This is a genomic window from Bacillus mojavensis, from assembly GCF_012648005.1.
GTDB classification, from domain to species: domain Bacteria; phylum Bacillota; class Bacilli; order Bacillales; family Bacillaceae; genus Bacillus; species Bacillus mojavensis.
Map to the genome: position 1 here is coordinate 177,501 of NZ_CP051464.1, position 57,671 is coordinate 235,171.

Here is a 57,671-nt window from a genome sequence, read left to right on the forward strand (position 1 = left end):
TCCCGATGTTCCGTTTACCTTCGAAACGCTTAAAATCATTTTTCCTTATTCCATTGCTCTGGCGTTTGTCGGTTTGCTTGAGTCTTTGCTGACTGCACAGATTATTGATGAAATGACGGATACAGACAGTGATAAAAATAAAGAGAGCCGCGGACAGGGAATCGCAAATATCGTCACTGGATTTTTTGGCGGTATGGCGGGCTGCGCTATGATCGGACAATCTGTTATTAATACAAAAGCGGGCGGCCGCGGGCGGTTATCAGCCTTTATTGCCGGTGCTTTTCTTATGTTTTTAATTGCCGTTTTGAGTCAGGTTGTTGTAAAAATTCCGATGGCTGCGTTAGTGGCTGTTATGGTTATGGTGTCTGTCGGCACATTTGATTGGTCTTCTTTAAAAGGCTTGAAAAAAGCGCCGATCACAGATTCAATTGTAATGGTTGTGACGGTGATTACGGTTGTCGTGACGGATGACTTATCGAAAGGCGTATTCGTCGGTGTTCTGTTAAGTGCCGTTTTCTTTGTAGCCAAAATCTCGAAGCTGAAAATCGTTTCTCATGCAGAAGATCAAAAGCTGAGAACGTATCAAGTCAAGGGACAGATCTTTTTTGCGTCAGTGACTGATCTTACAAATGCGTTTATCTTTGATGAGGATATTGAACGAGTTGTCATTGACTTGACCGATGCTCACGTATGGGATGATTCAGGAGCGGCTGCGCTTGATAAGATTGTCGCAAAGTTTAAAGAGCAAGGAATTGAAGCTGAGTTAAAAGGGCTGAACAATGCAAGTAAAGCCCTTATGAAACAAATGGCATAAAAGTGTGAAAGTCCAGATTGATGAGATCTGGGCTTTTTTATATAACATATGGTTGAACTGCATTGATATAATAGAGAGAAAGAAATTTTTAATAGGGGACTTGTATATGATGCTTCAGAAGCTGAACCGTGTATTGGGGAAAGTCATGCCGCTTTTGACACCGACTAGTGTTGTGCTTGGCGTCCTGCTGTCTCAGTTTTTAAATGGATATGAAAGCGCGGTGCCATGGATATTTGCGTTTATTACGTTTGCGGGCAGCTTGAGTGCGAACTTTCAATCTTTGAGACACGCCTTGGCGCACCCTCTTCCTATGATTCTTGCATTATTTGTTCTTCATATATTTATGCCGCTTTTCGCCTGGGGCAGCGGACATCTCATATTTCATGGCGATCCATTAACGATCACCGGTTTGACATTAGCTGTTGTCATTCCTACAGGGATTACGAGCTTGATTTGGGCTGCAATGTACAAAGGGAATGTCGGTTTGACGCTTTCTATCATATTGATTGATACCGTGCTGTCGCCGTTAATCGTTCCGCTGAGTCTTTCTGTGCTGGCCGGTGCCCAGGTTCATATGGATGTCTGGGGAATGATGAAGGGTCTGATTGTGATGGTGGTGATTCCTTCATTCCTGGGCATGCTGTTTAATCAGATGTCATCTCCAGAAAGAACCGCAGCGTTGAGCAGTACGCTATCTCCCTTTTCAAAGCTGTGCCTGATGGCCGTGATTGCGATTAACAGCTCTGTGATAGCTCCTTATTTCAAAGCGATTGATTTACGATTTTTAGGGATTGCTGTTACTGTTTTTTGTATCGCGTTAACCGGGTATGCTGCCGCGTGGCTTATCGGAAAAATGATGAAAAGGCGGCAGGAGGAAATTGTCTCTCTTATTTTTACGGGTGGCATGAGGAATATCAGTGCCGGCGCTGTTCTTGCCGTCACTTTCTTTCCGTCCCAGGTAGCCGTTCCGGTTGTGATTGGCATGCTGTTTCAGCAAATCCTGGCTGCTTTGTTCGGCTATATGCTGAACCGATTCGAATTAAAACCCGTCTTGCAGAAGGCATGAAAAAAACCGCTCATATGATAGAGCGGTTTTTTCCGTATAGCCATTCAAGGGCATTGATAAATTGTTTACAGAAATACTTGCGGTGGTGCACCGCCCCTTTCTCAATGACGAGACACAGCTGATCTTGAGTGAACCCTTTTTCTTTTAGGCTCTCGTATACATATTTTGTTTTTTGCAGCATCGTCTGCTGAATCGATTGTTTTCCAGCGCCTTCTTCACTGCCGACAGACATATAAATACGCGTTGAACCGGGCCTTACAGCGGCAGTATCTATGGTTTCTGCTGCGTTCTCGTACCAGTATGAACTTGAAAGAGATCCTATATTTCCAAATAATGATGGATGTCTCAGAAAGGCGAACATCGAGATGAGGCCGCCTAATGAGGCGCCGATTATACCTCTGGATTGTGCTCTTCTGGAGACATTCCAATTTTCTTCCACAAACGGAATGAGCCGGTTTGTTATTTCAGATAGATAGTCAGACCCCTTACCGCCGAAGTCTGGAAACTGATCACTGAGTGATGCGGCGGGCCAAGGAGTGTACTCGTCAATTCGATTTTTAGGCTCTATACCGATCAGCACGAGCTCAGGCACCCGGTTTTGATGGAACCTGCTTTCTATCAGTTCTAGTTGATTTTGAAACAAAGAACCGCCATCCTGTACGTAAACAGAAGGAAATGCCCTGCTGTCCGTACTGTAGGAAGGAGGGAGATACAGCTTGAACATTCTGTCGCCCGCCTTATGCTCTGATAAAGATCCGTTCAAACGTTCTCCCCCTTTTTTTGCTTGAAAAGCAGGTATAAGAAATACGGAACACCGAGTATCGCCAAAATAATGCCGGCTGGCACTTCTGCCGGCTGAAAAAACAGTTTCCCGGCAAAATCCGCACTCAATACAAGCAGCATGCCGATCAAGCCGCTCAAAGGCAAAATATAGCGGTGTTCGATACCGGCCAATCTCCGGGAAATATGGGGCGCGATTAAGCCGACAAATGCCATGCTTCCCGCCACAGAGACACAGGCGCTGATGATGGCGACACAGGCGACGAGCAGAATGGTTTTTTCTTTATTTGATGAAATGCCAAGGCTTCTAACCGTGTCTTCGTCAAAGCGGATGGTATCAAGCAAACGAGACTTGGCCAAAAGAATAGGAATAAACAGCAGCATCCACGGAAGAACAGCTGTGATATATGTCCAGTTTGCCGACCAGATGCTTCCGTTTTTCCATACCATGGCCATTTCATAATCTTGCGGGTCCATTTTTAAGGATAAAAACAAAGACAAGGCGCTGAAGCCCGAATTAATCGCGATTCCTACCAGAATAATTCTGCCTGAATCTAAATTGCCTCTGTTCCAAGCGAATATGTAAATCATGACTGCAGCAGCCAGTCCGCCGATCAGGCCGAAAAACGGCATTCCCATCGCCGCGACGATTGAGGTTACTTCCTTCTGGCCTTGGAACAACAGCATAAACGCCACAATGCCTGCCCCTGCTCCGGCATTGATTCCCAATATTCCCGGGTCTGCAAGGCCGTTTCGTGTGATGGCCTGAATGACAGCTCCTGCTATGCCAAGTCCGAGTCCGATAATGGCTGCCATGACAATCCGCGGAAGTCTTAAGTCAAACAGCAAAACTTCATACTGCGGATTGGGATTGATCTGAAAAAGAGTGGAGAGCAGCTCTGTCGGACGAACAGAAAATGATCCGCTGGTCATGCTGAAATAGCTGACAAGGAGAATCAATATGATTAACACTGCATATTTTTTAGCCATTTTGCTCTCCTCCTTTTCGTTTGATCAAATAAAGGAAGAAAGGAACGCCGATAATAGAAGTCACAACCTCAATCGGTGTTTCAAATGGGTAATTGATAAATCTGCTGGCGAGATCGCACAGTGTTAAAAAGATTCCGCCCAAGATGCAGGAACAAGGAATCAGTCTGTTATAATCCGAGCCGACGAGAAATCTCGTGATATGCGGAACGACTAAACCGACAAACGCAATTTTTCCGGCAAGCGCTACGGCACTTCCGGTTAAAATGATGACAGAGAGCATTGCCATGATTTTGATCGTTTTTTTCTTTTGGCCCAAACTCTTAGAAATATCGTCGCCTAGTGAAACAGCGGTCACCTTTTTGCTGAGAGAGACAGCTATGACGATACCAGCAAGAAAAAATGGAACGGCTAGCTTCAGAAATTCGGGGCTCATTTGATGAAGTCTGGCGCTGTACCAGAAACTCAAATCCTGTGAAATTTGAAAATAGATCGATATGGCAGCTGCTAAACTATTTAGCAGCATGCTTGTGACAGTGCCAATGATGGCTAGCTGTACAGGCGTAAACCCGTTAGGCAGCATTGTTGCCAGACCGAATACCAATGCAGCTCCAAATGCGGAGCCGATAAAAGAGTAAATGATCATTTCAAGCGAAGATGATTGCGGAAGCAGAACCATACAAAGCGTGATGATAAACGCGGAACCATCTGAAACACCCATAATTGAGGGCGATGCCAAATAATTGCGTGTGATGCCTTGCATGAGCGCTCCAGATACAGCAAGGGCTGCCCCAATGAGCAGAGCGCCGGCAGCCCTTGGAATCCGGGAGTGCCATATGATTTGATGGTCTGTGTTTCCCGGATCAAAATGAAAAAGTGATGCAAAGACCATATCAGCATTAAGCTGCTTTGCGCCATAGAGGACGGAAAGCAGCAATGATAATGCAATAGCAAATGGAGAAGTAATCAAAATGATACGTGTCCACTGTTTTGAATACATACAAAAACCTACTCTAATTTAGTCTTGTGTTAATTTTTCAGATGCCGCTTTCAGGAAGCGGACTTTGCTCCAAGCCGTACCGCCTTGTGCGAGAGGATCAACTGAATTGACGTACACATGATCTTCTTTGACTGCTGTGAGGCTTTTCCAGATTGGATTTTTCTCTAAATCTTTTAATGCATCAGGTTTATCCGCATTTTCATCATCAGAAAATTGGACGAAAATGTGGTCAGGGTTCATTTCACTGAGTTTTTCTAATGAAATCAGCTCTTGCGCTTTTGCGGCTTTGACTTCATTCGGCGCTTTAAGGCCTAAGTCGCCATAAAGAGTTGAGTTGAAGTACACTTGTTCAGGATAAATGTAAATATTTCCTTGTCTGATTCTGATGACAAGCGCTTTTGAATTTTTTGCTTGTTTATCAATTTTCGTTTTTGTTTCTTTTAGATCCTGTTCATAGTCGGCAATGATTTTTTTGGCTTTTTTCTCTTTTCCGGTCAGCTGGGCAAGCAGCATCATGTTTTCCTTCCAGTTTGATGAGATGTGAGAAACCGGAATGGTCGTGCCGGCCGTGCTTATTTTTTGCAGGGTTTTTTCAGGGAACTTTGTAGATGCCAAGATCACATCTGGCTGCATCTCAAGAATTTTTTCAATGTTTGGTTCCATTTTTTCCCCTGTAGGTGTTGCTTTATCAGTGATGTCCTTAAACATTTCAGGGAATTTTCCTGAAAATGAGATTGCACCCTGCGGATGAACGTCAAGCAGTTTAGCGTCTTCCATGGATTCAACGCTACCCGTAATGGCAATCTTATCTGTTGGTACGTTTACTTCGTACGTTTTATCCAAATACTCGATTTTCTTTTTCTCGGACTTTGTGCCGCTCGCTTTGCTGGCAGAGGATTCTTCCTTGCTGCCGCAAGCTGTCGCCGTCAGGGCGAGAAGCAAGATTAATAAGGTAAGAGATAGCTTTTTCATCTATAGTGCCTCCTGTTCAATTGATAACTATTATCAATTGGAATTATAGAGAATGAACAGACATAACGCCATGGACAAATTCCATATTTATCATGGACTATCGCCGGATAGCATAGCAATGGTTTGCTGAACAATCCGCTCGTGCCCGCAAGCAGAGTATTCATTCCATGGGTCTGAAGAGAGGTGATACACACGTCCGTTCCGCACTGCGCTTAGGTTTTGCCATATTTCTGACTGTTTTAATTGCTGATAATAGGCAATGGTTTCCGGCTCTTTAAAAAGAAAGAGCATGATACAGTCAGCTTGGCAATTTGTGATGTCTTCTAATGAAATCGCTTGTTCTGAAGGCGTGTCAGCCAGATTAGCCGATTTGAATTCTAAATCTTCAAAGAAGACTTCGCGGACGCTGCGATTATGTGCCATATAAAAGCTCTGCTTGTGCAGACGAAGAAAGAGAAAGCGAAACTCTTGAGCGTGCAGCAATGTCTTTTTAGCGGCAGCTGTCTGCTTGTCATAGGCTGCGAGCCACTTTTCAGCTTCCGATTCTTCATTTAAAAACGAGGCGGTTTGCAGAAAGTGAGCTCTCCAGTTTTCTTCTGAAGGAAGGTAACATACTTCTGCAATGCTGTTCAGGTGCTTTTGTTCTTCTGAAGAGACAGAATCCATGCTGAAAATGATATCGGGTTTAGCTTGGGACAAGGTACGCAGGTTTTCCTCCCATTTTTCATTAAACCGGTATGCGTTGAGCTGAACTGGAATATCTGCTGAGTAATGCTGATAATAGTAAGCCGTCCACTTTGGATGGAGTGCGGCTGCAAACGGTATATGATGGAGAGGAATGAGCTGCCCCATTGTTCCCTTTCCATAGGCTGCTATTTTTTTCCGGCGTTTTTTCATATAGCTTGTTGGAGAACAGCCTGTGTGTTTTTTAAAGATTCTGCTGAAATAAAATTCATCTTGATAGCCGGTTTGATGGGCGATTTCCTTCAGTTTACAGTTGGATCTTGCCATGAGCCGCTTCGCTCGAGTGATTCGCGTTTTTGTGATAAATTCTGTTACGCTCTGACCTGTCCACTTTTTAAAGGTTTCGCTGTAATGCTTGGGGCTGATTCCCGCCATTTGTGAGAGCTGGCCTAGTGTAATTTTTCTATCGGCATGAGTTTCGATATATTGTTTTGTTTTTTCGAGCGCTGTCTGTGTATCGCTTTGATCAGAGACATTGGCTGTGAAGAGGTCATAAATCAGGCTCTGAACCTCAATCACACATTTCAATTGAGAAAGCTGTGATGAATCTGTCCATATTTCAGCAAGTTCTTGAAGCCGGGCTGAAATGTTTTCGATATGTGAAACATTCACAAGATTTAGACTGGATAAATCAGTTTCAGTGCATGGTTTTAAGAGATCTTGCTGGGTTTCCGCTGTATAGCAGTGAAGCCTGATCAGACAAACATCTATATTTCTCTCTTCTGCTGGTGTAATACCGAATGTCTCATGAGGCGGACAAACATACAGTGTCTTTTTTTGGAGAGGCGCGGTTCTCGTTCCGATAGAAATATGTCCATCTCCTTTTAAATGAAAGATCAGCACGAATGAGTCAACCAACTGCTGTTCTGAGAAGAGATCACTCGTTTTCTTCATATATTCAATTTGTACAGGATGATAAATCATCATTGAGTTTTGCAAGGAGAAGACCACCTTTTCAGAAACGCTCGCTTAATTGATAATCATTTTCAATAAGATTGTACCAAATAAATGAAAGTTTTCCTATATAAAGCGTGTTGTTTTTGTATATAAAAACCCTTGCCGCAAGAGCGGGCAAGGGAAAATGATCAAGCTTTTGTTGGGTAAGAGAATGTTACACGTGTAACATACCCTTCTTACGTCTTAATAAATGAGATATTGTTTTCTTGTTTTATTGAATTGATTCAGCTGTTTTTGATAGGTGTCAATGATTTCATCAATTGAAGCACCGTTCACGATTTTCGTTCGAATCCAGCCGTTGCCAGCCAATTTATCAAATGAGCCAGACGTTAGGAACTTAAAATCATCAGGATAGAGGTCATGTATCATTTTAATAAGCGACAGTCCTGTTTTAACAGCTTCAAATTTCTCTCTGTCCGTAATAAAGAGCTGCACACCGTGGCAAAGTGTTCCTTGATGTTTAGAGAACGTCGGAGTAAAGGAGGCAGCTCTGAATGTAACGCCAGGCAGATCAAGACTGTTCATTTTTTCAGCAAGCTCAGTGCTTTTGATAAAGGGAGCTCCGATCAACTCGAATGGTTTAGTCGTTCCCCGCCCTTCAGATACATTTGTTCCTTCAATTAACCCTGTTGCAGGGTACACAAATGTGCTCTCTGCGGTTGGCATGTTAGGCGACGGGAGAACGAATGGCAGTCTGGTTTCATCAAAGTCCATAGAGCGTTTCCAGTGCTTCATTTTCACGACTGACACATCAGCACCAATATTAAATTCCTTGTTGAATAGTAAAGCCAATTCTCCAATGGTCATCCCGTGCTTTAATGGAATGGGATAGAGTCCGACAAAGGATGCGTACTCGGGCTCCAGCACTGGTCCTTCAACCTTTTTTCCGCCTTGGGGGTTCGGACGGTCCAGCACGATAAAAGGAATTCCGTTTTCTTTCGCGGCTTCCATTGCATAGGCCATTGTATAAATGTACGTATAGTAACGAGTCCCGACGTCCTGGATGTCAAATATAAGAACATCGACATGTTTCAGCATATCAGGAGTGGGTTTTTTCGTTTTTCCGTAAAGGCTGTATACGGGAACCCCGGTTTTTTCGTCAATGTAAGAGCCTACTTCGTCTCCTGCCTGAGCGTCGCCGCGAACGCCGTGCTCAGGCCCGAATAAAGCTGTCAGCTGAATATCGGGGGCTTCGTAAAGAATATCTACGCTGCTTTTAAGGGAAGCACTCACACCTGTTGGGTTGGTAATCAGTCCGACTCTTTTTCCCTTTAGCTGCTTTTTGTGTTGGGACAAGAGGATATCAATGCCGGTCTGGACTTTAGGTTTTTTTGCTGTTTGTTTTGCCGATTCAGGTGTAGCAGTGGCAGCCGTCATTGTTCCGAACATCATAAGCCCTGCGAGTAGAACCAATACCGTTTTTTTCATATGTTCCTCCTTATTAAAGCGGTTTTCCCGTTTTGATGTTTACTCCATAGCCATATGGATAAAGGATGTCTCCTGGTTTTGTGACGGATGGAATGTCGACTGGCAGCGTGCCCATTGGCTTTGATTGTCCGAAGATCGCTTTGACCCCGGCCGGAATATTCGGCTGAAGATAACGGCCGTTTGCATATCCTTTAAAACCATAGACGGCAATCAAGGCTCTGGCTTCTTCGAAATTGGCGGCATCATAAGGATTCCGCAGACTCATTAAGACAAATTGCTTTTTGTGCTGCAGTGCGGCATTCATGACAGCTCTCGGAAAAGCGGTGGCCCATTTGTTCGAATCTGTTACCGTGTCGTCGATGACACCGTCGTTGACGACAGGGTCATTTTTTACAACGTAAGAGCCTGTAATGATATAATCAGCTTCTTTTACTTGTTTTTCATACTCAGCATTAAATACCTTTTCTGCAAAGTTGATTTTGTTAAGAGAAACAGAATTGATTTTTTTTCTCTGCATTAAATCGTGAATGGTTTTTTCAATGGATGCTGATTGTTCCTCGTAAGGTGCGGCAATTAAGATTCGGCTGCCTTTTTTGGGTTTGAACGGCAAGGTATGCTGATCATTTTTTAATACTGTCACTGCCTTTTCAGCAATTTTTTGCTCTGTCTTCGTATGGTGTTTGCTTCCCACTGTTTTGAGCGCTTTCTTCACCTTTTTATCTATACTGCTGTCATTCTGAGCGGGGTAAATACCGCGTTTTATTTTCAGGGAAATGATTCTTTCCACCGATTTGTTGATTTGCTGTAAGGGAATGTCTCCTTTCTCGAGAGCTTCTTTTAAGGAGTCAATTATGCTTGCAAATTTATGTTCATTTTTCAGAGATGTAACTGAGGCAGGCATTAACGCAATATCAACACCGGCCTTTATGGCCATGACGACCGCCTCTTCCTGGCCGAAATGATCTGCTATGGCTTTCATATTGAGAGCATCAGTGACGATTACACCGCCAAACCCCATTTCCTCCCGAAGCAGCCCGGTCATTACTTTCTTTGAAAGTGTAGCGGGAACCATAATATCTGATCCGTCAAGCTTGCTTTTATATGTGGTGTCGTCAAAGGCTGGAAATTGAACATGAGCCGTCATCACCATGTCTGCTCCTGCATCAATCGCTTTTTGAAAAGGATAGAGTTCAACCTCACGAAGCCGTTCCTGGCTATGAGAAACGAGCGGCAGTCCATAATGGCTGTCAACGTCAGTGTCGCCATGTCCCGGGAAATGCTTAAGAGCAGAGGCGATATGTTGCCGTTGCAACCCTTTCATAGAATATAGACCGAGTCGTGCTGTCAGTTCACGATCAGAACCGAATGATCTTACACCGATCACAGGATTATCAGGGTTATTATTAATATCTAAGACTGGGCTGAAATCTGCATTGAGGCCTAAGACAGAAAGCTCTTTTCCAATCATGCTGCCTGTCTGATATGCATTGATTCTGCTTCTTGTTGCGCCAAGCGCCATATTGCCTGGGAAATGAGTGCCCTCCCCTAATCTCGTCACGATCCCGCCTTCTTGATCAATGCTGAGTAAGAGCGGAATCTTAGGGCCGGCCTTTTGATATGCGTCTGTCAGCCGTACCGTTTGCTCAGTTGTTTTTACATTTTCTGCAAATAGTATGACGCCGCCGAATTGATATTTCTTGATGAGGCCAGCGACTTCCTCATTCATTTCTGTGAAGGCTTTCGGAGAAGACTCACCTTCCTTTTGCCAGTTTCTGAAATCCGGCATCAGCATCTGGCCAAGTTTTTCATCTAACGTCATATGATCAACGATCTGTTTGGCGTCAGCTGAGCCGCGGGGTTTCGCTTTAGCTGTCTGATTGACGCCGAGAACACATGAAAGAAAAAGGACGGTGGAAAGGATCAGCGAAATGACAGGTTTCATTACAACTTCCTCCTATCGTCAATTATTTCATTGCTTCATAAATCGCGGTGATGACGCTTCCGTACCTGCCTGTTGAAAATTGATCACCCTCAAACACGTTAGGATTTTCCGCTGGATCAGCGACTGGTGAATGCTTTTTATTTGTTAACAAAGCAATGCCTAAATTGTATGCCGGATCAATGATGGTAACCGTTCCTGTCCAGCCAGTATGTCCGTACGCATTTTTGCTTGCATAAGGGCCAAACATCCATTCCATGCTTTTACTTCCGTTTCGCCGCCATCCAAGGCCGAATGTCGGATCTGTTGCTGATGGCGCCGTAAATAGGTCAGCTGTTTTCTGATTGAATAATGAAACGTTACGGTACGTTCCTTTGTTTAACATGACTTGAAGCAGAATCGCCATATCATCAGCGTTTGAAAACAGTCCGGCGTGGCCTGAAACGCCTTCCATCGAATAGAATGCTTTTTCGTCATGTACTTCTCCTTGCAGCGTGTCTGTGCGGATATGAGGAAAATGGATAACACCGTCTCGTGTATTGCCCATACGTTCAGTGGCTGCAAACTGTTTTGCTGTAAAGCCCTTTTGCAGCGGATTGTACAATGTATGCTTCAGCCCTAGCGGTTTGTAGAGCTCTTGTTCCGTATAGACATCAAGCGGTTTGCCGGTGAGTTTTTCGACAATACAGCCGAGAAGCATGTATCCAATGTCACTGTATACGTGTTTTGTTCCTGTTTCATAATCCAGCGGGATTTTCATCAAGTATTCAATGGTTTTCTCCCGCTCCTGCGAATAATACATGCCGGCTTTTTCTGGGTTATAAAAGTAGAAACTGGATGGCAGCCCAGATTGGTGCTGCAGGACATCAATGACACGAATGTTATCTTTTCCTTTGATGCGATCTGTAGGCTGATCCTTGAAATCAGGTAAATAAGCGGATACCTTTTTATAAACGTTGAGTTTGCCTTGGCTGACTAAGCGCTGTAAAGCAAAATTGGTCGCATACATTTTTGTATTTGATGCCAAGTCAAACATCGTGCGGGTTTTCATTTTTGCCGGACGGCGCAAGAGTTCAGCCCCGTCGTATTTTTTACTGTAGCCGTATGCTTCTTTTTTGATCATACGGCCGTCCTTCACGACGACTAGAACGGCGCCGGGGAATCCTGCTGCAATGTCCCGTTCAATCATCTGATCAACCTTCCTTAGTTTCTTCGACGAAAACTGTGCAGTTTCTGGATTTATTGTTTTCGGCTTAACCTGGTTGTCTGCTTGATGAAGGGCGGTGTGTGCGAAGGCTTCGTTCGGCGTCAGAATGGACACGGTTAAAATAGCGCTGAGTAATGCTAATGTCTTCGTTCTCACAAGCTTGCTCCTTTCCGTGTTTCTATGCCGTTACTATCCCTAAATTGTCATCATTTAATCGAACTGGGCAGCCATTTCATCTTTATATCCGAAAGCGTAGGTCAATAAAAAGCCTGCCGCATAGGAAATAAAGAGACCAATGATATATAAGATGATTTGTGAAGGCAGAACCAGAAAGGAGAGCGGCAATCCGGAGACGCCGAGTGCAATTGTGGCTACCTGAAAATAAGCTTGAAAAGCTCCGCCGATCCCCGCCCCTAAACATGCTGTCAAAAACGGACGGCCAAGCGGCAGCGTTACACCGAATATAAGCGGTTCACCGATGCCGAGCAGTCCTGAAGGAAGACCTCCTGTTATCGCTTTTCTCAGCGTTTTTTTCTTTGTTTTAACGAAGATGGCGAAGGCTGCGCCCACTTGTCCCGCGCCTCCCATGGCAAGGATAGGGAGAAGCGGGTCATCACCGATGGAATTGATGAGTTCCATGTGCACCGGCGTCAGGCCTTGATGTAGCCCCGTTACAACGAGAGGCAGGAAGGTCGCGCCCAGAATAAAGCCTGCAGCGATTCCGCCGATGTCTAAGATGGACAGAAGACCGGATGTGATGACATCTGAAATGAAACCGCCTAAAGGCATGAAAACGACATACGTCAATATTCCAGTGATCAAAAGTGAAACTGTTGGCGTTACGATAATATCGAGTGATTGAGGAATAAAGCGGCGGACGAATTGTTCGGTGTAAGCAATGAATATAGCTGCGAATAGAACGCCGATGAGGCCTCCCCTGCCGGGAAGAAGCTGTTCTCCGAATAAACTGATCTTTGCGATTTCCGGGTTAATGATCAGAATCCCTGCCAGAGCGCCGAGAGCGGGCGTTCCGCCAAATTCTTTTGACGCGTTAATGCCGACGAGAATACCGAGATAAGTGAACAGGCCTGATCCGATGACTGTCAATACAATTGCTGTTTGTGATTCTGCAGAGAGCCAGCCGGCTTGGGTTACCGCTTTGGTAATCCCTGTAATTAAGCCTGAAGCGACGAGTGCGGGAATGAGAGGTATGAAGATGCTGGCTATTTTTCGTAAAAAAAGCTTAAACGGGGTCGCGTTTTTGCGATTGATCTCGGTTTTCTTTTTGGCGGCGGTTTCTTTTAGATTGAAATCTTCTTCTGATGATACCAGCTTCGAAAAAACGGCGGTGACATGATTAACGACACCAGTGCCGAGAATAATTTGCAGGGTTTCAGCTTCGACGACTCCAAGGACGCCATCAAGCTCTCTTAACGCCTTACTATCCGTTTTGCTGACATCGTAAGGCGTAATGCGCAAGCGGGTCATGCAATGCGTATAGGAAGAAATATTGGATTTCCCCCCGCATAGCTCAAGGATTTTTTCCGCCAGAATATTGTATTGTTTTTCTTTGCTCATACAAACCCCTCCCTTTCAAGATGCCTTATGTCTTTCTCATAGATTTGATTGCTTCTCTCGTTTTATCAATGTAGCTGACCGTTTCTTCATACTGCTCGGCCGCCATGCTTAAAAACAAAACATCAATCATAAAGAGCTGGGCGAGACGAGAGGAAGTCGCTGCGCTTCGAATCAGGGCCTCGTTGGAATGGGCTGTATATAATGAAACGTCGGCTAATACGGAGACGGAAGTTTGACTATATTGTGTGAGGCTGATGATTGTGACGCCTTTTTTCTTTGCCATCGAAAGCAGCTCGATGATTTCCTGTGTTTCACCTGAAAACGAAATGGCAAATACAATGTCTTTTTTATCTGCATTTGCGATTAAAGATGCCACGAGATGAGTGTCCGTGAAAGCAGTCGCCTGTTTATGAATTCTAAGCCATTTTTGCTGGGCGTCCTTGGCGACAATGCCCGAGGCGCCCAGGCCTATGAAATGTACAGTGTTCGCTTGAAGCAGCAGAGAAACAGCGCGCTCAAGCTCTTGATAATCCACGAGATCTGAGGTGTCTTGAATTGCTTGAATGGCATTGCCTGCTGCTTTTTCAGAGATAGAAGGCAGTGATTCATGAGGGGCGATGTCCCGGTAGCCTTGAACAGCAGGTTTTGCCAGATCACCCGCTACCCTCATTTTTAAATCCTGAAATCCTTTTAGTCCCAGTGACTTGCAGAGCCTGATGACGGCAGCGTCACTTGAATTAGCTAAGGCGCTGATTTCGCTGACTGTGCTTTCTATCGCTTTGTGGGGATGGGCTAATATGTAGTCTGCAAGTTTACGCTCTGATTGTGGCAGCTTGTGTTTCATCGATTGAATAATAGCTAAACCGCCTGTCGCCATTACTGTCTCTCCTTATCATGAATGGTAGTTTTCAATTGCTTTGTCTATAAAACCGTTCGCTTCATCAAGCAATGTCTTCGCTTTGTCTTGATCTGTGCTGGTTTTGAGCATAACGATTGCTGTTTTGACATGAAGATTCGCCTGTTCAAGTGTGTATTGCGCTTTCTCATAAGAAACGTCTGTGAGGCTTTGGATGATGCTGATGGCGCGTTCTTTTAATTTTTTGTTGCTGACATTGACATCCACCATCAAGTTTTCGTAGACCTTGCCGATTTTGACCATTACAGCGGTGGATATCATGTTTAGAATCATTTTATGAGCGGTTGCGGCTTTCATACGTGTCGAGCCTGTAATGACTTCTGGTCCGACCACGACCTCAATGCTGTGATCAGCGTGTTTGCTGATGGTGGAGTGTCTGTTACAGGTAAGGGAGATGGTGTTTGCTCCGATTTTGCGGGCGTATTTCAGCGCACCCGCTGCATAAGGCGTACGGCCGCTTGCTGCAATCGCAATCACTGTATCGGCTGAGGTGAGATGGATGGATCGTAAATCCCCGGCCCCTGCTTCTTCATGATCTTCAATCCCCTCAGCCGCCTGCAAGAATGCGTTGGGACCGCCGGCCATTAATCCGATTACTTGATCAGGACTGACGCTGTAGGTCGGAGGACATTCAACTGCGTCCATCACACCGAGTCGGCCGCTAGTGCCTGCACCTGCGTAAATGAGCCGTCCGCCATTTTGAAAGGATTCATACGCGTATTCGACCGCTGCTTCGATATTGGGGAGGACATGCTGAACGGCGGCAGCGACTTTGATATCTTCATTGTTAATCATTTTTAAGATATCGAGGGTATTTGCTTTGTGTATTTCCATTGTTTGGCTATTGCGTGATTCCGTTGTAAGGCTGTGAAGATTCAATTGTTCTGACATGAGGATGCCCCCTGTATAAAAAATAAATATATCTCAATATTCAGTATATTCATTTCTGTTATGATATTTCAACTATCATTTTTAATTTTTGAAACTTTATTTCAAAAGAGGTTATAAAAAATAATGAAGTATCAGCTGTTCGCCGAGCGGCCCGATTTTTCGGCGTCCTTTATCAAGAAATCCAGTTTTTATATAAAGCTGCTTTGCACGGGTGTTTAGGTGATTGACGGCTAAAATGATTTCATCGCACCATGGGAAATACCCGTTAACAAAGGAGGGTAGCTGAAGCATGGCTTTTTTCGCATAGCCTTGTCCGTGGTGAGCGGAGTTTAATGATAAGGAACTGAGCAATAAAGCAAATGGATTGTTGGAATAGGGAGCAATGATTTCTTTTGACGTATGTAGAATGAAAAAGCCTATTGGCAGATCACCTTTTAAGATGACAACAGGATAGCGCTCCTGTATGCTTAGGGCCTGAGTCAGCACCTCTTTAGGGAGAGCGGTAAAGCGTTTGCCATCATTATGTAAAGTAAATGCGTAAAGCTCAGGTAAATGCTCAGGCTTATAGAAGGATAAAGAGATATCTTGCGTCATGATGAGCCTCCTTACAATATATCGTCTAGCTGGTTTTCAGAAATTACACGGTATCCCGCTTGTTTTAATAGGGCGGCGGTTACTCCGTTTCCAGCGATTTTTTTTCCTGAAAATGAGCCATTATAGATGAAATTGCTACCGCATGATGGGCTGTTTTCTTTCAATATGACGGCAGAGGCGTTAATTTTTTTTGCATAGGCCAATGTTTGGGCCGCGCCCTTCATATATAAATCTGTTACATCTTCTCCTGAAGACGTTATGATTTTCGCGCATCCATTAAGAACATCCTCACCAGTGCCTCCGATGATTTCTGCTGGTTCCCGGGGAGTGGAGAAGCCGCCGAGAAGTTCAGGGCAAGCCATCACTGCTTGTTTTTCTTCAATCAGTTTTCGAATTTTCTCTGATGCGGCATGCGAACCGTTGTATCTGCATTCAATGCCCCCGAGGCAAGAGCTGACTAGTATCATATTGGTTTCTCCTCTCTTGATTCGATCTATATCTATCTTAAGATAAATGATAAATGTTGGGAGGCTTTTTCAGTTAAAAAAGGGGTTAAAAAGTTTGAAAATAAAAAATTTAAATTTCCTCTTTACAAAAGGGGGGGAACCTGTATATAATAACTTTTGTCAGCTCGACGAGAACACAAACGGCCCGTTGGTCAAGCGGTTAAGACACCGCCCTTTCACGGCGGTAACACGGGTTCGAATCCCGTACGGGTCACCATTTGGAGGATTAGCTCAGCTGGGAGAGCATCTGCCTTACAAGCAGAGGGTCGGCGGTTCGAGCCCGTCATCCTCCACCATCTTGCCGGTGTAGCTCAATTGGTAGAGCAACTGACTTGTAATCAGTAGGTTGGGGGTTCAAGTCCTCTTGCCGGCACTGTTTTTCCTAAAAATATGGAGGGGTAGCGAAGTGGCTAAACGCGGCGGACTGTAAATCCGCTCCCTCAGGGTTCGGCAGTTCGAATCTGCCCCCCTCCACCATTATTGGGCTATAGCCAAGCGGTAAGGCAACGGACTTTGACTCCGTCATGCGTTGGTTCGAATCCAGCTAGCCCAGTCACAGACACCTTTGACCAAAAGGTGTCTTTTTTCTTTTTGAAAAATCCTTCCAACTTCTAACTGTTCAGTCTGTGTAATAATTTTAAAAATATGTTAAGGTAGTTTATTCACGAATTGCCATCTACACCCTGCCAAAAATTTGTTAAACTTATTTTATAAAAAAATTGAAACCTTTAGAAACGAAGCTCGTATACATACAGACCGGTGAAGGCAGAGGTTAGATAAATATGGAAATGATGATTAAAAAGAGAATTAAGCAAGTCAAAAAAGGCGATCAAAATGCATTTGCGGACATCGTAGATATTTACAAGGATAAAATTTATCAGCTTTGCTACCGTATGCTTGGCAATGTGCATGAGGCGGAAGATATCGCACAAGAGGCTTTCATCAGAGCGTATGTCAATATCGACAGTTTTGATATCAACCGGAAATTTTCAACTTGGCTTTATCGAATTGCGACCAACTTGACCATTGACCGCATTCGCAAAAAGAAGCCGGATTATTACCTCGATGCAGAAGTGGCGGGTACAGAAGGCTTGACGATGTATTCCCAAATCGCCGCAGATGGAGTTTTGCCTGAAGATGCAGTCGTATCGCTGGAGCTTTCACACACGATTCAGCAGAAAATTTTAAAGCTTCCTGACAAATATAGAACTGTCATCGTGTTGAAGTATATTGATGAACTCTCATTAATTGAAATCGGCGAGATTCTGAACATTCCTGTGGGAACGGTAAAAACACGGATTCACAGAGGCAGAGAGGCTCTTAGAAAACAATTAAGGGATCTTTAAGTGGGGTGATGAAATGAGCTGTCCTGAACAAATTGTGCAGCTTATGCATATGCATCTTGATGGAGATATCCTTCCGAAAGATGAACAAGTATTAAAAGAACACCTGGAGGCATGCGAGGAATGCAGAAAGCATTTTTATGAGATGGAAAAATCCATCGCGCTCGTCCGGAGCACATCGCATGTCGAAGCCCCCGCCGATTTTACCGCTAACGTCATGGCGAAATTGCCTAAGGAGAAGAAAAGAGCTTCTGTGAAAAGATGGTTCAGATCCCATCCGGTTATCGCGGCTGCTGCGGTATTCATCATTTTGATGGGCGGAGGGTTGTTAAACAGCTGGCACAATGACCATAACTTCAGCGTGTCGAAGCAGCCGAATCTGGTCGTGCACAACAACACTGTGATCGTGCCTGAAGGTGAGACGATCAAAGGTGATGTCACCGTCAAAAACGGCAAGCTAATTATTAAAGGGAAAATAGATGGGGATGTAACCGTTGTAAACGGAGAAAAGTATATGGCCTCTGCTGGACAAGTCACCGGTCAAATAGAGGAGATTAATCAATTATTCGACTGGACATGGTATAAAATGAAGTCTGCGGGGAAAAGTGTATTCAATGCATTAGACCCGAACGGAGAAGAGTAAAGCGTGTGGTGCGCTTTACTCTTTTTTAAGGTTCTCAAACGGCTGGCATATTTCACTTGCCAAAACGAAATGTGGTATAATGGGCTCGCTATGTAAAGTACATATGCGTAACACATGAAACTTCAAAATACGAAATGACTGAATTCTTGGAGGACGAGGAAATGGCTTTTGAGGATATCCCTTTTTTGCAGTACCTCGGCAATGCCGTTGATATTCTCCTTGTTTGGTATGTGATATATAAACTGATTATGGTGATACGCGGCACGAAGGCGGTTCAGCTCTTAAAAGGAATCGTTGTAATCGTGCTTGTCCGTATGGCCAGTCAATATTTGGGCCTCGGCACGCTTCAGTGGCTGATGGACCAAGCGATAACATGGGGATTTTTAGCAATTATTATTATCTTTCAGCCTGAGCTGAGAAGAGCGCTTGAACAGCTTGGACGGGGCCGTTTCTTCTCGAGGAGCGGCACGCCTGTTGAGGAAGCGCAGCAGAAAACAATTGAGGCTATAACGAAAGCCATCAATTATATGGCGAAACGCCGGATCGGCGCCCTTTTAACCATTGAGCGGGATACGGGTATGGGGGATTATATTGAAACGGGCATTCCTTTAAATGCAAAGGTCAGCTCTGAGCTCTTGATCAATATTTTTATCCCGAATACACCGCTTCATGACGGAGCGGTCATTATGAAAAATAATGAAATTGCCGCTGCGGCCTGTTATCTGCCGCTTTCTGAAAGCCCGTTCATTTCAAAAGAACTGGGAACGCGGCACAGGGCTGCTGTCGGAATCAGTGAAGTTACAGACAGTTTGACCATTATCGTGTCTGAAGAGACCGGCGGCGTCAGTGTGGCGAGGAATGGCGACCTTCACAGAGAGCTGACGGAAGAAGCGCTGAATGAAATGCTTGAAGCAGAGTTTAAGAAGAACACCAGAGAGACTTCTTCTAACCGCTGGTATTGGAGGGGCAAGAAAAATGGATAAATTCTTAAACAACCGCTGGGCTGTGAAAGTCATTGCGCTGCTTTTCGCGCTCTTGCTTTATGTAGCGGTTAACAGCAACCAAGCACCAACTCCGAAAAAACCCGGTGAATCATTTTTTCCGACATCAACAACTGATGAAGCAACACTGACTGATATACCGGTTAAAGCATATTACGATGATGAAAATTATGTCGTAACGGGCGTTCCACAAACGGTGAATGTCACGATTAAAGGCTCGACAAGCGCCGTGAAGAAGGCGAGACAGACAAAGAATTTTGAAATATACGCGGATATGGAGAAGCTGAAAACCGGCACACATAAGGTCGAGCTTAAGGCCAAAAACGTGTCGGATGGGCTGACGATATCCATTAACCCATCCGTAACGACCGTCACCATTCAAGAACGCACGTCAGAAAGCTTTCCTGTTGAAGTGGAGTACTACAACAAAAGCAAGATGAAAAAAGGCTATTCTCCGGAGCAACCGATTGTCAGTCCTAAAAATGTACAGATTACCGGTTCTAAAGCCGTGATTGATAATATTTCTCTTGTGAAAGCTTCGGTAAACCTGGAAAATGCAGATGAAACGATTGAAAAGGAAGCGAAAGTGACTGTCTATGATAAAGACGGGAACGCGCTTCCTGTCGATGTGGAGCCCTCGGTCATCAAAATTACCGTTCCGGTGACAAGTCCGAGTAAAAAAGTGCCCTTTAAAATCGAGCGGACAGGAAGCCTTCCTGACGGGGTCAGCATAGCGAATATCGAATCAAGCCCCAGTGAGGTGACGGTTTACGGCTCGCAGGATGTCTTGGATTCTCTTGAATTTATAGACGGCGTCAGCTTAGATTTAAGCAAAATCAAAAAGGATACCGATATCGAGGCTGATATTCCGCTTCCTGACGGCGTCAAAAAAATCTCGCCGTCAAAGGTGACGTTGCATATAGAAGTAGACAGCGAAGCGGATCACACATTTGAGAATGTCCCTATTAAGACTGTAGGGCTGAGCAGCTCACAGAATATAGAATTTCTGGATCCGGAGTCACAAACGGTAGATGTGACGGCCAAAGGCTCTCCCGGCAACATAAAAAAACTGCAGAAATCAGACATAGAATTATATGTGAATGTATCTGATTTAGATGACGGAGAGCACAGTGTGAAGCTTGAAGTAAACGGGCCTCAAAATGTAACCTGGTCCTTGGGACAGAAAAACGCAAAAATCAAGCTTACGTCGAAAAAAACGAATACGACAACAAAAGATAACAGCAATACGACGTCAGGGAACCAGGATGACACTGATGACAAGACGAATGACAAAAAGAATAATCAGCGAGAAGATACAACGAACAGCGATAAAAACAGTGATGATCAAAAACAAGACGAAAACCAAGATCAAAATCAGGATCAGAATGAAGATGAATCAAATACAGGTTCACAATCTTCATCAGAATAAAAAGGAGCGATTATAAAATGGGCAAGTATTTTGGAACAGATGGTGTAAGAGGTGTTGCCAACAGCGAGCTTACGCCTGAGCTGGCCTTTAAAGTCGGACGTTTCGGCGGGTATGTGCTGACAAAAGATAAACAACGTCCAAAAGTGCTGATAGGCCGCGATACACGCATCTCCGGCCATATGCTGGAGGGAGCCCTTGTCGCCGGACTTTTATCAATTGGCGCAGAAGTGATGCGTCTGGGAGTCATTTCTACCCCTGGTGTTTCCTATTTAACGAAAGCGATGGATGCAGAGGCTGGCGTCATGATTTCTGCTTCTCATAATCCAGTGCAGGATAACGGAATCAAGTTCTTTGGAGGAGACGGATTTAAGCTTTCTGATGAACAGGAGGCTGAAATTGAGCGTCTGATGGATGAACCGGAGGATAAGCTGCCAAGACCAGTTGGCGCCGATTTGGGACTTGTAAACGACTATTTTGAAGGCGGCCAAAAATACCTGCAATTCTTAAAACAGACTGCTGACGAAGATTTTACAGGCATTCATGTTGCGCTGGATTGCGCACACGGAGCGACGTCATCGCTGGCGACACACTTGTTTGCCGATTTAGACGCCGATGTGTCGACAATGGGAACTTCTCCGAACGGATTAAATATCAATGACGGAGTCGGATCGACCCATCCTGAAGCGCTCAGTGCGTTTGTAAAAGAGAAAAATGCTGATATCGGCCTTGCGTTCGACGGCGACGGCGACCGCCTGATCGCAGTCGACGAAAAAGGAAATATCGTTGACGGCGACCAAATCATGTACATATGCTCAAAATACCTGAAATCAGAGGGCCGCTTAAAGGACGATACGGTTGTTTCCACTGTCATGAGCAACCTCGGTTTCTATAAAGCGCTTGAAAAAGAAGGGATAAAAAGCGTTCAGACGGCTGTGGGTGACCGCTACGTGGTTGAGGCGATGAAAAAAGACGGCTATAATGTCGGCGGAGAACAGTCCGGCCACTTAATTTTCCTTGATTACAACACAACAGGGGACGGATTATTGTCCGCTATTATGCTGATGAATACTTTAAAAGCGACAGGCAAGCCGCTTTCAGAGCTTGCGGCTGAAATGCAGAAGTTCCCGCAGTTATTAGTCAATGTGAGAGTAACTGATAAATATAAAGTCGAAGAAAATGAAAGAGTAAAAGCTGTTATTTCTGAGGTTGAAAAAGAAATGAACGGCGACGGCCGGATTTTAGTGCGCCCATCTGGCACTGAACCGCTCGTTCGTGTCATGGCTGAAGCGAAGACGAAAGAACTGTGTGATGACTATGTTAATCGCATTGTTGAAGTCGTCCGGTCAGAAATGGGATTAGAGTAACGAAATCTTTAAACAGAGAGCGAACAAGACAAGTGCGACTCACATATGATAATTGTGAGACAGGCGGCAAAGTTGTTTAAAAAACAATTGACCATTCTTGGCACATGCTGTAAAATCAAGCTTGTCTTGTTCATGTTTTCTCGAGGCAGGAAAGACGGGATTTTGTTTCACTTATAATTATAGCGCCCGAACTAAGCGCCCGAAAAAAGGCTTAGTTGACGAGGATGGAGGTTATCGATTTTTCGGCGGATGCCTCCCGGCTGAGTATACAGATCACAGCCGTAAGGATTTCTTCAAACCAAGGAGGCGACTCCTTGCACAAAGGGAAATCACATGATCTTCCATAAAACATGTAGGAGGGGACGATTGAAAGTCCCCTTGAAAAATGACTTTCTTCGTCTCCTTTTACAATCTTAGGAGGAAGAAATTATGTGTGGAATCGTAGGTTATATCGGTCAGCTTGATGCGAAGGAAATTTTGCTGAAAGGGTTAGAGAAGCTTGAGTACCGCGGCTATGACTCTGCGGGTATCGCAGTTGCCAACGAACAGGGGATCCATGTGTTTAAAGAAAAAGGACGCATTGCCGATCTTCGTGAGGTTGTGGATGCCAATGTTGGAGCCAAAGCAGGAATTGGCCATACTCGCTGGGCAACACACGGCGAACCAAGCTATCTAAACGCTCACCCGCATCAAAGCGCACTGGGCCGCTTTACACTTGTTCATAACGGCGTGATCGAAAACTATGTTCAGCTAAAACAGGACTTTTTACAAGATGTAGAGCTCAAAAGTGACACCGATACAGAGGTAGTCGTTCAAGTAATCGAGCAATTTGTCAACGGAGGACTTGATACAGAAGAAGCGTTCCGCAAAACACTTACACTGTTAAAAGGCTCTTATGCAATTGCTTTATTCGATAACGACAACAGAGAAACGATTTTTGTAGCGAAAAACAAAAGCCCTCTATTAGTTGGACTTGGAGATACATTCAACGTCGTGGCGTCTGATGCGATGGCAATGCTTCAAGTCACAAACGAATATGTAGAGCTGATGGATAAAGAAATGGTTATCGTCACTGATGATCAAGTTGTCATCAAAAACCTTGATGGCGACGTGATTTCACGTGCGTCTTATATCGCTGAGCTGGATGCCAGTGATATCGAAAAAGGCACGTACCCTCACTACATGTTGAAAGAAACGGATGAGCAGCCAGTTGTTATGCGCAAAATCATCCAAACGTATCAAGATGAAAACGGCAAACTGTCTGTGCCTGGCGATATCGCTGAGGCTGTAGCGGAAGCGGACCGCATCTATATCATTGGCTGCGGAACGAGCTACCATGCAGGACTTGTCGGTAAACAATATATTGAAATGTGGGCAAACGTGCCGGTTGAAGTGCATGTAGCGAGTGAATTCTCTTACAACATGCCGCTTCTGTCTAAGAAACCGCTCTTTATTTTCCTTTCTCAAAGCGGAGAAACAGCTGACAGCCGCGCGGTTCTTGTTCAAGTCAAAGCACTCGGACACAAAGCGCTGACGATCACAAACGTACCGGGATCAACGCTTTCCCGTGAAGCTGACTATACATTGCTGCTTCATGCAGGCCCTGAAATCGCTGTTGCGTCAACAAAAGCATACACAGCACAAATCGCAGTTCTTGCGGTTCTTGCATCTGTAGCTGCTGACAAAAACGGCATCGATATCGGATTTGATCTTGTCAAAGAACTCGGTATCGCAGCAAACGCAATGGAAGCCCTTTGCGACCAGAAAGACGAAATGGAAATGATCGCCCGTGAATACCTGACTGTATCCAGAAACGCTTTCTTCATCGGACGCGGACTCGACTACTTCGTATGTGTCGAAGGCGCACTGAAGCTGAAAGAGATTTCTTACATCCAGGCAGAAGGCTTTGCCGGCGGAGAACTGAAGCACGGCACGATTGCCTTGATCGAACAAGGTACACCAGTATTCGCACTGGCAACACAAGAGCACGTAAATCTAAGCATCCGCGGAAACGTCAAAGAAGTTGCCGCTCGCGGAGCCAACACATGCATCATCTCACTGAAAGGCCTAGACGATGCGGATGACAGATTTGTACTACCGGAAGTAAACCCAGCGCTTGCTCCGTTGGTATCTGTTGTTCCATTGCAGCTGATCGCTTACTATGCTGCACTGCATCGCGGTTGTGATGTTGATAAGCCGCGTAACCTTGCGAAGAGTGTTACTGTGGAATAATAAATGTTTAACCCCTTTGGATATGATTGTCTAAAGGGGTGTTTTTATGTCCAAAAGAAAAGTGGAAAAATGGATTAAAGAAGGTCGTGGTACAGGAACAGGAATAGACTATCGGCCATGGCTCAAGATTCAATATGTTTCCTCATTAGCTCGGTCAGCAAGGTTAAAAGAGACATTACGAATTTATTCACAATTAATAAAGGGCAAGGAATTCATGAAGTCGCACGTACAATTAAAATGAAAGAGGAGTTATTGAATGAGAATTTAAAGTTCATTCTCTTATTATTGAGTATATTCCGGTTTAAGGTGTAATTATTCAGTAAAGGACACGCCACAAATAAAAGGTAGCGTATGATTCCCATTTTTTCCATGGTAACGATATTTCTAAGATTTCATCTTTCGTAGGTTTTCGGTTCATATTACGTAATAATTTAATCGAATTCATAAGGCCCACATCATCGATTGGAAAAGCTGTCGGGAACCTAAGACAGCGCATTAGAACATAATTGGCTGTCCAAGGGCCGATTCCTCGTATTTTAATTAAGTTTTTTTCAGCATCTTTAACGTTCATTTTCATGAATTTTCCCCTCGATAATTCTCCACTTTCCATTAATCTGGCAATTCCAATGATATATTCACTTTTTTTTACCGTCATTTTAATATCTGCTAGGTCGGTAGGTGTTAACCGTGCAATTCGTTCGTACGGTGGGAACACCCAATACTTTTTACCATTCCATTCGATAGAATCGCCAAATCCTTCTACAAATTGCTTCTTTAAGGAGTACGCGAAGGCTAAGTTAATTTGTTGCCCTAAAACGCCCCAACATAAAGCCTCAAATAAATCGGGAATGCCGATAACGCGTAATCCATAAAATTTTCGGGCAGGCATTTTAAGTAATGGATCTGCTTTTGCCATTTCATAAAATGGTGTTAAATCGTTATCCAGATCAAATGAATATATTTTACAATCTCTTCCTGTTTCCACTTTTCAATAGGTCTAGAATCGTTTAGGAATTGAACAACCATTTGTTTATTATTGATTACGCTTATCTGTACTAAGGAGCGAATTTCCCCTATGGCAATAACCTTTGTAATGATATCGTTCTCTATTTCATACATGCATTCATTTTTTTCCCTAGTTAGATAGCCTAGGTTAACATTCATGTCGAAATCTTCAGGTAATGTAATGACAATAACGTCATTGACTTCATGCCATGTCACTTATTCATTCTCCTTATCTTAAATAATTATAAGAAAACTCACACTGATTGAAATTTTACTTTATCACATAATAAGCTTTACTCATTTTGTTATCTTGCTATTACATTCTAACCACCTTATTTTTTTCTATTTATGAGGTTATAGTGTAGTTATCAAGAATGCTAAACGGGAGTAGATAAAAATGGCCCAAGATATAAAAAACACGTGTCGAATATTTAAATTGGGATTAAATTTAAAATGAATTAGATGAGTAGGGAGTATATTGTAAGGAGAGGTGAGATAAATGCAGGATAGTATCAATAACGGACATAAAGAGAGCCATGATCATAGAATTTCGAATGATGTAGAAATAATAACAGATGAACAGTGGCAAGCAATTATAAATAATGATGCAGCGTACAATAATCAATTTTTATATGCTGTAAAGTCGACAGGGATATTCTGTAAACCATCCTGTAAATCTCGCGTTCCGAAAAAAGAAAATGTATGCATCTTTCCAAACGCAGAACAAGCTCTCCGCGCAAATTTTCGCCCTTGTAAACGTTGCAAGCCCACTAATGAAAATCTGCCCGATAGCGAGTGGGTTGATTTCATTACTGAATACATTGATAAAAATTTCACAGAAAAATTAACTCTAGAATCGTTAGCAAATATTTGTCATGGGAGTCCGTATCATATGCATCGAACATTTAAAAAGATTAAAGGCATAACGCTGGTTGAGTATATACAACAAGTTAGAGTACACGCGGCTAAAAAGTATTTGATTCAAACAAAAAAAGCGATTGGGGATATCGCCATATGTGTGGGTATGGCCAACGCGTCTTATTTTATTACCTTATTTAAAAAGAAAACTGGAAAGACACCAGCACAATTTCGTCAAATGAGTAAAGTGGAGGAAACGTACAATGGAAACAAAGAGTAAACCAACCCTTTATTGGTCTTTACTAATGTTTAAGGATTGGAATTTGTATATTGCTTCAACGTCAAAGGGGCTTGTGTTTGTAGGTTCACAGAACAAACCATTCGAGGAATTGTTCGAATGGGCTAAGAAACGCTTTCCAGGAAGTCCTCTTGTTGAAGATGATGAAAAGCTTGATCCCTTTGTCGTTGAAATTACTCAGTATCTAGAAGGAAACCGGAAAAACTTTACTGTTCCAATTGAGTACGCAGGTACGACATTTCAGCTAGCAGTCTGGAATGCACTTTGTGAAATCCCTTATGGACAAACGAAATCCTATTCCGACATTGCAAATGATATAAATAAACCCGCAGCTGTTCGAGCTGTAGGCGCGGCTATTGGGGCTAATCCGGCATTAATTACTGTACCATGCCATCGTGTAATAGGAAAGAATGGCTCATTAACTGGCTATCGGGGTGGATTTGAAATGAAGACACTGCTCCTCGATCTGGAAAAGCAAGCTTCATCTAGCAATGAGTAATAAAATGAATTTTAATGTAAGAACAGTTACTATGCTTTTTAAAACCAGTAGTTATGTAAATGTCGTAGTTCATTTAAACCAGCGATGCAGAAGCTACCATCATTTCATGGGTTAATAGAATGGTAGATATGATGAGCCTTGGTTAAATGTTCAGGATGTATCTTCAGAGGGAAGGAAGGGTTTGATACGTCATTCTCTGTATTCCAACAGCTTGACAACTTTTAAAATTTAGCATATCTTATATGTAACTTAATAATCGGCGCAGATGTTGATTTTCGTTTGTTAAAATAATTAGGACTTTAGCATCCTTTTAATATTTATTTTTAATCTTGACTGGATGAAAAAGTATCTAATAAACAAAGAAGAGAAACATAAATCGTTTGATTTTATAATTAAAGGACGAAATAAAGGTTTTAACGATGACTTCTTTAGAGGAAGTTAAAACATAGCATAAAGTAAAATGACCCATAATAAGGTAGCTCTTCAAAAAACTTCGCAGAAGTTAGTTGAAGTGAAGCCGACAATTTTCAAGATTCAATGATCTAGTATCATCATTGAAATTTTGGATTTGTCGGCTTTTTTGTTGGAAAAAAATGGAGATAGATAAAAATTTTATTAAATAATTAGAAAAAAATGATCTGATTTAAAGGTCTTTTGAACAATAACGAGATCTAAAAAAGGGAGAAGTTAGAATGTTAGTTTCGCTGAGCTTATCATCATTATTAACATTATTTTTTATTACGCTTATTGCTTCTGGAATAAGTGGACTATTGTTTTTACATCCACGCGTACCCTTGAGTTATGTCCGCATTCATATTGGTGTCTTGGCTTTACCGCCTTTGGTTTCCTTAGTGAATCTTGCCAAAAAGAGTGTGGAAGGAAATGTTGGCCCTTGGCACTTCGATTCCTTAGCTTGGTTAATGACTTTCTTTGTTTTGACAATTGGTTTAATCATTCAGCGTTTTTCTGTACGTTACTTAATGGGAGACCGATCTTATCGAAAATATTTTACGCTTTTTACTTTCACTACAGGTGCTGCTTCAATTGCATGGTTAAGTGGTGATCTCCGCTTGATGGTTCTATTTTGGGGAGCCACTCTTGTCGGTTTAACCCTGCTTATAAGGCTGAACAGTGCTTGGCAAGTGGCCAGTGAAGCAGCCAAGGTTTCTGGTCGCTTATTTTTGGTAAGTTGGTTTTCTTTGTGTTTCGCGATGGTTTGGCTTTTTCAAGTTACAGGTCAATGGCAGTTATCATTGGTTTTAACAAATGAAAGCTTATCTCAATTTGGGGCATGGGAGAGAACAGGGATTAATCTATTGATTGTATTAGCAGTGATGATTCCTGCGGCTCAATGGCCATTCCAAAGATGGTTAATTGAGTCTATTGTTGCTCCAACTCCTGTTTCTGCGATTATGCATGCAGGTTTAGTAAATGCAGGCGGGATCATACTGGCTCGATTTTCTCCTTTATTTAATGGAGGTATAGCTTCGATTATTTTACTTATGCTTGCTAGCATCTCAGTATTGATTGGAACTGGCATTAGTTTAGTCCAGGTTGATTATAAACGCCAGCTAGTAGGATCCACGATTGCACAAATGGGGTTCATGCTCATTCAGTGCGCATTAGGAGCCTATATCGCAGCCATTATTCATCTTATTTTACATGGTTTATTCAAAGCTACGTTGTTTTTACAGGCTGGTTCGGCAGTACGGCGTCATGAAGTATCAGCTCGCGCTAATAAAGGAACATCCTATTTATGGATCATGGCTGGTCGGGTTTTATCCTTAGGTATAGGCGTTGCTTTTTGGCTCGCTGCTCCTGGAGAGGGGTATCAATTCATTAGTGCGCTGATCTTAGGGTGGTCATTGTCCGTTTCTTGGACTCAGCTTGTAGCTTTTGGAGAGGGAAGATTGGGTCGAATTGCCGGCTTAACATGTTTAGGCGGAGCAGCCTTTGTTTATTTTATCATTCATAACCTCTTCTATAAGTGGCTGCATACAAGCGTTTTTCAAAGTGTTCAACCTCCAATGTCAGCTGTCATCATTGTCGTATGTCTCTTGCTATTTGGCAGTGCTTTAGGTACTTGGGTTGCTCGTCATCGTTCTTCAGTTTTCTCCGCGGTAATCTATCTTTGGTTAGTGCGATTAGGTGAAGCAAAACCAAAGTCAGTAGAGAGTCACCCAGACTATCTTAAACAATATTTATCATAAGGAGCTAATCAGAGATGGGCATTACATCCGTATTAACGAAAGAAAATGTAAAAAACAAAGATACAGATATTGATGTTCAAGAAAGTGATATTCACGTTTTAATTACATCTGCCAGCCGAGTCATTGCGCCACTCTGGCCTATTTCTACATTTGCTGCACGTAATCCGTGGATGGGACTTGAAAACCAACCTTTTGATCAGGTTGCAAGCTGGCTGAAAAATACTCGTGATGTTGATATATACCCTAGTGCTTCTATGATCCGTTCAGCAAAGAATAAAGGCGAGATTGATGAAGACTTTGTGGAAATGGGGCTACAGCGTTGGCTGGATTCACATTCTTTTAACATCCCACGGGACGTGGCAGAGCGATTTTGTCATGCTGGATTAAAATTAGAACCACTGCCTTCCAACCTTTTATCATCACATAAGCTGGAGCAATTGGTGAATGAATGCAGTGGACTGGATCATATCGAGAATGTTTTTATGCAACCAATCAGTTCGTATATCGAGAATCAGGATGGTGAAAGGTTAGTCAATATACTGGATCATCATGTCATTAAGTGGTCTAAATTATATCTTGATGACTCTCAAGCAGGTTGGACAATGCCAAATCGTGAGGAAGGTTTCTATCGTGCCTGGCAGCATCTCATTCAATATGATCCAGCACTTAGTAAAAAGCAGCGTGAAAGGTTAAAAGGCTGGCCGCAAGAGGCACATTTGGCTTTACAAAAAGCGTTATTCGCACTAGAAATTCCCGAATCAGAAATCCAGCGTTATCTTGAAGGTCATTTACTTTCCTTACCTGGATGGGCAGGGATGATGCTTTGGCGCTCTCAACAATCGAGCCATGAACATGCACTCCTAACAGAATATTTAGCGGTTCGAATATCCATGGAGTGGGCTCTTATAAAGCCATATTTACCTTTCACTAATAAACGATCTGAGAAAAAAGTTTCGATTCCTCCCCTTTTAGCAGCTTGGATTCACTGGGGGGGACTTACATTAGAGGAATGGTCACAGATGTCGGCTGATGAACAAAACGAATATTTATCATTTGCCTACAGCTTTGATGAGAAACTTCGCAGGAAACTTTGGTTAGAAGCTTGGGAACAAACATACACTGATCGATTAAGTCAGAAGATCATCTCGAAGCAACGTGAAACCAATGGTAAAAAATCTGCATTAGCTCAATTAGCATTCTGTATCGATGTCCGATCAGAACCTTTTCGTCGTCAACTGGAAAAAGAAGGGCCGTTTGAAACGATTGGTATGGCTGGTTTCTTCGGGGTGCCAATTGCAACTTGTGAACTTGGCAGTAAACACAGTCATGCCTCCTTGCCGATCATACAAAAACCACAACATAAAGTTAAAGAGTTTGTAGATGAGGATGTACTCGAAAAATACAACCAACGAACGCAAGCGTTTCATTCTTTAAGCCATACATTTAAAACGATGAAGCAGAATGTGCTTTCGAGCTTACTACTGCCTGAGCTAAGTGGACCTTGGCTTACTCTGCAAATGGCAGCCCGTAGCTTTGTGCCAAGAAAGGCGGGGCGTTTCATTCGTCATCTCCGTGAGGCTTGGTTGCGCAAACCTGATACAAAACTCTCGCTTCATCATGATGCTACAGAGGCAGAAATACCTTTGGGTTTTACTGATGAAGAAAAAGTAAACTATGCTCGCCAAGCATTAAAAATGATGGGGTTAACAGAGAATATCGCCCCATTGGTCGTGATTTGCGGACATGGCAGTCAAAGCACCAATAATCCTTATGCCGCTGCTCTTGATTGTGGTGCCTGCGGTGGAGCGGCCGGTGGATTCAATGCAAGAGTTTTAGCTGCTTTATGTAATCTTTCAGAGGTAAGAGAAGCTCTATTAACTGAAGGAATGAAAATCCCTGAGGATACGGTTTTTGCTGCTGCTGAACATAATACAACGGTGGATGAACTACACTGGCTTTATGTACCAGAGCTTTCCGAAGCTGCACAGGAAGCATTTGACCATATCGAAGCTATTATGCCGAAAGTGAGACATAACGTAAATGCAGAACGTCTAGCCCAATTACCGAATGTCCAATCAAAACTTAAAAACCCGAAGGCTGAGGCACACCGATTTGCGGAAGATTGGAGTGAGATACGTCCGGAATGGGGACTGGCTCGTAATGCCGCTTTTATTATCGGCCAACGTGAACTCACTCAGGATTGTGATTTGGAAGGAAGAGCCTTTCTTCATAATTATGATTGGAAGCAGGATGAAAACGGTGAACTCCTAGCAAATATTATCGCAGGACCTGGAACTGTGGCCCAATGGATTAATTTACAATATTACGCATCAACAGTAGCACCTCATTATTATGGCAGCGGAAATAAAGCAACTCAAACCGTTACTGCCGGTCTCGGAGTTATGCAGGGGAATGCAAGTGACTTGTTAGCCGGACTGCCTTGGCAATCCGTCATGCAATCAGATCATGAGGCTTATCATTCTCCTCTTCGTTTGTTGATTGTTATCCAAGCACCTAGACAGCATGTAGAACAGCTATTAAATAATGACCCAGTATTTCTGCAGAAAGTTCAAAATGGATGGGTTCGACTGGCTAGTATTGATCCAGAAGGATGTTGGGAAAGCTGGTAATTATAATTTTAAACAGTTATCAAATGGATTTGTTACTCAATATAAAAATGATAAACATGTAGAAGAGGTGTGCTATATGAATGTAAATCAAAATAAAAAAGTATTATTTTTGACGGACATGGAAAACGGTTTGGAGCCTATTTTACAAGAAGTGACTAACACTCCAGCAGAAAATATGCTGACTATACAAAGCTATGGTGCCGCTATCTCACATCCTTATGGAGAAATCATGAGGTCTGTTATTTTTGCGATTTACCAGGAAGATGTTGAGGAGGTTTTTGTAGTAGGAACCAAAGATAAGCGGACTTCAACAGGTTATGGACTCACTCAACTTGAAACAATGAAAGATAAAATACAAACATTGGATTATCTCTTTCAACATTGCAAGCCTGAATTTTTAGGCGGTACGGTCGATGAGTGGCTAAATGAAAATAACAGCGGCACGATTGAAAAAAGTGTTGATATCATACGCCAACATCCACTTGTGCCGTCATATGTTAAAGTTAGAGGTTTAATCGTTGATCATAAGGATGGGGAATCCTCAATTGTGGAGGTTCCTTCTAGCAAAACAGGTCAAGCCTTACCTGATCATTGCTTGTCATGATGGAGTGAAGTGGTCAGCTTCTACACCCATATAGGGGAGAAAGCAGTTCTAAGGAGAATGTAATGGGCGCCAATATAACTGATTTTGTCACGAAATCAATAGAGGAAATGAGCTCGTTTGATCGTGAAAATATGGAATGTTTGAAAAAAGTAATAAGAAAAGCAATTCATTTTTATCATTTAAAATCTTATGAAGAAGTTGAGGAAACCCATTTAGGGAGCATTCGTATTTTGCATGTACACTCTATGGTGGAAGAAAATATGTTATCCAAAATGATAGTGGTCTTAAGAAACGGTAAAACTGATTTGGATATTGAAGGTGTATATGAAGGACATGTTGTAAGAGAATATTAATGAGACGAACTAACAAATAGAATATGCTGCTAATTATTTTGCCAGGAGATGTTTTATATATGAAGAAATCGAAGGGTTCTTATGAATCAGAGATCAGTAAATCAATTACGCAATGGGAAAAGGATTATCTTGGGCGCGGGTCTGTGTCTGTTAAGACTGATATATTGCGGGATATGATCATTGTTAATTTAAAGGGAATTTTAACACCAGCTGAATATACAGTTTGTGGAACAAAAGAGGGCATGTTATCTATCAAACAAACTCGTTCGGAGTTAGTTGAATCAGGGATAGAAGGTCTTAAGGATATCATCCTAACGATAACTGGAGAAGAAGTGAAAAGTTTTCATACTGATTTAAGCTCTCGGACAGGTGAGCGAGTGATGGTATTTAAATTAAGTAATGATCTGGAGAAAAAATTATAATCTAGAGAGTTAAAATGTTTTATTAAACACTGTCTTGTTATTCCTGAAGATTCAATGGTTCATTTCGGAAAGATCTAACATCCGCTTTTGTTACGAGCGGATGTTTTTTTACAGTCTAAACTTGAACAGTATTACATTCATTTTAACTGAAAGTCATGAAAAACATTCTTACATATCCAAACACAAGCATTCGCGGAAACGTCAAGGAAGTTGCGGTTCGTGAGCAAACACATGCATCATAATGGCTTTGAAGCGAAAATTTGTGTTATGGATAGATTAAGATATGGTCCTTGTTGGAGAAATAAAAAAGCAGAAGTAGGGCAAAGCAAAGTATATATAAAGCAACGCTTTCTAATGGTCAATCTAGCAGATAGGAGGAAAGTTAAGTTCTGTAATACCTCCAACGGAACTGAAATAAGTCTTCAGATTTTTAATTCTAAAAAAAGTCAGTCATCAAAAATAAACGAATTGACATATCGGGATATAACGATATAATAATCAATATGGAACCAATTGAAGTATTCAAAGCCTTATCAAATGAATCAAGGCTGCAAATTTTGCAATGGCTGAAGGAACCTGATCGTCATTTTGCACCCCATGAAGGGATTGATATGAATACAATCGGGGTATGTGTCAGTCAAATAACAGACAAATTGAAAATGACGCAATCAACGGCTTCCCAATATCTCACCATCCTTTTAAGAGCCGGCCTGATTAAGGCTGAACGAATCGGAAAGTACACGTATTACAAAAGAGATGAAGAAGCCATTGGGAAACTTGCTGACTTTCTTAAAACAGAGATATAAAAATAAACATCAATAGATGTTTATTTTTACGCCATACATATCGACATATTACGATGTGTTTATTTTTTGATCCAACATATCGTTAATTCGTGATATGTAGTTATATTAATGATTAAGGAGTGAACGTTTATGTCTAACACTTGGAAAATTTACATTTTAGCCATTGTCAGCTTTTTAGTCGGAACTTCAGAGTACATCATTTCCGGGATTTTGGATCACATTGCTGATACACTCGGGATAACTTTGGCTGCCGCGGGCCAGCTCATTACAATCTTTTCACTTGTATATGCTCTTTCTACACCCGTACTTATGGCTTTGACAGCAAGTATGGATAGACGCAGGTTGATGATGTATGCTCTCGGTTTGTTTGTGTTCGGCAATATTTTGGCCTTTGTCCTGCCTGGTTATGGATGGTTTATTGCAGCACGGATCATTATGGCGATGGGAGCAGGTGTTGTTGTTGTCACCGCATTAACGATTGCCGCTAAGATTGCGCCGGAAGGAAAGCAGGGCAGTGCCATCGCTACGGTCGTTATGGGATTTACCGCTTCTTTAATCATTGGTGTTCCGCTTGGAAGATTGATAGCAACAGCATTAGGCTGGAAGTCTGTATTTGGTGCAATTGCTTTGTTGGGATTGATCGCAATGGCCGTTATATTCTTTACTCTTCCGCATACTGAAGGAGATAAGCCCGTACCTTTGCTTCAACAGCTTGCCCTTTTCAAAAAACGGAAAGTGGCGATGGGATTATCAATCACTTTCTTCTGGCTCGGGGGATATTCTGTTGCTTATACCTATTTGTCACCTTTTCTCTTGAACATTTCAGGAATAAGCGGCAATCTGCTTAGCGGTGTTTTGCTTATATTCGGGATTGCCAGTTTGGTTGGATCAAAGTTTGGGGGATATAGCACCGATAAATGGGGAGTGCCCTTTACACTCGTTGGCGGGATGACATTGCATATCGTCACACTGATTCTGCTGTCACTTGTCACCCATTCCTATGTCGGAGTGTTGGTGATTCTGATATTATGGTCGTTTGCCGCATGGTCTACCGGTCCGACACAGCAATTTCACCTGGCTACAATAGAACCGGAAATGTCAGGTGTTTTGCTTAGCATGAATCAGTCAATGATGCAATTCGCCATGGCAGTCGGCGCAGGAATAGGCGGGGTTTTTGTAGAAAACGTATCATTGGCCTCGATTACCTGGATTGGTGCATTAGGGGTTATGATTGCAATTATTGCATCATTAATGAGTTTTCATTCACAACCGAAACGGCGCTAAAAGATATCAATCAATAACACACTGGCTTGTTTTACTTCTTAAAATTCAATAGGTTCATATCGAAAGATCTAACATCCGCTCGTCAATACAAGCGGGTGTTTTTTTATAAGCTGTTCAAAGTCAGTCCATATGCCTTCCAAGGGAAGACATCGTTCTGTATGTGTCGAAGGCGAAAGAGATTTCTTATGGCTTTGCCGGCGGTGAGCTGAAGCACAGCACGATTGCCTTGATCGAACAAGGTACACCAGTATTTGAGTCAAAATGGTTTGTTAGTCGTTTTATTAGCTCCTCACAGGAGTATTTATATGTCAATTTGAAGGTAAGGCGCTTATCGGAAAATATGCTGAGTGTCTGTTATCAAACGAGAGAGGGGCTCTTTTATGAAATCAAATTAGGTAAAATGCGTCAAATGTCAAAACGAAACCTTTCCAAAGTTAATCAGAAATTTATTTTCATACCGTATCCTTTCAGTATCACGTGAAAGGAGCATCATATGAAAACGTTATGGAAAGTCGTAAAAATCTTTTTTGGCGGCATAGGTGCATTGATTTTGCTTGGGTCTGTTTCCGTTTTTATCTACCACCATTACCAACTAAATAAGGAAGCAGCACTTCTTAAAGAAAAAGGCACAGTAGTCGATGTTGACAGTAAGAGAATGAATGTTTATCAAGAGGGAAGCGGGAAGGATACGTTTGTGTTTATGTCAGGTTCGGGGGTTGCTGCGCCTGCTTATGAGATGAAGGGGTTGTACAGCAAGTTTTCAAAAGAAAACAAGATTGCTGTAGTGAATCGTGCGGGCTATGGTTACAGCGATGTGTATGATGATGACAGAGATATTGATACAATATTGGAACAGACGAGAAAAGCGCTACTGCAAAGCGGGAATAAGCCTCCTTATATTTTAATGCCTCATTCCATATCAGGAATTGAAGCGATGTATTGGGCGCAGAAATATCCTAAGGAAATCAAGGCCATTATTGCGATGGACATTGGATTGCCTCAGCAGTATGTCACGTATAAATTGAGCGGGATTGACAGACTGAAAGTAAGGGGGTTCCATCTGTTAACGTCGATCGGTATTCATCGGTTTATGCCGTCTGCTGCCTATAATCCCGAGGTGATTCGGCAGTCGTTTTTAACTGATCATGAAAAAGAAATCTATAAAGCCATATCTTTTAAGCAATTTTTCAATGCTGATATGGCGCATGAGCTGTTACAGTCTTACCAAAACGGCAGGAAATCTGTGAATCTGCCGGTACCAAAAGAAACACCAATTTTATTTTTAGATGCCATTGCTGATCAATATAAAGACTCAAAATATACAAAACAGCAACGTAAAGATTATAAAGAACTTGCAGACCAATTAGAAGTATCAGAAGTGAGAGAGTTAAGGGGCACACACAGCATATATTTATACCAGCCTGATCAGATCTATCAGCTTTCTATGAAGTTTCTCAAACAAAAACTGAAATGAAAGGTTCGCTAAGATGAAGGGTTATCATATTTTAATCGTGGAAGACGATGTCATGATTGGTGATCTGCTGCAGAAGATTTTGCAGCGTGAGGGATACGATGTCAGCTGGAAAACGGACGGAGCGGATGTGCTTTCGGTCATTCAGAAGGCTGATTTGGTCATTATGGATATCATGCTGCCGGGTGAGGACGGGTATCAAATGTCTAAAAAAATAAAAGATGTAGGGTTAAATATTCCTATCATTTTTCTGTCCGCCCGCAATGATATGGACAGCAAGCTTCAAGGATTAAAAATCGGCGAGGATTATATGGTAAAGCCTTTTGATCCGAGAGAGCTGCTGCTGAGAATGAAGAATATGCTTGAGCATCATTATGGCACCTTTACGAGAATTAAACATTTGCATATTGATGCAGACACCAAAAAGGTATTCAATGGAGATTTGCATCATGAAGTGCTGTTTACCGCGATTGAGCGGAAAATATTCTTCTATCTGTACGAAAACAAAAACAGTATCTTAACGAAGGAACATTTCTTTAATTATCTATGGCAACTTGAAGACAGAAACCCGAATATTGTGAATGTGCACATTAAAAAAATCAGAGCGAAAATTAATGATGTAGCGGGTGAGATCATTGAAAATATCTATGGAGAAGGGTATCGGCTGAATACCGTGGTGAAGAAATGAAGCTAAAGACAAAATATCAGTTGTTATTATGTACGGCCGTCATTAGTGTTCCGGTACTGTTGCTGGCGGTTAGCATTTTGATGTCGGTGATTTATGACAGCATGTTTAAACCGATCAATCATGGCATGCCTTTTCACAGGTCTTTTGCGTATCCGGCAATGCTGGCCGTATTTTTATTATCACTTTTTTTGTTAGCTTTTTTATTTTCAAAATCAATTCATTCTCTGCTGCGTAAAATCAATCTATTGAATCAAACCATTCGGCATTTAGCGAGCGATAAAAAGATCCCCAATAAACTGGCAGTTAAAAACGATGATGAAATTGGCGAATTGATCAAATCGGTCAACTTGTTAATTGAACGGACAACGTACCGGGAACTGGAACTAAGACAGCGAGAGGACATGAAAAAGGAGCTGATGCAAAAACTAAGGCATGATATTAATACACCTTTAACAGCTCTCAGGCTGCAGTTATTTTATTTGGAGAGCCAGTGCCAGGATCAAACTGCATTTGAATCTTTGTACCAGCAAATTGAATATATTGCGGAATTAACGAATGACTTTAATCTATTTTCCACTGAAACGTTAGAGAGTTCATATATTATAAATGAAGAAGTACGAATAAACGATCTATTAGAAACAGCGGTGAAAAAGTGGGATTATTTATACAGTGTGAATGGGATTGAATTGCACTATAAGCCAACAGATCAAGATGTGATATGGATAAGCAACGGTTTATGGATGCAAAGACTGTTCGATAACATTTTTCAAAATACGCTAAAGCATTCGAAAGCTGAAAAGCTGGAAGTCAAGATAGAAAACGGCGCTGTTTCGATTCGCGATGATGGCATTGGATTTGACAGAGAACAAGTCAGTGACGGGCTTGGGCTGAAGATTATTGAGGATGTATGCCGGCTGCTTCGTATTACCTATGTGCTGCAGACAAATGAAAATGGAACTGCGTTTTTGTTTTCAAAAAAGTGATCCTGCTATGTTTTTCTTTCTTTCAGAGAATTATATATAATAGGAAGCAGAAAAGGGGTGAACAGCATATGTTTAAAAAAATCATCAAAACAATCAAGTACCTCTCAAGCAGCTCGAGTGATCGCCATCGCAGACACCGTTACTACAGCAGCAGCCGGCGCCGCCATTACCGCAGCTACAGCAGCAGCTCTGGCAGAAGAAGACATTACGATCGTTATGGCGGCAGTCACCGCTACAAACGCCGTAGCTACAGCAGCAGTTAATTCAAAAAAGTTCTTGTTCCGCATTGGGACAAGGGTTTTTTTTATGTCACTGATTGAATCGCTCGGTTCAGGTCTTCGCGAATAGAAGCGGTGTGCTGATATTCTTCCTCAATGCCCAATAATTTTTTCAGCAGCAGGGTTACTTCTTTTGTCAGCGTTAATTCCTCCAGCCAAGTGGCGTTTTTCTTCTTTTTCCCTTTATATTGAGAGTACAGCAAGAACAACAGGGTTTCACCGAGGTCGAAGAAGTCATCCCGTTTTCTGAGCTCTAATTCCTCATCTTCTTCACGAGATAACTGTTTAGCAAGGCCGAAATCGATGAGGCATACGTTACCGTGATTCATCATAATGTTTGGCGTTCTGATGTCACTGTGAAAAATAAGACGTTCATGCAGGTATTCTACAATGTCCAGCAGCTGAGACATCAGCTGTAATGCCATCAGCTCTGTAAACGGCTGTTTTTGAAAAAATAACAATTCCTCTATATTATCGCCCTCGATCATCTGCATGACATAGTAGGCTTGTCCGTCTATGATGAAGTCTTCTATATAGGCCGGAATTTGCGGGTGGCTGATGCTTTTGAGCAGACCAATTTCCTGCTGAAATCGGACTCTTTCCTTTTGTTTTTTGGCTTTTGTCGGACGGAGCTGTTTTAAGACGTACGGTGTTTGCGTAAGGACATCGGTGCACACATAAACCAAGCCGTAGCCGCCCATGCCGAGGCATTCTTCGATTTTGTATTGGTTGTTCAGTATAACGCCGTCCTTCAGAGGGCGGTCAAATAATAGCTTTTTTAACTGTTTTAATGCCATTCGCGCTGCACTTCCCTTAGTTGTACTGATTATAGTTTATCAAAACAATTGCATCTTGGGCTAAGTCTATTCTAATGGAAGCTTAGCATAAAAAAAGAGCCGGATCATGGAATCTGAGCCAGCTCAGTATGACATTAAAACTGCTTTGTGACATCGTATTGATAATCTATTTTTGCCTTTACATTACTCATCGTTGATTTCGCAGTCGCTAATGTATTGTATTTAAAACTCCATACCTTTGCCGCACTGAGTTGGTCTGTTAAGGATATATCATATGATCCCGAAGTTGAGCTATTCACAAGAGCACGGCGCCATTCGCTGTTTTCACTCGTCATGATGATATGTCGTGTATTTCCCTGGCTTGGTGTTTGAGTAGCGGTTGTTTGGACTCTTGTTACAGTGGCATCACGAGGAATTCCTGATTGGTTTGTTAAGTCAAGCTTGATGACGCTGGAGTCAGAACCTGAGGGGCTAAGGCTTGTATTTCCTTTATTTTCAGCCACGCCGCTGAATTGGAACGTTCCGCTGCCGGATTTGATCCGGTCTTCAATTGAAAGTGTGAAATACATGTTTCCAGTATAGGTGCCGCGGGACACTTTTACATAGAATGTATCAGTGGTGTTTTGGGCGTCGGCATTTGCATAAATAAAAGAAGAAAATGTATTAGGATTAATGACTTCTGTGCCTTGCGAAACAGGTACTCTGTTCTTATCGTAAATTTCGATTTTCATCCCTGTGTACGCACTCTGGTATGTACTTCTTACGTATACTTTTTCTCCCTTATTGGCTGTAAATGTGAAATAGGCTTCATCTTGTCCGGCTTCCAGTATCGTTGTGTCTATATTCTTATATTTCCAATATCCGATTGGGGCTGCTGTATCAAATGAATTGTTCCCTGTAATGGCATTGATTCCGGCTGCGGAAGCAGAATAAGTACAAGTAAATAGAACTGACAGCATGATAGCGAATTGAATGATCCATTTTTTAGTCATGAGAAAACCTCCTTTTTTTTCCATCATACATAATAAAGTTTAAAGTGTAAATAAATGTTTTAAGAGGTTAATATATACAAGGGATTTGCCGATAAATAGAGAAGAGAGAATTATTCAGGAGGGAATCGAATGCGTCTGAATCGTCAATATATCCGCACCCAGCTCATGGCACAGAATATCACGAAAAAGGTTTCGGCTGATAAAGGCAGGAGTACATCTGCAGAGGTGCTGGAAAAGGCATACAGCCGGCTTGAGACACGGCCCTCTGAGAAGGGAATCGATCAGCTCAATTACTCAAAAACCAGTGTAGCGGGGAACAACGGGACTTTCAGCAAAGTGTTTCAATCAGCAAATGACCGAACAGTGACAGACACAGGGGAAGAAACTGTGATTCGATCCAATAATCCTTATGAATCTGAGAGCGATATCCGAATCAAAATTCTAGATGAAAAGTACAGCCGGATGAATGCGATAAACAAAACGAAGTCCGATCCTTTAGGTTATATAAAGGATAAGTATCAAAATTCGAAGTCTCCTTATTTCAGAAGTGATCTGTCAGCTGCAGAAAGACAGGCTGCTTACGATAATGAAACAGAATGGCTATTCAAAGGAAAGGCGCAAAACTATAATCTCCAGGATGCAGCGTTTCGCAATCTTACGTTTAATGGGGAAGCGGAATCGGAGAATGCAAAGGTGTTCCAGCGAAGCCAGGTTAACCAACAGCTTCAAGTGCTCCTGAATCGGAACCATATTCAAATCCCGGCGGGTACAGAACTTACGTTTACCATTACACCCATCGATTATAAGGTAAAGGTGAGCGGAACAGACGACAAGGAGCTCATCGGTCAAATTGAGCGATTGCTGCAATCTGGAGACAACAGCAAAGAGCTGTTTGTACATATCATGAAAAGCCAGGCCCGTGATTCATCACAATATTCCGAAGCGGCGTATCAAAAGTATCAAGCAGTTCGTGAGATGTACGAAGTCACAGGCTACCATTTGAAGGATTTAGAAGTTGTCGACGGCCGATACATCACACCTGACGGACGAGATCTATTAGAGGTATATAAAGAAAAACTTGAGAATGATCCTATGCAAAAACAAACTGCTTCCTATGCTATATCTCACTATGGTTCACAGCTCAGTAACATTGCGGAAATCGGGTATGATGCTATCCCTGATTTCATTCTGTCAATTGGCTACAGGAATGGGTCATTGAGAGATTTGGGGCAAAGTAAGGGCTATGGGACAGGTGATACGGAGTGGCTAGAAACATTAAAACGCCAAACTGGCGTAAATTATTAGGTAAGCTGTTCATCGTGAACAGCTTATTTTTTTATGCCCATCTCATGAAAGCAGCTGTATCATATATCGTTTTCATATTGTTCTGATTTCATTATATTCATATAAAAGATTTTAATTGAAGTGATAGATCAAACCCATTGAATGAAAGTGTTTACCCGAAAAAAACAATTGTATTTTCCAGAGAAATTTATTATGATGAAATAAGTAATTTTGGAGATTATCTAACAATTTTATGATTGAATTTTCTGATATTTGCAGCTTCATACGAAATGAAGAACGTTTTGAAGGTTGATCGGCCTTTATGCTATTTCGGTTGAGCTGTATTCGTTTTTAAGAGGAGGAAGCGGAGTGGAAAATAAAGAATTGAAGAGGGGCTTGAGCGCCCGTCATATTCAGATGATTGCCTTGGGCGGTACGATCGGTGTTGGTTTATTTATGGGTTCTGCCAGCACGATTTCATGGACTGGCCCGTCTGTCCTTCTGGCTTATGCGATTTGCGGAATTTTTATCTTTTTTATCATGCGTGCAATGGGTGAAATGCTGTATGTGGAACCAAGTACCGGTTCTTTTGCAACATTTGGCCATCAATACATTCATCCCCTTGCTGGTTATATGACGGCGTGGAGCAACTGGTTCCAGTGGGTGATCGTCGGCATGTCAGAAATTATCGCAGTCGGTTCTTATATGAAATATTGGTTCCCGGATTTGCCTGCTTGGATACCTGGTATCGTAGCTATGGCAATTCTTGGTGCAGCGAACTTAATTTCTGTTAAGTCGTTTGGTGAGTTTGAATTTTGGTTTGCGATGATTAAAATTGTGACGATTATCTTAATGATTATTGCGGGATTAGGAATTATTTTCTTCGGCTTTGGCAATGGCGGAGATGCTATCGGTTTGTCTAACCTATGGTCTCACGGCGGCTTCTTTGCGGGCGGTTTCTCAGGATTTTTCTTTGCACTGTCTCTGGTTATAGCGGCTTATCAAGGGGTTGAGCTGATCGGGATTACTGCCGGAGAAGCAAAGGACCCGCAAAACACGCTGCGCAACGCGATTCAAAGCATTATCTGGCGCATTTTGATTTTCTATATTGGTGCTATTTTTGTGATCGTGACGGTATATCCTTGGGATGAGCTGAATGCACTTGGAAGCCCGTTTGTGTCTACGTTTTCTAAAGTTGGAATTACGGCAGCGGCCGGCATTATTAACTTTGTCGTTATCACGGCGGCGATGTCAGGCTGCAACAGCGGGATTTTCAGTGCGGGACGTATGCTTTATACATTAGGTGTCAATGGACAGGCACCGAAATTCTTTGCGAAGATTTCTCGCAATGGTGTGCCGCTGTATGGCACAATCGCAGTGCTGATCGGATTAGCTGTCGGCGTTGTGCTGAACTATGTTGCGCCGCCGAAGATCTTCGTATATGTATACAGCGCAAGCGTGCTGCCGGGGATGATCCCTTGGTTTATCATTTTGATCAGCCACCTCGGATTCAGAAAAGCGAAGGGCGCTGCGTTAGATAAACATCCGTTCAAAATGCCGTTTGCACCTTTCACAAATTATTTGACGATTGCTTTCTTGCTGATGGTTCTTGTCGGCATGTGGTTTAATAATGATACTCGGATATCTTTAATTGTAGGGGTTATTTTCTTAGCTCTTGTGGTCATCAGTTATTATGCTTTTGGAATTGGCAAGCGCGTGCAGGCGGATGTTACGAAAAGAAATCAAGCAGCTGAATAAACAGGAAAAAGAGACATTGACTGATGTCTCTTTTTTCATTTTTTGCGTATGGATTTTTCTCATTTCAGCAACCTATAGGATAAAGAACGCAAAGGAAAGGTGCTTATATTATGGATGTTACACTCGGTTATTTGCGGGAGTCACTTTCAAATCATCTTGAAAATGAAGTCTGTCTGCGGATTTGCAAGAAGATGCTGGCGAAGCGGTATGCCAATGAAGAGGAGTTTGTAAAGGATTTGGATGACGATGAGATGTCATATTTGAATCAGGTGCTGGAAAAGGAGATTAAGTATGCCCAGGACGAACAGGATCAAAAACGGGCCAAGGAATTAAATGAGGTGTATGAATTACTGCTTTGAGAAAGGCGGGAATGAAATTGGGTGCGATTGAACGAAGCGGATATACGTTTCAGCCGGAGTTTAGTGTCGTCCGGCAAAATGGGGCGATCCACGTGTATCGTCATGGAGAATTTGTTGAAGAAATTGAATTCGAGTTTAACGGTGACTACCCGGATCATGATTTAATTGAAGAGCTTGTGAATCATTATTGCTTTGAGCATGACATTTAAGAGCCCTGTGCGTTTGCAGGGCTCATTCATTTATGAAGTGATCAGGCCATATTTTTTTAGAAGATCAATTGTGATGTTTTTGGCTGTTGTACCGGAGTCATCAACATTGGTGACAAACGTATAGGAGCCGTGCTCTGTTTTGATGAATCCGACAAACCACCCTAATCCCATGTCTGTCAGGCGAGTTCCGGTTTTGCCGTAAAGCGTATAATGATCTCCTTCTTCTTGAATCATCATGCGTTTGACGGTTTTCATGACTGTTTTGTCAAACGGGAGCTTCTCTTTGTAAAGCTTCTCCATAAAGGCTTCTTGTTCCAACGGAGAAATTGTCAGAGAGCTTTGCAGCCAAAACTGGTCGATTCCGCCGCTGATATCTTCGTTTCCGTATGACAGGGTATGAAGCCAGGTTTTCATTCTTTCCTCGCCGATGTCCCTCGCTAATGCTTGGTAATACCAGATGGCAGATTCCCGCATGGCTGAGCCAAGTGTATGGTCGCGGTTCCATGATTCGAATTCGCGTTTGACGCCATCCCAGCGTTTGACATCATATTCATCCCGGACGGCTTTTACCTGCAAGCCGATTAAGGCATTGGTCACTTTAAAGGTAGATTGCGGAGTTTGTCTTTTGTTGGCCCGTTTCTTGTTGTAGACAAATGTCTGATCCTTTTCTAAATCATGAAGGATGAAGGTTCCGTCAGTATCCTTGAACTCCTTATCCACATTCATTCGGCTGAGATTCAGGTGCTTTTTTGTTTCATTGGCGGGCGCTTTTGCATAGAGGGACAAACCTCCTGAACCGGCAATGACCAGCACAAGAAAAGCATATATCCATTTCTTCATTTTGATCTCCCCTTTGTTTTGATCATCTATCTTTTCTCCATTTCTGTGTTTCTACCTTTAAAAGTAATGAAAAATTGCTTGGAAGCAAATACTGTCATTGGGTTTATCTTCGTGAGATAAAGTGAAAACAGAAGTAAAAAAGGAAGGCAGGGTTGCGGGATGAATGAGCAGATTCCACATGACAAAAGCCTCGATAACAGTGTGGCTTTGATGCGGGAAGGATATTTGTTTATCAAGAATAGAAAAGAACATTACCATTCGGATTTGTTTCAGGCACGCTTGCTTGGAAAAACATTTATTTGTATGAGCGGGGCGGAGGCTGCGAAGGTATTTTATGATACTGAACGGTTTCAGCGGCAGGGTGCTCTCCCGAAACGAGTGCAGAAATCGCTGTTTGGCGTCAATGCGATCCAGACAATGGATGGCGACGCTCATATCCATCGAAAGCTGCTTTTTCTGTCATTGATGACACCTCCGCATCAAAAACGGCTGGCTGATCTGATGACAGAGCAGTGGGAAGCGGCTGTAACAAGGTGGGAAATGGCGGATCAGGTGGTGTTGTTTGATGAAGCAAAAGAAATCTTATGCCGAGTGGCCTGCTATTGGGCGGGTGTTCCGCTGACGGAAACGGAAGTGAAAGAGAGAGCGGACGATTTCATTGATATGGTAGACGCGTTCGGTGCAGTGGGGCCGCGGCATTGGAAGGGAAGAAGGGCAAGACCTCGGACGGAAGAGTGGATTGAAAAAATGATTGAAGATGTCCGCGGCGGCAGGCTGAAAACAGAACATGGATCAGCGCTGCATGAAATGGCTTTTTATACGCAAGAGAATGGGAGCCGGCTTGATGCCCGCATGGCAGCCATCGAGCTCATTAATGTGCTGCGTCCGATAATAGCGATTGCTTACTTTATCTCATTTTCAGCGTTGGCGCTGCATGAACACCCGAAGTATAAGGAATGGCTTCGTTCTGGAGGCAGTCAGGAAAGAGAAATGTTTGTGCAGGAGGTGCGCAGATTTTATCCGTTCGGACCCTTTTTAGGAGCCGTTGTCAAAAAGGATTTTATATGGAATGACTGTGAGTTTAAGAAGGGTGCATCTGTGTTGCTTGATGTGTATGGAACGAATCATGATCCCCGTATGTGGGACAATCCTGATGAATTTCGGCCTGAGCGTTTTAAAGAGCGGGAGGAAAATCCGTTTGATTTCATCCCTCAAGGCGGGGGCAACGCGGAAAAGGGCCATCGCTGTCCGGGGGAAGGGATTACCATTGAAGTGATGAAAGCGAGCCTGGATTTTCTCGTGAATCAGGTTGAATATGACGTGCCAAAACAATCGCTGCATTACAGTCTTGCCAGAATGCCGTCATTGCCTGAAAGCGGATTTGTGATGAGCAGCATTAGACGGAAAAGGTAAATATAAAAGCTCTCTTCCTTTTCGAAGAGAGCTTTTTTGATTACTTCTTTTTTTCATCGTAGTATTGAACAGGGTACATGGAGCCTTCGGATACCATTTTGTTGTCCTCAATGTCATGCGGGTGCGGGTGACCGGCTTTATCGACTGGGAACGTTTCCATATCTGGTTGTTTTGTTATCTTCATTTTCATGCTGTGAATGAATTCTCTTGCCTTTTGGCGGTTTGACGGGTCTTTTAATAGATAAGAAGTGATGCCGACAGTTGAAACAGCGAGACCGGAAAATAACAGCTTTTGTTTCATGGTAATAACTCCTTTCTATTTTAAAAGTAATGTTTCCTGTATCATTCCCGTTTTGCTTAAGGCTAAACCTCTGTGTATTTTATCAACAGTACATTTTATTTTAGGTGAAGCTAGTTACTTCAGGCACTATACATTGATTTTATATTATTTTAGTTAAAATTCGATAAATATTGACAAAGTGAAGTAATCAGAATAATAATATAACTTAGCAACAGAATGTCATCATACATGAAAGGTGTTTACGATATGAATCAGTTACATCGAAGAATGGGGACGTTTGCCCTTATGATGGTCGGGCTCGGGTCGATGATCGGGTCAGGCTGGTTATTTGGGGCGTGGCGCGCTGCCCAAATTGCGGGGCCGGCTGCCATTATTTCATGGGTTATCGGCATGATCGTTATTTTATTTATTGCTCTTTCTTATAGTGAATTAGGTTCTATGTTCCCTGAGGCAGGGGGAATGGTAAAATATACGCAATATTCACACGGTTCGTTTATCGGATTTATTGCAGGCTGGGCCAACTGGATTGCGATTGTATCCGTTATTCCTGTTGAAGCTGTGGCCTCCGTTCAATATATGAGTTCATGGCCATGGGAATGGGCGAAATGGACAAGCGGTTTGGTGAAAAACGGAACGCTGACAGGAGAAGGATTGGTGTTTGCTTCTGTTTTGCTTCTGATTTATTTTCTGCTGAACTACTGGACAGTCAATTTGTTTTCGAAAGCGAATTCATTAATTACAATTTTTAAAATCATTATTCCAGGCCTGACAATTGGCGCTTTGCTGTTTGTCGGTTTTCATGGAGAAAACTTTACAGCGGGCCAGAGCATTGCACCGAATGGCTGGGCAAGTGTTCTGACTGCGGTTGCGACTTCCGGTATCGTGTTTGCGTTTAACGGATTTCAAAGCCCGATCAATATGGCGGGAGAAGCCAAAAATCCCGGGAAATCGATTCCAATTGCAGTTGTCGGTTCTCTGTTAGTTGCGACAGTCATTTATGTGCTGTTGCAGATCGCTTTCATCGGAGCGGTGAATCCGTCTGATATCGCTCACGGCTGGAGCCATCTTAATTTTAATTCTCCTTTTGCTGATTTGGCGATTGCATTAAATATCAACTGGCTTGTCATCGTATTATATGCGGATGCTTTTGTGTCACCTTCCGGAACTGGTATTACGTATACGGCGACGACTTCCCGCATGATTTACGGAATGGAGAAGAACAAATACATGCCGAGCGTGTTTGGCAAGCTTCATCCGATTTACGGCGTTCCGCGCCAAGCGATGTTTTTTAACTTGATTGTTTCGTTTATCTTTTTGTTCTTGTTCAGAGGGTGGGGTGTTTTAGCGGAAATTATTTCTGTAGCCACGTTAATTTCTTATATTACAGGCCCGGTTACAGTGATGACATTGAGACGGACAGGGAAGGATTTGTACAGGCCTCTTCGTTTAAAAGGCTTAAGCGTAATTGCGCCGCTTGGATTTATCTTTGCGTCGCTTGTGCTGTATTGGGCGCGCTGGCCGTTAACAGGGCAGGTTCTGTTTATTATTTTGATCGGACTTCCGATTTATTTCTATTATCAGGCTAAGGCGAAATGGAAAGGATTTGGCCAAAACGTTAAAGCTGGCATATGGATGGTGTTTTACCTGCTTGTCATGATGATGATTTCCTATTTGGGAAGTGACAAATTCGGCGGTCAAAACGTCATTACGTATGGCTGGGATATGGCCTTGATTGCCTTTGTATCACTCGGTTTCTATGTGTGGGCGCTGAAGAGCGGATTCAAGACAGAGTATTTGAAAGATGCGAAGGAAATAAATAGTCAGCTGGCAGGCGCACAGTCAGAAGCTGCTGCGGGAAAAGAATAAATGGAGAAAAACCTTGTGCTGAGAGCACAAGGTTTTTTATAGTCAACTTGTTATGGTGAACGCGAAATATTACACCCATGTAAATGTGATCAAGGTCTATTCTGCTCATTGTTAAGTTATTGTAAATTTGACAGGTGACTCATTTACAATCATATGAACTTGAAACATAATCGTAGAGAGTTTGCTGAAAGATGTCGTAAACAGGGGTGAAAGCGTTGGGGATTGATGTACAAACATTACTGTTCGAATTTCTGGGAGGCCTTGGTATTTTCCTGATTGGGATCAAGTTCATGGGAGACGGACTTCAGAAATCGGCTGGAGATAGACTAAGAAATATTTTAGACCGTTTTACAAGCAATCCGCTAATGGGCGTGTTAGCGGGTTTGATTGTGACGGTTTTGATACAAAGCAGCTCTGGAACGACGGTTATTACCGTTGGACTTGTGAGCGCAGGTTTTATGACACTGCGGCAGGCGATTGGGGTCATTATGGGCGCCAATATTGGTACAACGGTTACCGCTTTTATTATCGGAATCGATATAGGAGCCTATGCGTTGCCGATTATTGCTGTCGGCGGATTTTTATTGTTTTTCTTTAAGCATAAAAATGTGCAAAATGTGGGCCAGATTGTGTTTGGGTTTGGGGCCTTGTTTTATGGATTGGAGTTAATGAGCGGCGGCATGAAACCGCTTCGCTCCCTCGAGGCCTTTCATGATTTAACAGTCAATATGAGTTCAAATCCGGTTCTCGGTGTCGTCATCGGCACTTTGTTTACGGTTCTCGTGCAAAGCTCCAGTGCCACTATCGGTATTCTGCAAGGTTTATTCGCAGATGGTCTGATTGATATTAATGGCGCGCTGCCAGTGTTATTCGGGGACAATATCGGGACGACGATCACCGCGGTGCTTGCGTCTCTTGGAGCTTCTGTTGCAGCGAGACGTGCTGCGGCTACTCATGTACTGTTCAACCTAATCGGGACAACGATTTTCATGATTTTGCTCAAGCCGTTTACAGCTTTGATCTTATGGCTCCAGGCTTCGATGGGACTTGATCCTAAAATGACGATTGCATTTGCTCACGGAATCTTTAATACGTCAAATACGATCATACAGCTACCTTTTGTCGGGCTATTGGCTTTGATTGTGACAAAATTGATTCCGGGCAAGGATTCAATGATGGAATACAAGTCGCATCTTGATCCGATTTTTATTGAGCAGTCTCCATCTATTGCTCTCGGACAAGCGAAGGAAGAAGTGCTGCAAATGGGGAACTTTGCGGTTCAAGGGCTGGAAGTCACAAAACAATTCTTAGTGACAAAACAGACAAAATACGCGGCAAATGCTTATCAGTTAGAGGATGCGGTCAACAATCTCGACCGGAAAATTACCGATTATTTGATTGAGCTTTCATCGAGCTCCCTCTCAGATCATGAATCTGAGGAGCATCATATGCTGATGGATACTGTCAGAGATATTGAAAGAATCGGCGATCATTTTGAAAATGTAATTGAATTGATTGAGTATCAGCAGGCACACCGTGTCGTTATTACCGAATCAGCCATGACGGATTTAACGGACATGATGGATTTAACAATTTCCACTGTGAAGGCATCAATGGAGGCTCTGCACCACAATGATGAACAAACTGCTGCTCATGTCATTGAAAAAGAAGATGAAATTGACAAGATGGAACGAAAGCTTCGCAAAAAGCATATTATCCGTCTAAATGAAGGACTGTGTACAGGGCAAGCGGGTATCGTATTTGTTGATATGATCAGTAACCTGGAGCGTATCGGCGATCATGCGGTGAATATTGCGCAGGCTGTACTTGAGGGAAAATGATGAGAAAAAGCATTGAATCCTAGGATTCAATGCTTTTTTTGTAGTCTTTTTTCACATGATGAAATACATCCGGATAGTTGGTAAACACGCCGGTAACTCCCCAGTTGAGCAGGCGGCGCATATCTGCTTCTGTATTGACTGTGTAAGGATGCAAAAGCAGACCGTGGCTGCGAATCATGCGGACATTTTCTGCATTCAATGCTTTATAATCCGGACCCGCGCCGACAGCGTAGGTTTTGATTTCCTCCAGATCAGCATCTGTCATGGAAGCCATTTGTTTTGCTTCCAACAATTGAACAGTCGGTAGGTTAGGCTGTAATTGACGAATTTTTAACAGGCTTTCTTTGCTGAACGATTGGATGATGACTTGGCCGCGTTTTGAATGCTTGCTTAACAGTTTATGCTTCTGTAAGGAAGCGATCAGTTTTTCCTCCATGCCTGGATAGGTGTCAGGCGATTTTGTTTCGATGTAATAGTTAGCATGTTTGCCAAAACGATTTAATACCTCTTCTAATGTAGGAACTTTAAGGCCGGCGTACTGCGGCTTTGCTTTTGCCGGATAAGCTTCATTAAACCAAGAGCCGGCATCAAGTTTCTTAATCTCCGCGAGCGTATGATCCTTCACCCAGCCCGTGCCGTTTGTGGTGCGGTCCAGTTTTTCATCGTGCATAACAATGAGTTGCCCGTCTTTTGTCATCTGTAAATCCAACTCAATATAATCGGCTTTCATTTTCTGAGCGGTTTCGTAAGATAGGATCGTGTGCTCAGGCACATATCCGGAAGCCCCTCTGTGCGCGACTGTCAGGATCCGGTCAGGAGACAGCAGGTTTCCTTTTGAGGCTGCCGAAACAGGTGTAACCATAAACGACAGCAAACCAAAAGATAGCAGAACCAAAGCTAGTAATCTATTTTTTCGCATCTTTTCTTCCTCCTTATGAACAAGCAGTAACAGCTTTTATGTTAGATAACGGATGTAAATGGCGTGTTGGGAAAATATTAATCTTTTATAATCTTTTCTTAAGCATGCTCCGCTCGTTTTCCCGTATTCCATGTTAAGGCCAAGAACACGATAGCCAGTATACAAGATGAGATCAGCATGATGAAGCCGCCGTTCCAATCAAATCTGTCAACGACAAGTCCCATAATGGCGTTTGCGAAAGCAGATCCGCCGATGTATCCGAAAAACCCGGTCAATCCAGCCGCAGTTCCGGCTGCTTTCTTCGGTGCGAGGTCAATGGCTTGCAGACCGATGAGCATCACAGGACCATAAATTAAAAAGCCGATGCTGATCAGAGCAATGTTGTCTACCAGCGGATGGCCGGCCGGATTCAGCCAGTACACCAATACGGCAATGAAAACACCCGCCATAAACAGAACGCCTGCCGGTGCACGGCGGCTCTTGAAGAAGCGGTCGCTGATCCAGCCGCACAGGATCGTTCCTGGTATGCCGGCGTATTCGTAAAGAAAATACGACCACCGGGAGTCTTCCGGAGAGAACCCTTTGGCTTCTGTTAAGTAAGTAGGCGCCCAGTCCACTACGCCGTATCGCACAAAGTAAACAAATACGTTTGCAAATGCGATGTACCAAAGAAACTTATTATTAAGTACATATTGAAAAAGGATTTCTTTTGTCGTTAATTCTTTTTCTTGATCTTTGAAAGCGTGTTTTGGATAGTCATTCCGGTACTCTTCAATTGGCGGAAGCCCGCAAGATTGAGGGGTATCCCGCACCAAAAGGACAATTAAAAATGAAATCAGTATTGCAATAATGGCAGGGAAGAAAAACACGCTTTTCCAAGTGACAAACATAGCAATTCCAAGAGTGACAAGCGGAGCCAGAATTCCGCCGCCAATATTGTGAGCGACATTCCAAATCGACATCTTCGTGCCGCGTTCACTTATAGAAAACCAATGGGCCATTGTTCTTCCGCATGGAGGCCAGCCCATCCCTTGGAACCATCCATTGATAAACATAAAAATAAACATGATGGTGACGCTTGAAGTTACCCAAGGCATAGAAACAAAAAGAATATTAACGATTGCAGATAAAAATAGGCCTGTCGCGAGAAAATATCTCGGGTTGCAGCGATCGGACACCATGCCCATAATAAATTTACTGAAGCCGTACGCAATGGATACCGCGGCCAGCACCAATCCAAGCTCGGTTTTTGAAAACCCCTGTTCCTGCAGATAAGGAATGGCAAAGGCGAAGTTTTTCCGCAGCAGGTAATAACCTGCGTAGCCGATAAAAATACCTATGAATACTTGCAGCCTTAGCCGTTTATAAGCCGCATCCGTCTTTGACTCATCCAGTCTCTCAATGTGAGGAGCCGGTTTAAATAGGTGAAACATCAAATCATCCCCTTTGCTGTTTGTGTTGGATGTGTGACGTGCCTCCTTTCTGACAAACAAAAAGAGCCAGAAAACACCCCTTGTCAAAAGGGGTGGGATTCCTGGCTCTCCTCATCTCCATCCAAGCTATTAACTTATCATGATAGCGCTTTCTTAAATTATCATAGTCTGGAGTGAATGTAAACGGGTAATTTTAAATGGAGTGAAAAAAGCAAATATTATCCTTTTAGTCATTGGGGTTATGTTTTTTTACAAGTAGCATAAAAATCTGGGAGGAGGCTGTTGCCAGGTGGATGAATTAGATATCGCATTCGGCATTTTACCGTTAGCGGTTATTGTGTTATCGGTCGCCGGGACTTATGTTTGTAAAAACGTGTATATGATGCCGTTGATTAGTCTGATCATTTCTCTCGTGCTTACGTTTACGATTTTCAATCAATCATTTTTGGGATGGGTCGTTGTCTATAGTTTGTTTTCGCTGATTTTATCGTATATTACATTGATGGTGGTGAGGAAGAGGAAGGCATCTAGAAAATGAAATTTCGCCCCGCTTTTTGATATATCGTTGACTATGGCAACTATAAGTGATTATAATTGCTTTAATCAACGATATAGAAAGTGGGGATGAGTTTGAAAATCAATGAATCAGCTGCGGGATTAAAATTCAGAAAGTTCAATCGATTTTACACGAATGTTCTTGGCTTCCTTAACGAACACATTTATGACAGCCCGTTTTCCTTAACGGAGACACGGATTCTATTTGAGATTTACAATACGCCGAATTGTACGGCGAAAGATCTTCAGGATAAGCTGGTACTTGACCGGGGATATGTCAGCAGAATGCTAAAACAGTTTGAAAAAGAAGATTTGATTTATAAAGAGAAGAGCAAAGCTGATGCCCGCCACCATTATATATATGTGACGGAAACGGGGAAAACCATTTATAAAAAGCTTGAGAAGAAAGCAAATGAACAGGTTGAGCTGATGTTGAAGGAAATCGATGACGAAAAGCAGCACAAGCTTGCGACAGCTATGGAGGAGATTGAAGCCATATTGTCTCAGTCGCTCTCATCCAAGACATCGGGTATTTCAATCAGAGATTATTATCTATCGGATGACATTCACCTTCTCATCGAAAAGCAAAGGCAATTTTATGCAGAAGCTCATGGCTGGGATAATACATTTTTAGCTTATCTCCATGAGACATTTGACGCGGAAATTGAAAAGATATGGATCGCGGAAAGCGGCGGAAAATTTGCAGGCTGTGTCGGATTGGTCAAACAAGATAAAAAGACGGTGCAGCTGAGATGGTTCTTGGTTGATGCCGCTTTTCGGGGCAGAGGGCTGGGCACACAACTGCTTGAGCATCTCGTTACATATAGCAGAGAGATGAAGTTTGAACGGATTTATCTTTGGACAGTGAGCAGTATGGCTGAAGCCCGTCCGCTTTACGAGAAATTTGGATTCAGACTGAGTGAAGTGAAAGAAGAAACGTCATTATGGGGACAGCATCTGACAGAAGAGCGGTGGGATTTAGAACTGTCATGAAAAGACTCCACTATGCTTGGATCATTGTTTTTATCACCTTTTTGATTTTACTGGCCGTACAAGGTGTGCGCCTGTCGTTTGGTGCGTTTGTCGAGCCTTGGGAGCGGGAGTTTTCGCTGGATAGGGGCACCATCTCGCTGATTTCAACGCTGAGCTTTGTCGTTTACGGGATATCCCAGCCTGTGATCGGGCGGCTTGTGGACAGATGGGGCGCGCGGGCGGTTTTATCATGGAGCACGTTACTGACCGGGATCAGCATTTTCTCGACATGTTTTATCACTTCACCGTGGCAGCTCTTTCTGCTTTACGGGTTGGGGGTGTCACTCGGAGTTGGCGGAGCGTCGAATGTAGCAACAAGTGTGCTGGTGGTGAATTGGTTCAGCAAGAAGCGCGGCCTTGCCTTTGGAATCATGGAAGCGGGCTTTGGAGCGGGGCAAATGCTGCTGGTTCCCGGATCGCTTATGCTGATCCATTGGTTTAGCTGGAAGCTGACGGTTGTGGCATTGGGGTTGCTGTTAATGGTCGTTGTCCTTCCGGCAGCCCTTTTATTGTTGCGAAATCATCCTTCAGAGAAAAATGAAGAGCCGATCGGCGGGGCTGCTGAGGAGGAGGTAGAAACAGGATCAAAAACCAAAGCAGGCTCAGTAACTGCGATGTTTCGTATGAGGCAGTTTTGGCTGTTGATCCTTCCGTTTTTAATCTGCGGCTTTACGACCGTCGGGCTGATGGATACCCATTTGATTCCCTTTTCTCATGATCACGGTTTTTCTACAACTGTTACGAGCGCCGCTGTCAGCCTGCTGGCCGGTTTTAATATCGCTGGTATCTTACTGTCCGGAATCGTAGCGGATCGGTGGAGCAGCCGGAAAATCCTGTGTTTTTTATATGCGGTGCGAGCGCTGTCGATTGTGATTCTGATTTACAGCCACGAACCCTACCTGCTATTAGCCTTTGCGATTCTGTTTGGATTAGTGGACTTTGCAACGGTAGCGCCGACGCAAATGCTTGCCACCCAGTACTTTCAAAATTACTCGATCGGCCTCATGATCGGCTGGCTGTCACTTGCCCATCAAATCGGCTCTGCCCTCGGAGCATATGTGCCCGGCGTCATTTATACCGTAACAGGTGAGTATACGCTGGCTTTTTATGTATCGATTGGAATGCTTGTGCTTGCAAGCGTGATGAACGTGATGCTGAGGGAGCCTGCGGCGATGAATCGTGACAGTGCGGCTGTGACGGAGAAGGTGTAAGTGAGAAAAAGCATCTCTGGAGAGGGTTATTCAGAGATGCTTTTTTTGTATTTTTGTTCTAATACGAAGTCGATCATACTGACAATGCGGGTGTTTTCGGATTTTTGTTTGAAGCGCTCAGAAATTTGAACTTTTCTTGAAAATGGAAAAACAATAGACACCCAAAAAAGGCCGATCAAGGCAAAAAACATTTGTACAGATAGTTCTATTAATTCATTAAAACGAGTGCTGAAAAAATAAATATATAAAGTTATGAATGTCACGAAACAAACGATTTTGACGGTGTATTTGAATGTAAGCTGGGGCTCGCTAAAGAATACTTTTAGCTGATTCAGCATGATAGAATCCTGTTTGTTTAGAAAAGCCAGGATTTCTTTATCATCTTTTTTACCTTCTAAAATGAACTTCACGGCTGTTTCAGTTTCTTTATATGTTTGTAGGTCTATATTCAATACATCCATCTCCTAAGTATAACAATTGCGTATTTCTTTTCTTAGTCAGGGTAAAACAAAACTACATGATTTTTTTGTTATATCTTTCAGTTAGAATAAAATCTATAATTCCTTTCATTCGCAGATATTCGGCTCTCTGTGCAAAGTGTAGAACAGTATGTAATTGTCCTTTTCTAGATATATTTAAAAGCTTTATCAAATCAATAAGGATTTTTAAGAAAATAATTAATAAAAGAAAGATAAAAATGTTTGGTATATCAATGTAATTGATTTGTCCTGAAAATAAAGTAGTTGCATAGATGACAATTATACTTCCGCAAAACATCAAACTCACATAATGTGAAAGAGCAAATGGACGAGAAGAAAAATATGCTTTTAATTGGTATAGCATAGCATTATCTTTTGTATGTAAGTAGTCCAAAAGCTCTTTATCATTTTTACTAATTGTAAGAACATGATTCAATACAGCATGAAAAGTATTCATTGAATCTTCATTATCAGAGGCACTTGGTTTATTGGACAGTATATTTTGTTGATCAATTTTATATTTTTTATAAAGTATTGTATTAATTAACTTGTTTTTCTCATAAAATTCAGATTGTTGAATTAGCGATGTTTCCCCTTTGCTATTATTTTCTCTTTTTATGACTTTAGTATAAGCCATAAAGATACAAATGACTGTAAAAATAGAAAATGCTGCTGGTGAAATATCAGATAGAATAGGATTGGTGAAAACTTGTTTTGCTTGGACGAAAAAGAAAGAGGCTAATGTCATAGCTATAAACATACATAAAACCGCCAATTTCACCAGAAATTGAAGCGGAAGGTAAGGTTCAGAATAATAGTGCTTCAACTGGTTGAGTGTAAGAGAATCCTGGCGAAAAAGATAATCTATAATCTCCTGTTGATTTTGCATCTGATCGATATCGTGAGCGATGCTTTTCGTTTTTTCAAAAATGATTTGATCATTTTTCATTATGTATAAACCTCCAAATCATAATAAACTAAAAAACTGCATGAGCATATTTTAACTTATGTTCATGCAGTTTTGTATTGATGTCATCACAGGAAGAGGAACTGCTTTATAAGGCAGGGCTTACCGATGTTGCCCCATTTTTCAGCGCTTATGCCATTGGCGGCTGGTTTGCGGGGAAGGCGGATTGACACCATTTGAAGGAGAGTGAGATGATTGATGAAAAAATGGAGGAGAGATGGAAATGCAGCCAGAAGATATTGTCCGAAGCGGTCCGAATCAATACATATGCAAACAAGGAATGGTAAAAGAGCTGCCGGTACTTGTGAAGGAATGGAAGCATCCTGTTGTTGTAACGGGCATTAAGTCGTATGAGGCATTTCAAACGTATGCTGCGATTCCGCCGGAGTGGAGAGTGATTCAGCATAAAGGGTACAGCTCGCCTGAAGCAATAAGGGAGATTGCGGAACAAGCGGCATCTGCTGATCTCATTATTGGGATTGGCGGCGGAACAGTGTTAGACACCGCAAAAGCTGCCGCAGATCGTTTGGATATTGAAGTCATAACTGTTCCGACAATCCCGGGAACTTGCGCGGCAAGCACGCCGCTGAGTGTGATCTATGATCAAGAAGGCAACTTTATCCGAGTCGATTATC

53 protein-coding genes, 5 tRNA genes and 4 pseudogenes (2 of these 62 cut by a window edge) are annotated in these 57,671 nt (G+C 42.7%); 40 read left to right on the forward strand and 22 right to left on the reverse strand.

Going from position 1 to position 57,671, the window contains the following annotated elements; all coding sequences use genetic code 11:
- A protein-coding gene (locus tag HC660_RS01015) for a SulP family inorganic anion transporter (RefSeq protein WP_010332796.1) crosses the window boundary here: on the forward strand, positions 1–814 show its 3' portion. 620 nt of this gene lie to the left of the window's left edge; only the last 814 of its 1,434 coding nucleotides appear in the window; its start codon lies beyond the left edge, outside the window; it ends in the stop codon at positions 812–814.
- 145 nt (positions 815–959) lie between these two features.
- Positions 960–1,880: a bile acid:sodium symporter family protein gene (locus HC660_RS01020; protein ID WP_168749339.1), complete on the forward strand. Its 921-nt coding sequence runs from the start codon at positions 960–962 to the stop codon at positions 1,878–1,880.
- Between the two features lie 10 nt (positions 1,881–1,890).
- Here the strand turns inward: HC660_RS01020 and HC660_RS01025 are convergent, their stop codons facing one another.
- The 13 genes from HC660_RS01025 to HC660_RS01085 form a co-directional block, all read right to left on the reverse strand.
- Positions 1,891–2,643 carry an alpha/beta hydrolase gene (locus tag HC660_RS01025; protein WP_168746790.1) on the reverse strand — a complete coding sequence of 251 codons (753 nt, stop codon included), beginning with the start codon at positions 2,641–2,643 and terminating at the stop codon, positions 1,891–1,893.
- Positions 2,640–3,650, reverse strand: a complete 1,011-nt coding sequence (feuC, locus tag HC660_RS01030) for an iron ABC transporter permease FeuC (RefSeq protein WP_168746791.1) — start codon at positions 3,648–3,650, stop codon at positions 2,640–2,642. The genes HC660_RS01025 and feuC overlap by 4 nt, the downstream gene beginning before the upstream one ends.
- Positions 3,643–4,647, reverse strand: a complete 1,005-nt coding sequence (locus HC660_RS01035; RefSeq protein WP_168746792.1) for a FecCD family ABC transporter permease — start codon at positions 4,645–4,647, stop codon at positions 3,643–3,645. The genes feuC and HC660_RS01035 overlap by 8 nt, the downstream gene beginning before the upstream one ends.
- An 18-nt stretch (positions 4,648–4,665) precedes the next feature.
- Positions 4,666–5,619 (reverse strand): iron ABC transporter substrate-binding protein FeuA, encoded by a 954-nt coding sequence (gene feuA, locus HC660_RS01040; RefSeq protein ID WP_168746793.1) that lies wholly within the window; start codon positions 5,617–5,619, stop codon positions 4,666–4,668.
- A 90-nt stretch (positions 5,620–5,709) separates the two neighbouring features.
- Positions 5,710–7,302: a bacillibactin transport transcriptional regulator Btr gene (gene btr, locus HC660_RS01045; protein WP_168749340.1), complete on the reverse strand. Its 1,593-nt coding sequence runs from the start codon at positions 7,300–7,302 to the stop codon at positions 5,710–5,712.
- 201 nt (positions 7,303–7,503) lie between these two features.
- Positions 7,504–8,748: an exo-beta-N-acetylmuramidase NamZ family protein gene (locus tag HC660_RS01050; RefSeq protein WP_168746794.1), complete on the reverse strand. Its 1,245-nt coding sequence runs from the start codon at positions 8,746–8,748 to the stop codon at positions 7,504–7,506.
- Positions 8,749–8,761: 13 nt separating this feature from the next.
- Positions 8,762–10,690, reverse strand: coding sequence for a glycoside hydrolase family 3 protein (locus tag HC660_RS01055; RefSeq protein ID WP_168746795.1), 1,929 nt, complete (start codon positions 10,688–10,690; stop codon positions 8,762–8,764).
- A 22-nt stretch (positions 10,691–10,712) separates the two neighbouring features.
- Positions 10,713–12,050: a penicillin binding protein PBP4B gene (pbp4b, locus tag HC660_RS01060; protein ID WP_168746796.1), complete on the reverse strand. Its 1,338-nt coding sequence runs from the start codon at positions 12,048–12,050 to the stop codon at positions 10,713–10,715.
- Between the two features lie 54 nt (positions 12,051–12,104).
- Positions 12,105–13,472 (reverse strand): PTS transporter subunit EIIC, encoded by a 1,368-nt coding sequence (locus HC660_RS01065; protein ID WP_168746797.1) that lies wholly within the window; start codon positions 13,470–13,472, stop codon positions 12,105–12,107.
- A gap of 25 nt (positions 13,473–13,497) precedes the next feature.
- Entirely contained in the window at positions 13,498–14,349 is an 852-nt protein-coding gene (locus tag HC660_RS01070; protein ID WP_168746798.1) for a MurR/RpiR family transcriptional regulator, read from the reverse strand.
- A gap of 15 nt (positions 14,350–14,364) precedes the next feature.
- Positions 14,365–15,279, reverse strand: a complete 915-nt coding sequence (murQ, locus tag HC660_RS01075) for an N-acetylmuramic acid 6-phosphate etherase (RefSeq protein ID WP_168746799.1) — start codon at positions 15,277–15,279, stop codon at positions 14,365–14,367.
- A gap of 111 nt (positions 15,280–15,390) precedes the next feature.
- Positions 15,391–15,873 (reverse strand): GNAT family N-acetyltransferase, encoded by a 483-nt coding sequence (locus HC660_RS01080; RefSeq protein ID WP_168746800.1) that lies wholly within the window; start codon positions 15,871–15,873, stop codon positions 15,391–15,393.
- 11 nt (positions 15,874–15,884) lie between these two features.
- A complete protein-coding gene (locus tag HC660_RS01085; protein ID WP_168746801.1) occupies positions 15,885–16,340 on the reverse strand; it encodes a 2-thiouracil desulfurase family protein in 456 nt (151 codons plus the stop codon).
- A 181-nt stretch (positions 16,341–16,521) separates the two neighbouring features.
- On the opposite strand from HC660_RS01085, the gene HC660_RS01090 reads away from it, so the two are divergent.
- From HC660_RS01090 to HC660_RS21260, 12 genes and pseudogenes are all read left to right on the forward strand, one after another.
- Positions 16,522–16,596 (forward strand) — tRNA-Glu (locus tag HC660_RS01090).
- Between the two features lie 3 nt (positions 16,597–16,599).
- Positions 16,600–16,675: transfer RNA gene (locus HC660_RS01095), tRNA-Val, on the forward strand.
- A gap of 4 nt (positions 16,676–16,679) precedes the next feature.
- Positions 16,680–16,752 (forward strand) — tRNA-Thr (locus HC660_RS01100).
- 19 nt (positions 16,753–16,771) lie between these two features.
- A tRNA-Tyr gene (locus tag HC660_RS01105) sits at positions 16,772–16,856 on the forward strand.
- Positions 16,857–16,860: 4 nt separating this feature from the next.
- Positions 16,861–16,932: transfer RNA gene (locus HC660_RS01110), tRNA-Gln, on the forward strand.
- Between the two features lie 229 nt (positions 16,933–17,161).
- Positions 17,162–17,725: an RNA polymerase sigma factor SigW gene (sigW, locus tag HC660_RS01115; RefSeq protein WP_010332813.1), complete on the forward strand. Its 564-nt coding sequence runs from the start codon at positions 17,162–17,164 to the stop codon at positions 17,723–17,725.
- A 13-nt stretch (positions 17,726–17,738) separates the two neighbouring features.
- Positions 17,739–18,365, forward strand: a complete 627-nt coding sequence (rsiW, locus tag HC660_RS01120) for an anti-sigma-W factor RsiW (protein WP_010332814.1) — start codon at positions 17,739–17,741, stop codon at positions 18,363–18,365.
- Positions 18,366–18,526: 161 nt separating this feature from the next.
- Positions 18,527–19,348 (forward strand): diadenylate cyclase CdaA, encoded by an 822-nt coding sequence (cdaA, locus tag HC660_RS01125; RefSeq protein ID WP_168746802.1) that lies wholly within the window; start codon positions 18,527–18,529, stop codon positions 19,346–19,348.
- A complete protein-coding gene (locus tag HC660_RS01130; protein ID WP_168746803.1) occupies positions 19,341–20,795 on the forward strand; it encodes a CdaA regulatory protein CdaR in 1,455 nt (484 codons plus the stop codon). Before cdaA ends, HC660_RS01130 begins: the two co-directional genes overlap by 8 nt.
- Before the next feature lie 17 nt (positions 20,796–20,812).
- Positions 20,813–22,159, forward strand: coding sequence for a phosphoglucosamine mutase (glmM, locus tag HC660_RS01135; RefSeq protein WP_010332817.1), 1,347 nt, complete (start codon positions 20,813–20,815; stop codon positions 22,157–22,159).
- A gap of 429 nt (positions 22,160–22,588) precedes the next feature.
- Complete coding sequence (gene glmS, locus HC660_RS01140; protein WP_010332818.1) at positions 22,589–24,391, forward strand: glutamine--fructose-6-phosphate transaminase (isomerizing); 1,803 nt, start codon at positions 22,589–22,591, stop codon at positions 24,389–24,391.
- Positions 24,392–24,437: 46 nt separating this feature from the next.
- Positions 24,438–24,658 (forward strand): annotated as a pseudogene (locus HC660_RS21260) (hypothetical protein); the annotation flags it as partial.
- A 49-nt stretch (positions 24,659–24,707) separates the two neighbouring features.
- On the opposite strand, the pseudogene HC660_RS01150 reads toward HC660_RS21260, so the two are convergent.
- A pseudogene (locus HC660_RS01150) lies at positions 24,708–25,612 on the reverse strand (DNA glycosylase).
- Between the two features lie 283 nt (positions 25,613–25,895).
- Here HC660_RS01150 and HC660_RS01155 point away from each other — a divergent pair.
- The 15 genes and pseudogenes from HC660_RS01155 to HC660_RS01220 all read left to right on the forward strand — a co-directional run bounded on the left by HC660_RS01155 (position 25,896) and on the right by HC660_RS01220 (position 38,850).
- A complete protein-coding gene (locus tag HC660_RS01155) occupies positions 25,896–26,534 on the forward strand; it encodes a bifunctional transcriptional activator/DNA repair enzyme AdaA (RefSeq protein WP_168746804.1) in 639 nt (212 codons plus the stop codon).
- Positions 26,518–27,051, forward strand: a complete 534-nt coding sequence (gene adaB, locus HC660_RS01160) for a methylated-DNA--[protein]-cysteine S-methyltransferase (RefSeq protein WP_168746805.1) — start codon at positions 26,518–26,520, stop codon at positions 27,049–27,051. Before HC660_RS01155 ends, adaB begins: the two co-directional genes overlap by 17 nt.
- A gap of 692 nt (positions 27,052–27,743) precedes the next feature.
- Positions 27,744–29,261 (forward strand): NADH dehydrogenase subunit 5, encoded by a 1,518-nt coding sequence (locus HC660_RS01165; RefSeq protein WP_168746806.1) that lies wholly within the window; start codon positions 27,744–27,746, stop codon positions 29,259–29,261.
- 14 nt (positions 29,262–29,275) lie between these two features.
- A complete protein-coding gene (locus HC660_RS01170; RefSeq protein WP_168746807.1) occupies positions 29,276–31,891 on the forward strand; it encodes a DUF2309 domain-containing protein in 2,616 nt (871 codons plus the stop codon).
- Between the two features lie 76 nt (positions 31,892–31,967).
- Positions 31,968–32,495: a carbonic anhydrase gene (locus HC660_RS01175; RefSeq protein ID WP_010332825.1), complete on the forward strand. Its 528-nt coding sequence runs from the start codon at positions 31,968–31,970 to the stop codon at positions 32,493–32,495.
- A gap of 62 nt (positions 32,496–32,557) precedes the next feature.
- The gene (locus HC660_RS01180) at positions 32,558–32,848 is read left to right on the forward strand and encodes a DUF6407 family protein (RefSeq protein WP_168746808.1); all 291 of its coding nucleotides are present in this window, start codon (positions 32,558–32,560) and stop codon (positions 32,846–32,848) included.
- 59 nt (positions 32,849–32,907) lie between these two features.
- A complete protein-coding gene (locus HC660_RS01185; protein ID WP_168746809.1) occupies positions 32,908–33,270 on the forward strand; it encodes a Na-translocating system protein MpsC family protein in 363 nt (120 codons plus the stop codon).
- A gap of 219 nt (positions 33,271–33,489) precedes the next feature.
- The gene (locus HC660_RS01190; protein WP_168746810.1) at positions 33,490–33,765 is read left to right on the forward strand and encodes a hypothetical protein; all 276 of its coding nucleotides are present in this window, start codon (positions 33,490–33,492) and stop codon (positions 33,763–33,765) included.
- Positions 33,766–33,773: 8 nt separating this feature from the next.
- Positions 33,774–34,076 (forward strand): ArsR/SmtB family transcription factor, encoded by a 303-nt coding sequence (locus tag HC660_RS01195; RefSeq protein ID WP_003234907.1) that lies wholly within the window; start codon positions 33,774–33,776, stop codon positions 34,074–34,076.
- 129 nt (positions 34,077–34,205) lie between these two features.
- Positions 34,206–35,377, forward strand: a pseudogene (locus HC660_RS01200) (MFS transporter).
- Positions 35,378–35,526: 149 nt separating this feature from the next.
- Positions 35,527–35,610, forward strand: a pseudogene (locus HC660_RS21310) (hypothetical protein); the annotation flags it as partial.
- Between the two features lie 243 nt (positions 35,611–35,853).
- Positions 35,854–36,834 (forward strand): alpha/beta fold hydrolase, encoded by a 981-nt coding sequence (locus HC660_RS01205; RefSeq protein ID WP_168746812.1) that lies wholly within the window; start codon positions 35,854–35,856, stop codon positions 36,832–36,834.
- 13 nt (positions 36,835–36,847) lie between these two features.
- Positions 36,848–37,519 (forward strand): two-component system response regulator YbdJ, encoded by a 672-nt coding sequence (ybdJ, locus tag HC660_RS01210; RefSeq protein ID WP_010332834.1) that lies wholly within the window; start codon positions 36,848–36,850, stop codon positions 37,517–37,519.
- Entirely contained in the window at positions 37,516–38,502 is a 987-nt protein-coding gene (gene ybdK / locus HC660_RS01215; protein WP_168746813.1) for a two-component system sensor histidine kinase YbdK, read from the forward strand. The genes ybdJ and ybdK overlap by 4 nt, the downstream gene beginning before the upstream one ends.
- 57 nt (positions 38,503–38,559) lie before the next feature.
- Positions 38,560–38,850, forward strand: coding sequence for a hypothetical protein (locus HC660_RS01220; protein WP_168746814.1), 291 nt, complete (start codon positions 38,560–38,562; stop codon positions 38,848–38,850).
- On the opposite strand, the gene HC660_RS01225 is transcribed toward HC660_RS01220, so the two are convergent.
- Positions 38,807–39,577 carry a serine/threonine protein kinase gene (locus HC660_RS01225; RefSeq protein WP_168746815.1) on the reverse strand — a complete coding sequence of 257 codons (771 nt, stop codon included), beginning with the start codon at positions 39,575–39,577 and terminating at the stop codon, positions 38,807–38,809. The genes HC660_RS01220 and HC660_RS01225 overlap by 44 nt on opposite strands.
- A 134-nt stretch (positions 39,578–39,711) precedes the next feature.
- Entirely contained in the window at positions 39,712–40,569 is an 858-nt protein-coding gene (locus HC660_RS01230) for a hypothetical protein (protein WP_168746816.1), read from the reverse strand.
- A gap of 129 nt (positions 40,570–40,698) precedes the next feature.
- On the opposite strand from HC660_RS01230, the gene HC660_RS01235 reads away from it, so the two are divergent.
- The 4 genes from HC660_RS01235 (at position 40,699) to HC660_RS01250 (ending at position 44,179) form a co-directional block, all read left to right on the forward strand.
- On the forward strand, positions 40,699–41,874 hold the full coding sequence (locus HC660_RS01235) for a DUF4885 domain-containing protein (RefSeq protein ID WP_168746817.1): 1,176 nt from the start codon (positions 40,699–40,701) through the stop codon (positions 41,872–41,874).
- Positions 41,875–42,222: 348 nt separating this feature from the next.
- On the forward strand, positions 42,223–43,611 hold the full coding sequence (locus HC660_RS01240; protein ID WP_010332840.1) for an amino acid permease: 1,389 nt from the start codon (positions 42,223–42,225) through the stop codon (positions 43,609–43,611).
- Positions 43,612–43,721: 110 nt separating this feature from the next.
- A complete protein-coding gene (locus tag HC660_RS01245; protein WP_010332841.1) occupies positions 43,722–43,970 on the forward strand; it encodes a sigma-G-dependent sporulation-specific acid-soluble spore protein CsgA in 249 nt (82 codons plus the stop codon).
- A 17-nt stretch (positions 43,971–43,987) separates the two neighbouring features.
- Positions 43,988–44,179 carry a YbxH family protein gene (locus HC660_RS01250; RefSeq protein WP_168746818.1) on the forward strand — a complete coding sequence of 64 codons (192 nt, stop codon included), beginning with the start codon at positions 43,988–43,990 and terminating at the stop codon, positions 44,177–44,179.
- Between the two features lie 30 nt (positions 44,180–44,209).
- Here HC660_RS01250 and blaOXA read toward each other — a convergent pair whose 3' ends face one another.
- Positions 44,210–45,019 carry a class D beta-lactamase gene (blaOXA, locus tag HC660_RS01255; protein WP_168746819.1) on the reverse strand — a complete coding sequence of 270 codons (810 nt, stop codon included), beginning with the start codon at positions 45,017–45,019 and terminating at the stop codon, positions 44,210–44,212.
- A gap of 159 nt (positions 45,020–45,178) precedes the next feature.
- On the opposite strand from blaOXA, the gene cypC reads away from it, so the two are divergent.
- On the forward strand, positions 45,179–46,432 hold the full coding sequence (gene cypC, locus HC660_RS01260) for a CYP152 family fatty-acid peroxygenase CypC (RefSeq protein WP_168746820.1): 1,254 nt from the start codon (positions 45,179–45,181) through the stop codon (positions 46,430–46,432).
- 40 nt (positions 46,433–46,472) lie between these two features.
- Here cypC and HC660_RS01265 read toward each other — a convergent pair whose 3' ends face one another.
- On the reverse strand, positions 46,473–46,733 hold the full coding sequence (locus HC660_RS01265) for a YbyB family protein (protein ID WP_168746821.1): 261 nt from the start codon (positions 46,731–46,733) through the stop codon (positions 46,473–46,475).
- Positions 46,734–46,979: 246 nt separating this feature from the next.
- On the opposite strand from HC660_RS01265, the gene HC660_RS01270 reads away from it, so the two are divergent.
- Positions 46,980–48,599 carry a glutamate/serine transporter AimA gene (locus HC660_RS01270; RefSeq protein WP_168746822.1) on the forward strand — a complete coding sequence of 540 codons (1,620 nt, stop codon included), beginning with the start codon at positions 46,980–46,982 and terminating at the stop codon, positions 48,597–48,599.
- A gap of 215 nt (positions 48,600–48,814) precedes the next feature.
- Positions 48,815–50,440, forward strand: coding sequence for a Na/Pi cotransporter family protein (locus HC660_RS01275; protein WP_168746823.1), 1,626 nt, complete (start codon positions 48,815–48,817; stop codon positions 50,438–50,440).
- A gap of 19 nt (positions 50,441–50,459) precedes the next feature.
- Here HC660_RS01275 and HC660_RS01280 read toward each other — a convergent pair whose 3' ends face one another.
- Both HC660_RS01280 and glpT read right to left on the reverse strand, forming a co-directional pair.
- A complete protein-coding gene (locus tag HC660_RS01280) occupies positions 50,460–51,359 on the reverse strand; it encodes a glycerophosphodiester phosphodiesterase (protein ID WP_168746824.1) in 900 nt (299 codons plus the stop codon).
- Between the two features lie 98 nt (positions 51,360–51,457).
- The gene (glpT, locus tag HC660_RS01285) at positions 51,458–52,792 is read right to left on the reverse strand and encodes a glycerol-3-phosphate transporter (RefSeq protein WP_168746825.1); all 1,335 of its coding nucleotides are present in this window, start codon (positions 52,790–52,792) and stop codon (positions 51,458–51,460) included.
- 289 nt (positions 52,793–53,081) lie between these two features.
- Between glpT and HC660_RS01290 the strand changes: the two genes are divergently transcribed.
- From HC660_RS01290 to HC660_RS01300, 3 genes are all read left to right on the forward strand, one after another.
- Positions 53,082–53,330, forward strand: a complete 249-nt coding sequence (locus tag HC660_RS01290) for a YbeF family protein (RefSeq protein ID WP_168746826.1) — start codon at positions 53,082–53,084, stop codon at positions 53,328–53,330.
- 92 nt (positions 53,331–53,422) lie between these two features.
- Positions 53,423–54,340 carry a bifunctional helix-turn-helix transcriptional regulator/GNAT family N-acetyltransferase gene (locus HC660_RS01295; protein ID WP_168746827.1) on the forward strand — a complete coding sequence of 306 codons (918 nt, stop codon included), beginning with the start codon at positions 53,423–53,425 and terminating at the stop codon, positions 54,338–54,340.
- A complete protein-coding gene (locus HC660_RS01300) occupies positions 54,337–55,590 on the forward strand; it encodes an MFS transporter (RefSeq protein ID WP_168749342.1) in 1,254 nt (417 codons plus the stop codon). Before HC660_RS01295 ends, HC660_RS01300 begins: the two co-directional genes overlap by 4 nt.
- 26 nt (positions 55,591–55,616) lie before the next feature.
- On the opposite strand, the gene HC660_RS01305 is transcribed toward HC660_RS01300, so the two are convergent.
- Both HC660_RS01305 and HC660_RS01310 read right to left on the reverse strand, forming a co-directional pair.
- The gene (locus tag HC660_RS01305) at positions 55,617–56,042 is read right to left on the reverse strand and encodes a hypothetical protein (RefSeq protein WP_168746828.1); all 426 of its coding nucleotides are present in this window, start codon (positions 56,040–56,042) and stop codon (positions 55,617–55,619) included.
- Between the two features lie 61 nt (positions 56,043–56,103).
- Positions 56,104–57,018, reverse strand: coding sequence for a hypothetical protein (locus tag HC660_RS01310; protein WP_168746829.1), 915 nt, complete (start codon positions 57,016–57,018; stop codon positions 56,104–56,106).
- 241 nt (positions 57,019–57,259) lie between these two features.
- On the opposite strand from HC660_RS01310, the gene HC660_RS01315 reads away from it, so the two are divergent.
- A protein-coding gene (locus HC660_RS01315) for an iron-containing alcohol dehydrogenase family protein (protein ID WP_168746830.1) crosses the window boundary here: on the forward strand, positions 57,260–57,671 show its start. The gene runs 647 nt beyond the window's last position; only the first 412 of its 1,059 coding nucleotides appear in the window; the start codon lies at positions 57,260–57,262; its stop codon lies off the right edge, out of view.

Excerpts from the sequence above, each read along its gene's own strand:
- cypC (WP_168746820.1), top strand. The coding sequence starts at position 45,179 with ATGAATGAGCAGATTCCACATGACAAAAGCCTCGATAACAGTGTGGCT.
- HC660_RS01265 (WP_168746821.1), bottom strand. The coding sequence starts at position 46,733 with ATGAAACAAAAGCTGTTATTTTCCGGTCTCGCTGTTTCAACTGTCGGC.
- murQ (WP_168746799.1), bottom strand. The coding sequence starts at position 15,279 with ATGTCAGAACAATTGAATCTTCACAGCCTTACAACGGAATCACGCAAT.
- HC660_RS01155 (WP_168746804.1), top strand. The coding sequence starts at position 25,896 with ATGCAGGATAGTATCAATAACGGACATAAAGAGAGCCATGATCATAGA.
- ybdK (WP_168746813.1), top strand. The coding sequence starts at position 37,516 with ATGAAGCTAAAGACAAAATATCAGTTGTTATTATGTACGGCCGTCATT.
- HC660_RS01170 (WP_168746807.1), top strand. The coding sequence starts at position 29,276 with ATGGGCATTACATCCGTATTAACGAAAGAAAATGTAAAAAACAAAGAT.
- HC660_RS01280 (WP_168746824.1), bottom strand. The coding sequence starts at position 51,359 with ATGCGAAAAAATAGATTACTAGCTTTGGTTCTGCTATCTTTTGGTTTG.
- cdaA (WP_168746802.1), top strand. The coding sequence starts at position 18,527 with ATGGCTTTTGAGGATATCCCTTTTTTGCAGTACCTCGGCAATGCCGTT.
- HC660_RS01245 (WP_010332841.1), top strand. The coding sequence starts at position 43,722 with ATGGATGTTACACTCGGTTATTTGCGGGAGTCACTTTCAAATCATCTT.
- HC660_RS01175 (WP_010332825.1), top strand. The coding sequence starts at position 31,968 with ATGAATGTAAATCAAAATAAAAAAGTATTATTTTTGACGGACATGGAA.
- blaOXA (WP_168746819.1), bottom strand. The coding sequence starts at position 45,019 with ATGAAGAAATGGATATATGCTTTTCTTGTGCTGGTCATTGCCGGTTCA.
- HC660_RS01185 (WP_168746809.1), top strand. The coding sequence starts at position 32,908 with ATGAAGAAATCGAAGGGTTCTTATGAATCAGAGATCAGTAAATCAATT.
- HC660_RS01300 (WP_168749342.1), top strand. The coding sequence starts at position 54,337 with ATGAAAAGACTCCACTATGCTTGGATCATTGTTTTTATCACCTTTTTG.
- rsiW (WP_010332814.1), top strand. The coding sequence starts at position 17,739 with ATGAGCTGTCCTGAACAAATTGTGCAGCTTATGCATATGCATCTTGAT.
- glmM (WP_010332817.1), top strand. The coding sequence starts at position 20,813 with ATGGGCAAGTATTTTGGAACAGATGGTGTAAGAGGTGTTGCCAACAGC.
- HC660_RS01165 (WP_168746806.1), top strand. The coding sequence starts at position 27,744 with ATGTTAGTTTCGCTGAGCTTATCATCATTATTAACATTATTTTTTATT.
- ybdJ (WP_010332834.1), top strand. The coding sequence starts at position 36,848 with ATGAAGGGTTATCATATTTTAATCGTGGAAGACGATGTCATGATTGGT.
- feuC (WP_168746791.1), bottom strand. The coding sequence starts at position 3,650 with ATGGCTAAAAAATATGCAGTGTTAATCATATTGATTCTCCTTGTCAGC.
- HC660_RS01050 (WP_168746794.1), bottom strand. The coding sequence starts at position 8,748 with ATGAAAAAAACGGTATTGGTTCTACTCGCAGGGCTTATGATGTTCGGA.
- HC660_RS01085 (WP_168746801.1), bottom strand. The coding sequence starts at position 16,340 with ATGATACTAGTCAGCTCTTGCCTCGGGGGCATTGAATGCAGATACAAC.
- HC660_RS01225 (WP_168746815.1), bottom strand. The coding sequence starts at position 39,577 with ATGGCATTAAAACAGTTAAAAAAGCTATTATTTGACCGCCCTCTGAAG.
- HC660_RS01130 (WP_168746803.1), top strand. The coding sequence starts at position 19,341 with ATGGATAAATTCTTAAACAACCGCTGGGCTGTGAAAGTCATTGCGCTG.
- glpT (WP_168746825.1), bottom strand. The coding sequence starts at position 52,792 with ATGTTTCACCTATTTAAACCGGCTCCTCACATTGAGAGACTGGATGAG.
- feuA (WP_168746793.1), bottom strand. The coding sequence starts at position 5,619 with ATGAAAAAGCTATCTCTTACCTTATTAATCTTGCTTCTCGCCCTGACG.
- HC660_RS01035 (WP_168746792.1), bottom strand. The coding sequence starts at position 4,647 with ATGTATTCAAAACAGTGGACACGTATCATTTTGATTACTTCTCCATTT.
- HC660_RS01205 (WP_168746812.1), top strand. The coding sequence starts at position 35,854 with ATGAAAACGTTATGGAAAGTCGTAAAAATCTTTTTTGGCGGCATAGGT.
- HC660_RS01065 (WP_168746797.1), bottom strand. The coding sequence starts at position 13,472 with ATGAGCAAAGAAAAACAATACAATATTCTGGCGGAAAAAATCCTTGAG.
- HC660_RS01230 (WP_168746816.1), bottom strand. The coding sequence starts at position 40,569 with ATGACTAAAAAATGGATCATTCAATTCGCTATCATGCTGTCAGTTCTA.
- HC660_RS01195 (WP_003234907.1), top strand. The coding sequence starts at position 33,774 with ATGGAACCAATTGAAGTATTCAAAGCCTTATCAAATGAATCAAGGCTG.
- HC660_RS01180 (WP_168746808.1), top strand. The coding sequence starts at position 32,558 with ATGGGCGCCAATATAACTGATTTTGTCACGAAATCAATAGAGGAAATG.
- adaB (WP_168746805.1), top strand. The coding sequence starts at position 26,518 with ATGGAAACAAAGAGTAAACCAACCCTTTATTGGTCTTTACTAATGTTT.
- sigW (WP_010332813.1), top strand. The coding sequence starts at position 17,162 with ATGGAAATGATGATTAAAAAGAGAATTAAGCAAGTCAAAAAAGGCGAT.
- glmS (WP_010332818.1), top strand. The coding sequence starts at position 22,589 with ATGTGTGGAATCGTAGGTTATATCGGTCAGCTTGATGCGAAGGAAATT.
- HC660_RS01235 (WP_168746817.1), top strand. The coding sequence starts at position 40,699 with ATGCGTCTGAATCGTCAATATATCCGCACCCAGCTCATGGCACAGAAT.
- HC660_RS01270 (WP_168746822.1), top strand. The coding sequence starts at position 46,980 with ATGAATCAGTTACATCGAAGAATGGGGACGTTTGCCCTTATGATGGTC.
- HC660_RS01020 (WP_168749339.1), top strand. The coding sequence starts at position 960 with ATGCCGCTTTTGACACCGACTAGTGTTGTGCTTGGCGTCCTGCTGTCT.
- HC660_RS01070 (WP_168746798.1), bottom strand. The coding sequence starts at position 14,349 with ATGGCGACAGGCGGTTTAGCTATTATTCAATCGATGAAACACAAGCTG.
- HC660_RS01310 (WP_168746829.1), bottom strand. The coding sequence starts at position 57,018 with ATGAAAAATGATCAAATCATTTTTGAAAAAACGAAAAGCATCGCTCAC.
- HC660_RS01055 (WP_168746795.1), bottom strand. The coding sequence starts at position 10,690 with ATGAAACCTGTCATTTCGCTGATCCTTTCCACCGTCCTTTTTCTTTCA.
- HC660_RS01080 (WP_168746800.1), bottom strand. The coding sequence starts at position 15,873 with ATGACGCAAGATATCTCTTTATCCTTCTATAAGCCTGAGCATTTACCT.